The organism is Collinsella aerofaciens (assembly GCF_015554145.1).
Classification (GTDB): Bacteria; Actinomycetota; Coriobacteriia; order Coriobacteriales; family Coriobacteriaceae; genus Collinsella; species Collinsella aerofaciens_AA.
The window spans coordinates 1-48305 of the sequence record NZ_JADNHZ010000024.1 but is presented as its reverse complement, the minus strand read 5'-3'; the positions used below and the strand labels follow the sequence as shown (position 1 = coordinate 48305).

The window sequence follows — 48305 nt, the reverse complement described above, 5'->3', positions numbered from 1 at the left end:
GAATCCGGCGCATCCGCGTTGGCGCGATTGGCGAAAATACGTTGGTGAAAATGGTGAAAAATATATTGACGCTAACATCGTCCTGGGCGGGAATGCCCTGCTCGACGCGGCCGAGGCACCCGCGGCTGCGCGCAGGGCACTGGACCGCTGAATGCGGCGCTAGTACAATTCCGACGAGAGTTTCAGGAGGTCGAACATGGCGAGGATACTGGCAGTGGATGATGAACGGGCTATCCTCGACGCGCTCGCGCGCGTCCTCGGCCGCGACGGCCATGAGGTCGTCAGGGCGACGGACCCGACGGCGGTCCCGGGGATGGACCTCTCGCGCTTCGACCTCGTGCTCTGCGACGTCATGATGCCGGGGCTCGACGGCTTCGAGCTCGTGCGGCAGATCCGCCCGGACTTCGACGGGCCCATCGTCTTCCTGACCGCGAGCGTGGCCGAGGAGGATGCCGTGGCCGCCTACGGCCTGGGCGCCGACGACTACGTCCGCAAGCCCTTTGGGGCCGCGGAACTGCGCGCAAAGGTCGCGGCCCATCTACGCCGTGAGCGCCGGCCGCGCTCGCACGCTCTCTCCTTCGGGGAGGTGCGGATCGACCTCGGGGCGCGCGACCTCGCCGTGGGCGACAAGGCCGTGCCGCTCACGCCCACCGAGTACGCCATCTGCGAGTACCTCGCGCGCCACCCCGGGCAGGTCATGAGCCGCGCGCAGATACGCGAGGCGGTGCTCGGCTGGGAGAGCGACGCCGACGACGCGGCCATATCCATGCAGGTCAGCCGCGCCCGGAGGAAACTCTCCGAGGCCGGCGCCGATCCGATCGCGACCGTCTGGGGGATGGGGTACAAGTGGCAGCTCTGAAGATCGGAGCGCGAGGTCGCGGGGGCATGCCACTCTCCTTCGTCATCGCGCGCTACTTCGCCTACGCGTTCGCGGCGGTCGCCACGGCGTGGCTCGCCTCGTTCATGGTGCTCTCCGTGGCGATCAACGCGGGCATCGTCTACGAGGCAAGCTGGGGGCCGGCCAATGTTCGCGAGGTCGCGGAGGGCCTGGGACGCGACGGCGTCTGCGGGCAGCAGGACGTGCCGACGGCGTACCGCTACCTCATCCTGAACAAGGACGGATACGTGCTGATGACAGACCTCGAGGGCACGCGGCTCGAGGACGCGAAGGAAATGGCCCGTACGGCACTCGCCGCGGAACCGGGCACAGTGAAGATCGAGGGCGGGGGTTCGGGCCTCACCTACGCCGCGTTCCCGCTCAAGGGCGGCGGGGCCTGCGCACTCATCAGCGAGTACCTGCCGCAGTGGGTCTCGCGCGACCTCGCCGGCCTGCTTCCTAACCCGCAGAACCTCATGCTCGTCGGCGCTGCGGCGGGAAGCGCGCTCGCGCTCGCGCTCGTGGCGCGCCGCGCGAGCCGCGTGATCTCGCGCAAGATGGCGCCGCTCGCGGAGGCGGCGAGTCGCGTCGGCGCGGGGGAGCTCGACTTCGCGGTCGGCAGCACCAACGTGCGCGAGGTGAACGACGTCCTCGCCGCGATGGACGCCATGCGGGCCTCCCTCGCCGAGTCGCTCGAGGCCCGCTGGGCCGCGGAGCGGGGGCAGCGCGAGAAGATGGCGTCACTCGCCCACGACCTCAAGACGCCGCTCACCGTGCTGCGCGCCAACGCCGACTTCGTGGCGGAGGAGCTGGAAGACGAGAAAGACGCCGACCTCGCGGCCGCCGCGCGCGACATAGCCGGCAGTGTCGAAAGGCTCGACGGCTACGTGCGCCTGCTCATCGAGGCCTCGCGCGGGTCCAGCGGGGCGGAGAGGGCCCCCATGCGGCCGGCCGAGTTCTGCGATCAGGTTCTCGCCGAGGCCGCCCAGATCGCCCGGGTGCGAGGCGTGACGCTCGACGCGGCCACGGGCCCCGCTGTCGCGGGCGCGCCCGAGGCCACGCTCGACCGAACCAGCCTGGCGCGAGCCGCCGCGAACCTCGTGGCCAACGCCGCCGAGCACGCACGCTCGCGCGTGGCGGTCTCCTGCGACGTCGCGGGCGGGCGCCTCGTCATCGAGGTTGCCGACGACGGACCGGGCTTTTCTCCCGCCGCCCTCGAACGCGGCTGCGAGCGCCTCTTCACAGACGACTCCTCCCGCTCCTCGCGCGACGGAGGCCGCCACTACGGGCTCGGCCTCCATGCCGCCTCCGAGGCCGCGAGCGCCCACGGGGGCTCCGTCTCGCTCGCCAACAGCCCCTCGGGCGGCGCGGTGGCCACCATCGCGGTCCCCCTGTGCGGGATCTGACGACTTCCTCGATGTCTACCTCGACTGCGATATGTCGCTCGCCGAGGCCGCGACGAGATGGTGTTGCGTCTGCCCCGTTTGGTGCTTCTAGCTCAAATGTGATCTGATGTAAGGCCCGTGCAATTCTGCATGGGCCTTTCTTTTGGTAATTGCTCGACCGATTCGTGGCTTGAAACACAAATTATCGAGTTAAGGAGAAACGGGGTCATACAGCGGCTCTCAGAGCGTCTGCCACACTCCCCCGCCATTACCTCTGCGGGGTCCTCGTGTAGAGCTCATCCTGCTTGGCATTTCGCTGCAACAGCCCACTTGTCCACCGATCAAGTGAACTACTGGAATAAATACAGCGACACGCTTGTTCGTTACAGTCGCTATATCTGTGTAAATCGCCGCGATAAATACAGCCTGTACTCGGCTGTATACCAGCTACGCGTATGTAGATTCATATCGCGTTAATAAATCGGCTCAAGCGCGTGCAAAACGCGCAAGTAACCGCAAAAAGCGATTATCGCGTAGGTAGATTATTGGCACCCTGTTGCTTAATCAAAATTAAGCAATTGCTTAAAACAAAAAAGGTCAGACACTAGGTGCCTGACCTGCAAACTTCTGGTCGGGACGACTGGATTCGAACCAGCGACCCCTTGACCCCCAGACCCCTATTTTTGGCTCTACCTGTGTCTTTTTTATTATAACACGCGCAAATAGCGCATGTAAGCAGTTTACGCATATGTAAATTGACGCAGGTAAACGCAGGTTTCTACATCTCGTTATAATTCGATTTACGAACCCATGGTGCAGCTGTTGATTCTCTGGTGACTCCGGAGCGCCCAGAATCGACAGCACTCAGGTTTTTGCTGGCAGAAATGCCCGTTTGGAATCAAAAAGTGTTTTGGGGAGAATCATGGAAAACGAAAAAGACGACAATAAGAGCTTGCGCATATGTGGAAACGGCTCCGTCAGGAAGAACAAGGGGAAGTGGCAGGCCATCGTCACCCTCGTCGACAAGGAGTCGGGTGAGCGCACGCAGAGGACGAGGAACACGGGCATCGCGTGCTTTGCCGAGGGCACCCGCGGCAAGAAGGCCGCCCTCGACGCGCTCGCGGATTTCAGGCGCGAAATCGAGACGGAACTCGCCGAGGCCGAAGAGTTGAGGGCGGCGGTCGAGGAACGGCGGGCGAAACTCGAGGCGGACGATTACGCGCTTCTCCGTCTGGGGGACGCGCTCGAGAAGTTCATCGACTTCTGCATGCAGATGAACCGGATAACCCCGACCACGCGCGACGACTACCATTTCAGCGCCCTGCATATCGAGCGCGACGAGCTGGGGGCGATTCCCGTGAACGAGGTGACGACCGACGACATCAACGCATGGTCTGCGCGGAGAATCGCGCTCGGATGCGCCCCCGATACGCTCAACAAGGCGTTCAAGCTCGGCAAGCGCCTCTATACGGTGCTTATAAAGAGAAGCAACGACACCATCGGGAAGAACCCGTTCGACGGAGCCCTAGCGCCCCGCATTCTCGGCAAGCCGCGCAACGCGCTCAGGTCCGACCTCGTGCCGAAACTCAATTCGATTTGCTCCATGATGCCCGATTCGCGGTTCAAGAGGGCGGTCGTGCTCGCCCTGCACACGGGGATGCGCATCGGCGAGGTCTGCGCCCTGCGCTGGTGCGATGTGGACTTCGATGCAGGGGCGATCTCGGTCAGGCACTCGGTGGCATACGCAAAGGGAATGGGCTCCTTCATCAAGGATACCAAGACCCATGACTTGAGGTCGATCCCCATCGACCCGGTGGGCCTTCTCCCCTTCCTGAAGGAGATCCACAGCATAGACCTCGGCAAGCTGCGCTCGCGCGGGCTTACCGGCTCGGTCGAGATCGGGGACTGCTACATCCTCTCCGAGCCGGGCGCGACCTTCGCGACAACCAGCTATGTACGCCGTGCGTTCAAGACGTTCTCCGAGACCAATGCGCTCATGGGCACGAACGACGAGCTGATTACCTTCCACGGCCTGCGCCACACCTTCGCGACGCAGTGGATCCGCCAAGGCGGAGACATCAAGGCGCTCCAATCAATCCTCGGGCACAAGGACGCCATGGTGACGCTCAACGTCTACGCCGACATCGAGCCGATTTCCAAGATCCACAATATGTTGCGCGTCTCGCCGTGCCTGTGGCGCGGGTATCTCGGCCTGCGGGTCGATCCGGGCCCCATGTTCCAGCAGCGTATCCAAGAGGCCGTCGAGACGCTTCAGGCGTTCGGCTACGGCATCACCGAGCCGGATGACCGCAACATCGTCATCCGCGACGTGAAGACGATCAGCCGGCTCTACCCCACCGAGTACGCGGCGGTGCTGGGCGCAATCCCGGCCGAGGCGACAGTACTTCAATAGGGCCGCTGCCTTTGGAGCGGGACATTATCTTGCGATGGGCATCCCCTATTTATTGGAGGGGGCGCCCATCGTCTTGACTTGAAATCAATAATTGCTGCCGGGAGTCGAGATCGCGTCATCATCCGGATAGCGGAACTCGACTTGGATGCCCATGCGCTCCAGCTCGTTTGCGATGGCGCGGGAGGTCGCATTTGCCTGACCGTAGGGGCCTGCGTCCCGCCCGCACTCGTCATAGGCGGCTTGGTCCCTGAAGTAGGTTATCGGCACGACTATCGGGCTTTCGGCAAATACCTCGGCGTGCTTCTCGATTACGGAGCGGGCGTATGCAACCTGCTGAGCCTGCACGTCGGCGGCGCGGTCGAGGTATTCCCATGCGGCATCGGAGATGCGGTATCTCGTCTGACGAGGGTTCTCCCAGTTCTTGATTGTTTTCACGTTGGCGTTGAGGGCATCCGCCACGTCCTGCTGAGTGAGTCCCAGCATTTCGCGGCGGGCCCTGAAATCGGCTTTTCCCCTCGCCATCCTATTCGCCTGCCTCGGTCGAGTTCAGATGGACGGTCTCGGTAACCTCCCCCGCGCCCTGGTTGACGGGAATGGGTGGGATCCACTTGACCACCAGCTCGTCTCCGAACTTACCGTCCTCGCGGCCCTTGCGCTTTCCGGTCCAGAAGCTCTGCCAATGGGCTCGGCGAACGTGAGGTGCCACGGTGCGCTCTCCTGTCCCCTGGTGCGGAGCGTATCTGACTCGGCGTGCCGCGCCGATGGCGCTGCCAATCTTGGCTCCGAGCATACGGACAGTCTCGGTGTTCGTGCGCTTGCCGACTTTCTGCCCCCTTGTGGTTTTCGGCGGCGTGTAGACAATCTCTGCGCCGTTCTCGGCAGAAAGTACGAAAAGTAGAAGGTTGAGCGATGCTGTGGCGCAATAGCGCAGGCATGCCAGCTCCTCGGGGTCGGTAATCTTGTTATTTACCATCGCACCGCCCGTCAGCTCATCGAGTACCTCGTCGACGTCGGCGATGTGCGCGAGGCAGGTCTCGAGCGTAGCACCGTCCTCGATTACCAGAGACATACGCGAGCGCGTGCCGTCGTCCATGAGGTAGACGAACGTCATGTCGAGTTCGCCCATGAGGTCACGGTCCAAGTAGGCGAAAAAGCCATCAGCCCAGCGCTTGGTGGTCTGGCAACTCACCGGCACGGGCGAATCGATGTAGATAATCGGGTATGGCATGCGGTGAAGCAGCTCCACCGGCAAATCTCCGTCCAGTTCCTGCTCGACCAGCGCCTCGGACACCGTACGGTCAATCCTGTAGACCTGCCTGCATGCGTGCCACCTCGCAATCCAAGGGAGGTCATCGGACATGACCCAGCGGCCGTCCACGGTCGATGCCGTGTCGGTCAGGTCAATCGGCATCCCTGTCTTCGCCGTGCATGCGTCGAGCATATCGAGTGCCATCTCGAGGCAATTCCTGTCGCCTGAGTTCATCTGAGGATACGGGGAGACGAGCTTGGGCAGCTGCGGGTAGAGGTCGACCAGGCGGCCGTATTCCTTCGATGCACGGGAAAGCGGGTAGCGCTTTGCCATGGTTAAGTCCTTTCTCAATGTCGGGCGCGATCCGTTTTTCGCGGTCGCGCCCGTTGCAAAATGTCCTAGCTGAGCGTTAGCACTCGGCCGCGAAGAGCTTGTAGATAATCTGGTCGAACTCGTCAGAAGTCTGCCAGTCCTGCCACCACTCGCCGCACACATCTTCAAGCACTTCCTTGAGCTGCTCGGCGGTCTTGAGGTCGAAATCATAGAAAGCGGCGGGAAGCCAGATACTGCCGCCGTTGTCGGTGTACGCGCTGAAATCGCCCCAGGCGGAATCCTCGAAGCGGTAGAGCCCGTAGCACTTACCATCGAATTCGACATCATCGATCCATTTGCATTCGCCGGTGATGTAGCTCGGGAGCTGGCAATTGCAATGGTCGGCCTTGTTGGCGAGCTCGCGTAGCTCGGGCATGCGGTCGAGCGGGTCCACAATCTCGATGGTGTCCTCGCCGATAACATCCCCGTCCTCATCAAGCAAGGTCTCACAGACCCCAAAGACATTGCGAGCGATGCCCTGCTTGCAGACCTCGACCTTGCCCGTATCGCGCGGGTCTGCGGCGTACTCGCGGGCAATACGCAGAGCCTCGCCCCTGTCGACACCCTCGTACCACAAAACGGCATCGCCGCAGGGATTGAGATCAACGTTATCGCAAGCGCCCTTGTAGATAAGCTCGCGGCTGCTGACGGTATAGGTCTTCCCGCTGACAGTGGGTTCAAGTTCGGTCATGGTGTTCTCCCTAATCGGTTTGCGGGTTAGACCCGCGCTGTGTTGTTGGTTATAAGTATACCCCCAAAGGGGGTGTAGTGCAACAGGAAGATTGAGTTTGGTGCAGTTTATTTTTCTGTAATTGACAGGTTGACCTATGGTTTCCGTGGCGATCTATCAAAGAGAAAAAGGACAAGAAGAATAATAAGAAAAAAAGAATGAGATACAGGTAAACCTAAAGGCTCTCGATGTCAAAAGGATAATAACAACTAGCTATCCTGCGGGGTGCCATTAAGGGCACCCCTTTTGTTTGGCTAGATGCCTGCTAGATGCTTTGCGTGTAGCTCTGTAGGGGTGTAGGCGTGTAGGGATGTGGCTCGGTATGGTTGACGAGTGGGTTAGGTCGAAAAGCCGTTAATATTTGCCACCTAGGCACGACTGAAGCGGTCGAAATTGCCAGCATTATCCTCAAGCCGTATCTACAAACCCTGAGCGAAGGGAGCCGCATATGCATGCAGCGGCAATTTCGCCTCGGGGGGGGGGTCGCTCGTAGAGCGGCTAGTCTCCGAGGCCAAGGAATCATCGAGTACGTCCTGCTTATCGCCGTGATTAGTCTTACGGTGGCGTTCGCCGGACCTCCGGTCGCAGGCGCCATCGGTAACCAGTTCACAGCGATTGCCGGCGCGGTCGGCGGCAGCATCACGGGCGGAGCCATCGGCGGCATCGGCGGCGGAACGTCCGGAGGCACCCATACGGGCGGCACGGGCAGCGGAAACCATGGCACTTCCGGCGGAACGTCCAGCGGCGGGACCACCATGAAGCCCGGCTCCGGTTCGACCGGCAGCAACACAGGCACGGCCGGCGGCGGCAGCTCTTCTGGCACCGTCAACCCCGGTTCGGGTTCGTCCGGTTCGCAGACGACTAAGCCCGGCCAGTCCGGCACGAATCCAGGTGGCGGCAACACGGGATCGACAGGCAATACCGGTTCGACTGGAAGCGGTACGGGCTCGACTACGGCCAAGCCCGGCTCCGGCTCCACAGGCAACACCGGCACGGCCGGCAGCGGCAGCTCCTCCGGTACAACCAAACCCGGCTCCGGCTCCACGGGCAACACCGGCTCGGCCGGCGGCAATACCGGTTCGACGGGAAACGGCAACACCTCGACTAGACCCAGCCAGCCCGGCACAAACCCCGCCGAGGGCCTTGAGAACAAGGACCCGAAGGATTGGACGCTCATTGACCAGAAAGTGGTAGCCGAGGACATTTCCAAGAACGGCACGGGCAGCAAGTTTTACCCGGCCGCCAAGAAGGCGATGGACGCGGGAACTAAATGGAAGACCGCTCTCTTAAACGGCCAGACGCTGGAATACCGCATCATCGGCATCAGCCACGACAACCTCGCGAACGGTTCGGGCAAGGCGGGGCTGACGTTCATGACGACTTCGACAGGCATCAAGTCGCGCATGAACGCCACGAACACGAACTCCACTGGATGGAAGAACTCCGAGCTCCGCACGAAGATGAATTTCGGCGAGATCTGGAACCTGCTGCCTGCGGATCTGCAAAAAACAATCAAGCCGGTAACCAAACTTACCATCGACGAGCACGGCACCACCTCTACGACCCCCACTTCGACAACCGACAAGCTGTTCCTTCTATCTATCGTAGAAATCGCCCCCAGCGCCCCCAGCAATTGGCATGATGGCGATTGGGATAAACCTAGCTGTCTATGGCAAGAGGGCACTCAATATGAAGCATTCCAAGGCAAAGTGCTGAATAGCGCGAAAGGAAATGACGCCCTCGACGGTAATGCCTACTGGTGGGAACGTACGAACCGTTCTTACGATGAGTCCAGTTTCCTCTATGTTTCCGACACCGGCGACCCTTCGGATCACACTATTGCTTCGAATATCTGCACCGTTTTTCCCATTTTCTGCTTCTAGAACTAACAACCGATGCACACTAAAGGGGTCCCCGCTTATCGCGAGGACCCCTTTCTTTCTGACAGATGAGATTATGGTTGAATCAGGAGAATAGAAAGTCTCGCCGTAAGGAGAACGGCGAGACTCACCGAGCGGCAGCCCCAAAACAAAGCGGACCGCGGAGGGACCCGCTTCATCGAAAGTTATTTAGAACGGGATTTCCTCTTCATGCTCGCCCTCAAGGCCATTCTCCTTTTTTTCTTCGAGCGCCGACTCAGCCGCCCGCGCCATATCGTCCAAAGATTCCTCCGGCTCGGGCAAGCGGGAGAAATCGATATCGAACCCGACTTGCTCACAAGACTCGATGATGTACTCTTTGGAATACCTCGCAGTATCGATCTCGCCCTCGTAGGGGTCCATGTAGCCGTGGAGCCAGACAACCAGATCACGGTTCTCGGCTTCACTCTCGCCGAAATCGATGAGTTCATCAACGGACATGTCGGCACGGTCGCGCGAATCATCCTTTCCCGCAAGTTCCCAGCCGAGCTGCAGGGCGCACTTCTCGTGCAGGCTGAGGTCGTCCATCCCAATCTCCTTGAGATCAAGCGGGTTCGACCACTTGCGATACGGTAGGGCATCGTACTGGAGGGCAACGTTGATGTATCCGAGCGGCTCGAAGATCTCGCGGAGGTCGCAGTACTGGAAGAGAACATCGCAATCGATGTCGGGGTCGCGCGTGATCGCCGCCGCGAGCAGGTTCGCGTCCTCGGCGGTACCGATTTCATTGAGTGGGAGCCACTCGAAAGGCATGAAGCGACCGAGGTATTTCCATCCGCAGAGGCACAGGGATTTCGGTTCGACCCCTTCGCGTTCCGCCTCGCGTGCGAGTTCGTCAGCGAGCTGTGCGGGTGCCAGCGGAAGGCGGATTTCGGCGCCTGCACTCGGGTCGGTACGGTAGGTCTCGAAGGACGCGCCCTGGCGGGCGGTCACCCAGATGACAATTGCGGACTGGCCGGTCTTCTCGTTCAGCTTCATTTGGCTTAACCTCTTCCTTGGAAGTTCCGTTCGGTAAAAGTCTATCGCTGTCGCATCTGGTCGTCTAGATCTCGGGGAGGGAAAGATGGGAAAAATTAGCCAAGGTGAGTTCCTCGGGCGGCTGCGGGAGCATAACTCGCACTACGCCGACGGCGAGTTCGAGGTACTCGGCGAATACGCCGGCATCAGCACACCGCTCAGATGCCGCTGCTTGGTTTGCGGCAACGTCTGGAATGGCAACCCCGACTCGATGCTGCGTCGGAACGCGCGATGTCCCAAATGCGGTCGAGCGGCCGCAGGCAAGTCATCGGGGAAATCGAGGACGTTGACGCATGAGGCGTTTGTCGAGCGGGCGACTGGTTGCTGTCCCGATATCGAAATCGTAGATAGGTACGCAGGTGCTAACACGAGGCTGGCCGTCCGCTGCCGCACCTGCGGCTACTCATGGGAGGCGTTCCCCGCCACGATCCTGCGCTCCTGCTCGTGCCCGTGCTGTACGAACAGGGTTGCTGTGGAGGGGGTCAACGACCTCGCGACCACGCACCCCGATATCGCGGCTGAGTGGGACTATGACAGGAACGGCAAACTGAAACCAGCCGATGTCGTGGCCGGTTCCTCCAAAAGGGTCTGGTGGAAATGTCGGCATGGCCATGAGTGGCAGGCCGTCATATACAGGAGGAAGGCGGGCGGCGGCAGCTGTCCTGTCTGCGGAAAGTAAAGGAGAGGGTCCAAGCCCTCCCCTATCTTTGGCTATAGGCCGTAGACCTCGACCATCGCCTCGCCGATGCGGTGCGGGACGCCCGTGACGAGGGCGTTGCCCATGCAGAAAGCACGGTGGCCATCGGTCATGCCCGTGTCGGTCCAGCCCTTGGGGAATTCCTGTAGCTGGTCGAGCTCATCGGGCACTAGGCGTCGGAAGCGGCCGTCGGGGCACTCTATGACGTGCTTGAAGCGGCTCGCGCCGGTGCCGCCCTCGCCGGTGAGGATCGTGCGGCTCGGCTTCTCGATGGAGTCGGGGAAGCTCATGGCTCCCTCGGAGTAGGTGTAGGTGAAGCCCGTCTTCTTGTTGGTGCGCTCCTCGCGCTTGGCACCCTTGAGGTATCGCCAGTCGGGCAGCTTTTCCTCGGCGATGTAGAACTGCTCGGGGACGTCCGACTCGTCGACCAGCACGTCGCCCAGCACGCGGCGCTCGCCGCGGTAGTCCTCGGCGAAGTCGCAGGTGAGCACGTGGCAACCCTGCATCACGCCGGCGGCCTTGAACTGCGAGACCTTCTGGCCGCCGCCGAAGCGGGTCGAGTTCTCGTAGGGGTCGGGCAGGACATCGAGCTCGGCCATCTCGTCAGGATATATGGCGGGGAACGCCTTGGCCATGACGCCATGGCGCATGCGCTCGGTCAGGTCGGTATCAGCGGCATCCTTCTCGCAGAAGATGTAGACGCGCTTGCGGCGCTGCGGGAAGCCGTACTCGGCGGAGTTGACCACGCGCCACTCGACCGTGTAGCCGAGGTCGGCGAGGCAGCTCAGGATGATGGCGAAGTCGCGCCCGCGCTGGGACGCGGGGGACTTGAGCAGGCGGTCAACGTTCTCGAACAGGCCTAAGCGGGGCTCCTTCATCTCGAGGAAGTGGTAGATGTCCCACCACAGGACGCCCTTCTTGCCCTCGATGCCGTGGGCCTGGTTGAGGGGGCGCGCGACGGAGTAGTCCTGGCACGGGAAGCCGCCGACGACCATGTCGACGTCGGGGATCTGGTTCTCCCCCGCCTCGGCCTTCTCCAAAACCATGTTGATGTCCTCGTTCACCACGGATCCCGCTCCGAAACGCTCGGCGTAGCATCGGGCGGCGAACTGGCGGGACTCGGTTCCGGGCGGCTCCCACTGGTTCGCCCAGACAGTGGTGAAGGGACCTGCCGGCTTCATGTAGAACTCGGGATGCTTGGGGTCCGCGAAGCCCTCTAGGCCCAAGCGGAACCCGCCGACGCCCGCGAAGAGCTCGGCAATCTTGATCTCAGACACGTTTCTCCAATCGCTGCTGTGTCCGTTCTTGCGTGATCGATGATAACCGATCTTGCGGACAACATCAAGGGATGGATTTTGCCGCTGCGGCAAGACTGTCAAGTGCGCCCTGCGTTCGATAGATTGAATGAGCTGGTAAACAAATCCGAAAGGAATGTTCTAATGTCAAAGGTATGCACTGTCGCTCGGGCGCTCGGAATCACTGGGTTGCTTGCGGTTGCCCTAACCGGCACTTCAGGATGCATCCGCCTGGGAAACGACCTGGCAATTGGAACTGACAGCTCCCAAACAGCCAAGAACGATACGAATTTTGCGCTCGCCGATGTTGAAGTTACAGGCGTTGAAGTGCACGATTCCGCCCATGGCAATGGAGAAAAGACCGTCGCGATTAGATGGCATGCCGTGAACAACGGCTCCGTGGACACCTTTGCTGATGGCTATTACTTCAAGGTGTATCAAAACAAACAAGTCATGAGCGTTGGATATGCCGCCGATATAGACGGACGGTCAGACGAGGTTCAGGAACTCGCCCCCGGCGGTGAATATGACGGGACGTCAGTCTATTACATTAACGACCTGTCTCCCATTGAGGTTAAGTACATCGATCCGACAGATCAATCCGTAAAGCTAGACCAGACTTTCAATCTGGAGTAATAGGGTCTAAAGAAAGCGTGCCACACTGAGTCGTTCTACCAACTCCTTGCCCTTGACCCATACGTTCTGACGGTACATCCTCACGCCGTTGACTTCCACAGGCTTGTCGTTCGCATCGGTGCCCGTTCCGCGGACGAACAGGACGCCGTCACGGCTCTTCGGCCAGTTTGGCGCCGTCATGGGTATCCCCGTCTTAGGCGTCACGCGCGGCGTACCGTCCCTTTTCAGGACGGGCGCATCTGCTAGACCATCGCTGAATATGAGGCCGCGCATGCCATCCCAGAGCACCCTAGCGGCATCGAGATAGGTCCCGAGCCAAAGGGTCTTGAATCCCATGAAGAGGCACTGGCGCAGCGGGCAGTCGCGGTATCGCTCCTCGAGCACGGCGACGACCATGGTGGAGTCGATGAAAGGGGCCGCGAATGCGGAGTCCTCGAACTCCACCGAGGGGTCGCACAGCTCATCGAAGTCGATCGAGGGGTTCAGCTTCATATCCTCGGTCCTGCCGCCCGCGGGCGTCAATGTCATCGTCTTGAAGACGATACCAGCCTTGGCGAAGAGCGGGACCTGCGAGATTTTGCCGGCGTGACCTGTGAAGAGCCTGACTACTACCTGCTCGGCGAGGGACTTGTTCTCACGTCCGGATTTCGCCTTGAGCGGCAGGCCGAACGGCATGGCTAGGTCCTCGAGTGTCTGGCCCGCATAGGTGTTTGAGATGCCGTGAAGATATGCCTTGAGCGCCCCCATCGAGGACAGACCGCCCTGGTCGGGAATCATGCGCATGCCGTCATCTAGGCGCTCACGTGCCATCTGGGTGACAAGGGATGCCTTCAGGCGGAATCGCGGCCTATTCGGCCACTTCGGCGAGGTGTCGAGGTAGAGCAGCTGGGGATTGATGAGCGTGGATAGGTTCGGCATCTCGGTATCGACATCGCCTGCGAGGGCGGTGCGGACGAACTCGCGCACGGTTGTCCAGTCCGCCTCTAGGCGGCATCGGTCTACTTCGTGCCACGTGTGGAGGTCGTAACCCTTGAACTCGAAGCCGGCGTACTCGACCGTCACTCCCCTGCCGGGACGGACATAGAGGTAGTAGACGACGAGCAGCCGGGCGGCCTTGTGCCAGAAGGCGGAGGTTGAGAAGCTCTCCGTTACGATGCCTTCAGGAGCCACGGCGGTAATGGACATGGGTTCCTTCGCACGCCAGCCGCCACGGGCGCTTTCTTTTAGACCCGTGGCCTTGACCTCCCAGGGTTGCCCGTCGATGACGATATCGGGACGGCGGTCGGAGTCTGCAGGATAGCCAAGCACCGACTGCTCGATGACTGCACCGATGCGTCCCTTGTTGCGGGATGCCGCCGACGCGGTGAGAACGCCGGCGGCATCGACCTCGGCCACGGTATGGCCGACGATGGCGCCGAAGCGCTTACGGATATCCTGTTCAGTGAAGCTGTGGTTTCCCTTGGCCATGCTCTCCCCTTCTGTCTCCCCTACGACCAAGGATAGCGATCATTCTGGTTTATGGGAGGTATTGCGGGGCGCGGTCCGCTCGGCGGTACGGGCGGGGGCGATATTATGGGATGGCTGAAGCTATTTCCCGCTGCCGAAAAGCAATCTTGAATAATAACAAGGCGCTTGGCTCGGCAGGGAGCCTTTGCGTGGCTCACCTGCCGTTTTGCTGGGTGTGTAGGCTAGAAGATCGGTAGGTTTGTAGTTAGGTAGCTATGTAGACGTGTAGCTGTGTAGTTCGGTAGCCGTGAGAACGGGTAGTGCAGTAGCGGGCTACTTGCACGGTCCCTGCGGGGCGCTGGCTGCGGGGGTGTCGTTGTCGGGGTCGTGAACGACATACCAGCTATCTTTGTAATGGCAGATGTCTCGGCAGGTGCCGTCCCCCATCACCACGCGCCAAGACTCGGACTGATGTTTCGGACCGAGTGCCCATGAGCGGGAGCTGTAGGATTCAATGCGGTTAAATGGGTAAATCTTGCCGTCATACCATTTAATCCCCCAAGGAGCATATTCGCCGTCTGGGCGGCACTCGACCAAGGCGGTGACCAAGCGGATGGTTTTCTCGCTCTCCCCCACGATGATACTCCCTTCAAATGGCTAGCGAACGCATGTTCTATTGTAGCGCAGGGAAAGCAACCGGACCACCGTAGATGAATTGCCGCTGCGGTTCCCTTACACTCGACTGCTCGAATTGAAATATCCCTTCCAGCGCATCACGCGATTATTTCAATTCAGATGCACCGGGTGTTATCACTCCGAGTGCATGGACAACAAAGTGAGGTGCATAAGTTCACACGTAATCAAATAGCTATGTAGCCGTGTAGGCGCGTAGCCGTGTAGGTAGGTAGCTATGCAGTTGGATGACTATGTAGCTCGGTGGGTTTATGACGATATAGGCCCATATCTTGGTAGTTCTCAAATGCGTCAAGGTATTTCGGATTTGTGGATGCTATAATATTCTCGCTCTCGTAAGAGGGTTCAGCCCCGGCTGGTAAACCTGACGTTCGATACGGTGTGCGTGACGTATCTAGCGGGCATGGCCGCGATAGAATTTCCCATGAATAGGGGCACGACCCCAAGCGCTCCGATATCTTCGGAGAGAGTGAACTGGCAGGCAGGGAACCGGGATACAGGCTGTCCAGAAGGAGGGGCTTCGCGCCCCTCCTTCTTTTTTGCCGTTTCGGTCTAAATCCAGAAAAAACTGCACGAATATTGCCAATGTGGATCACGGGCGATTCTGCATAGGTGACGGATGCCGCAGCGGCATGAAAGATGGGGTTCCAATTCACCGGGCCATCCTTGTCGAAAATACAAGGAGGCCACCATGAAAGCGAACAAGAGGGATGTCCGGCGGGTTATCAATCTCGCACGGGGATATGACCGCAACCTGTGCGGCAGGGACTTCCTTATCTGCTACGGCTCGGGAGACGATGCCCGTATGCTCGAGGTGTCGTTTTCCAAGAAGCGCTTTAACCACCTCGTCGGGATCGATATCAACCGATGTAATGTCAAGCCGTGGGTGCTCTATAAGAAGGCTCTCGCGGGTACGTTGACGCCCCACGATCTGGGAAGCTCGCTTTCGCAATACTTTCCGTCCAAAATCACGGCCGCTCGCATGATGAACGCGTTTATCAGCACGGCCACCCACGTCAGCGAGGTCAATCCCCTATCGACAAAAGTCAATGCGGATATATGGGTATCGGGCGATACGGCGCAGTTTGCCATAGGCTGTCTGAAGGTAGATGCCCAATACCACAGTTCGTCCTGCTTTGTGCCGAGCAGTTTGCAGCTCCTGAAGCCCGCCGAGGTTGACAAGAAGTCATGCGGTCAAAGGTTGCCGATTACGGCCATGCTCAGCAAGGAGGCTCAGCTAAAAGCTACGATACCACCCTATATGTTGACAGGGATTTGCTTGAACAGAGTCAGGCGAACCTCGGCTTCATTATCCGCAGCTTCGGAAATACGGACGAACTGAAGAAGGCACACCCGTCCATCATGGACGAGGTCTTGGGGTCGAGTCCGAATGAGAGCATGAGCATCGATAAGCTTGCTGAAGACAAGACCGCGATTGCCAAGGAACTCAATAAGCTCAATCGGCAGCGCGAACAGTTCAAGGTTGCGCCGCGCTCCCCGGGTGCTGAGAAGATCAAGTAGCCATGCGTGTAGCCTTGTAGCTCGGCAGATGTGTAGCTATGTAGCCGCGTAACGGTGTATGCCTGCATGTCGCTACCTTTGTCCTACTGTTTCGTTCTGCCAAATCGGTTGCTAACCTTTGAATAAGGTCAGTATTCATTGGAGGTCGATATGGGTTTTCCTGCCACTGAAAGTTCCGTCAGTCAGATTATCGAGAAACTCGATTCATTACCAATCAGCGCCCGTGATGCAGCCTTAAACAGCAGCATTGTTCTACTCGATAACCTCGGCGGTTTCGGAGAGAGCGTCCTCAAGCTCTACAACGAGTCAAGCCCGTCCGCTCGCGAAGCTATCGCAGAGATGTTCGAACTGGTCTGCAACGAATCGTTCGACAATTGGATGGACAGGGTCGAACGCAGTTGCGATGGGTTTTTCAAGCAAAAAGAGGTCGTACGGGAATTCGATACGCTTCCCGAAGCGATTGCCGATGCCCTCGATTCGGAAGGATGGGCCGTCTCCGACGATGACGTACGCAATCTCGGATATCTGGAAATCGAGCGGGAAACAGACCTTACCGGTTACGATCTCATACTCACCATCGACCTGCGCGGCAAGGATATGGACTCCACCAGCGATTGGATGACTGCAGCCCGCGAACTCGTCTACAGCTGGGATCCGGTCGAGGAGGCGCTTATCGCCGCGGGATGCCCGGACGCTCCATCGGTCGACCGAATCATCGAAGACTTCAAATCTACCTATGAGAGTTCAATTTGCGGTATCGAAGCTGTCTGTCAAATCGTCACCAGCGCATGGGATGAGAAAACCGCGACGGACGACATCCACTCAGAATCGCTCGACCAAATTTGCGAGCATGCCAGCGATGCTATCGATGAATCTGCATCCATTTGTGTTGACATGCAACTCGATAGCGGCGTAGTTCGGTAGGCTTGTGGCTATGTAGCTGTGTAGCTGTGTAGCTGTGTAGGCGGGCAACTCGGTAGTCGTGTAGTGAGGTAGTCCATAATTCGATAGGCGTACGGCTCAGGGAGAACCGCGGCCTAAGCGGATTTGCAATAGCAATAGGCGTCGAGGGATGGCATGAGAAAGGGCCGAGCTTGCAGCCCGGCCCTTAAGACGTTATTGCGGCTATCCTAGCGTATCTCGCCTTCTCACCTCGCGCCACTCACCAACCAGTACGCTAGGAGAATGCAAGATGCTTTCCCTGTTCGCGGCACTCGGTGAGAAACATGTTGATAATGACCTGGTACGGCACGCCCGTACGGGCGGCTTCCGCCTTGAAGTAGTCGATGTTCTCGCCGTCGATGTTCATGGTAACGCGACGGCGCACCTTCCCGATGTAGGGGTTTGGAATGCTGTCGGAGAAATCGACCTCGGCGGGCATCTCCATAATCTCGTCCTTGCTATTCATTTCGATACCTCCAATACTGCCGTTCCTCTGTCCTCGTCGATTTTCTCGCCGAGATTATCCTGATGGTCGAGCCGCCATGTCTCTCGCAGTGGCAGACCGTCAGCACCCGCGATTCCAAGTCCATCCCAATCAGGAAGAATCTCTCTTCGTAGTCTGAATGCCTGGCATCTGGCAAGACGCGGGCATATGGATCCGAGAACGCATCGGCTGCAGACTCGAAGCTCACTCCGTGCTTCTTTACGTTGACAGCAGCCTTACGCTCGTCCCATTCGAATTCTATGTAATCGTTCTTAATCATACTGACATGATACATATTCGGTACATATAAGTCAAGATCTACTTTATCGGACAAAGTAGATATCGAGCTGCGGGCTTTCTATTTATTTGTGTAGCTCGGTAGGTATGTAGTTGTGTAGCTCGGTAGAAACGTAGCCGCATAGGGCGAAAACCTCACTTTGATATAGGTCGGTAGACAGCGATTTAGCTGGGGAATTGCCGCAGCGGCAAGACTCCGTCGGGTTTTTCGGGGTGCCGGAGACTGGGAACCGTTGTAGGTTTGCGGTCAGGAGGACCCCTTGGGCTTTCGCTATGTAAGCATCTTTTCCGGCGTCGAGGCGGCGACGCTCGCCTGGGAGCCGCTCGGCTGGGAGCCGGTGGCATTCTCGGAAATCGAACCGTTCCCGTGCGCCGTGCTGGCCGAGAGATGGCCAGACGTCCCCAACCTTGGAGACATCACCAAAATCGACTGGAAGGAAGAAATCGATGGAGCTATCGACCTTGTTGTTGGCGGATCCCCGTGTCAATCGTTCTCGGTGGCGGGTAAGCGCGAAGGCCTCAAAGGCGCATCCGGCCTTATGTTCGAGTACATTCGATGCGTACAGGAACTTCGTCCTCGCTGGTTTCTATGGGAAAACGTCCCAGGAGCGCTCACGAGCGAAGATGGGGGGGCTTTCGGACAGCTGCTCAGGGAAATGGATGAACTCGGGTATAGTCTCGCATGGCGAGTTCTGGACGCGCAATTCTTCGGAGTGGCCCAGCGACGCCGCCGTCTGTTTCTTGTCGGACATCTTGGAGCCGAATCCCCCGCAGAGGTTCTCTTTGAGCCCGACTGCCTGTCAGGGTATCCTCAATCGAGCCGTGAAAAGAGGAAGGAGCTTGCCCGCCGAGCTGGACGCAGCGCTGCGTGCGCAGGCTTCAAGTACTCCGCTGCGCCCCGAGCAAACACGATAGGCTATGCGGAGGAACAGGCGAACACGCTCACGGCTGACTGGCACGCTCCGGCAGTCTTGCCTCTGAGTGGCACCGACCAACAGGTCATGGCGATGTCCCAGTACGGTACGGAGATCGCGGGGTGCCTCACGGCCCGAGGAGATTCGTCCCCGTGCGCGGATAGGGGCCAAAACATCGTCTGCATGACGGGCACGCAGGCGCACTGCCATATCAGCGATGAAATCGCGGGATGCCTTACCGCACATATGGGCAAGGACGACGCCCCCGTTGTGGTGGACGGCACGAATATTCAGACATATGTCTGCGAGCTCGCCCACTCGAGCAGCAACGGCTTGGGGGTCGGCGAGTCCGATGTCTTCCCGACCCTCGATACCTCATCCGGTCCCGCCGTCTGGGCTCGCGAGAATGGCATCCTGCCGCCCTTCGGATTCGCGCAGAACGTGCACAACGAGGTGCGCATCGTCGGCGATGGGACCCTCAGCGGGGCGCTTGCCGCCAGACCCGGCATGAAGCAGGCCACTTTCGCATGCACGGGCGGCACCTATCCCATCAATGAGCAAATCGCAACCCGTGACAAGAAGCTGGGTCGCGGGACGGGCCTTGGGGTCGGTGCGGACGGCGACCCGGCCTTCACGCTGCTCGCGAACCACCCGCATATGGTTGCCTCTGAAATCGCGGACAAGCCCGCGGAGGTTAACCCTATGCTCGTCCGCAGGCTCACCCCGCTCGAGTGCGAACGCCTGCAGGGTTTCCCCGATGGGCATACGCTGATCGCTTGGAAGGGCAAGCCCGCCGAGGAATGTCCCGATGGGCCGCGCTACAAGGCCATCGGCAATTCCATGGCGGTTCCCGTCATGAGATGGATTGGCAGGCGTATCGCGGCGGTCGATGAGCATTAGGCATCTCAACGGAACTCAAGCTGAATTCAAAGAGCGCCTTCCGGGGCGCTCTTTTCTTGCCAACAGTCTGCGTGTGAACACGCAGTTCAGTAGGCGTGTAGTTATGTAGCTCGGTAGCTCTGTAGACGCATAGACGCATAGACGCATAGACGCATAGACGCATAGACGCATAGACGAGCTTGCCAAACGATTGTCCAGATGAATGAGGAAAAGAATAAGAAGAATAAGAAAAGTAATCATCTGATATGAGGGAGTCTCTTCGAATGTGATCATTTGGCAGCGGTGTAGCCGAATAGTTCTGTAGTTCCGTAGTCGTGTAACAAGATAGCTCGGTAGACGTGCAGCTACGCAGTGAAGCAAAAAAGAGGAGCCACCATTTCGGCGGCTCCTCCTCTCGAGGGGAAAGGGCTTGGGGTCTAGACCGCTAGGATCTAGTGTGCAGCATGGAGACCACGGCGGCGTGCGATGCCCGCTGCGGCAATCGCGGCTGCGCCCATGCCGGAGATGACGCTCACCTCGAGCGCGGTGGAGTCGCCCGTCTGGGGCAGGGCCTTCTGGTCGGAAGCGGCAGCGGCCTGAGCCTGCTCACCCTGGGCCTGTTTGCCGTTCGCACCCGCAGCCTGGTCGGTTCCGGCTCCACCGGCACCGTTGGCGTTACCGTCCTCGGTGCCGGTCTCGGTGTTACCGCCGGCGATGGTGCCGTTGCCATTCTCGGTCTTGGAAGCCTCGTAGGCATCAGAGAGGTTCTTGTAGTCCTGGGCGGCTGCGGTGTAGTAGGCCTGAGCCTCATCCACGGCGGCGGAAGCGGTGTCGACATCGCCCTGAGCGAGCTTGACGGCGGCGGTTGCCTCGATCAACGTGCCATTGGCCTTGTCGGCAGCGGCCTTGAGCTCGGCGAGCTTCTGCTCCGCCTCGTCCTTGCCTGCGGCAGCGGTAGCGGCAGCCACGGCGGCCTTCTGGTAGGCAGTCTCAGCCTCGTCATATGCGAGCTGGGCCGCAGCCAGGTCGGCATCGGCGGCCTCCTTGGCATCCAGCGCCTTCTGCTCGGCGGTGACCGCATCCTCGTAGTCACCCAAGGCCTTTTCGTAGGCGGCCTTCGCGGCGGCACGCTCGCCCTTCTTCACGTCAATCACGGCTACGGCATCCTCGAGGGACTTCTGAGCCTCGACCAAGGCGGTCTGGGCATCGGAAAGCTGGCCTTGGAGCTGAGCGGTCTTGTCATGCGCGGCATCGAATTCATCCGCGCCCTGGTCGTAGGCGGCCTGCTTCTCGTCTGCGGTAGCCTTCGCCTGGTCGCGGACGCCGGCGGCATCCTCAACGCCAGGCTTCAAGCCCTGATACTTGGAGGAAGCATCGGCAAAGACCTTGTTCGCCTCGAGCTGAGCCTGATTCAGCTGCTCGAGATCGCCGGCATGGTTCAGGGCATCATCCAGCGCATCGGACGCATCCTTGGCGGCCTTGTCGGCTGCGGCCTTGGCGTCGGTCGCGGCCGCGACGGCCTGCTGTGCGGCCGCCTGATCATCCTTGGCGGTCTTGAGCTGTGCCTCGCAGGTCGGGATGTAGTTGTTCACGATGTCATCGTAGGAGGCCTGCGCGGCATCGACTGCCTTTTGGGCAACATCGACCGCGGCCTGCTTATCACCGAGCGTGGCGGCTTGGGCCTCACGCTCGTCAACAGCGACCTTGATGTCGTTGTAGATGTCCTGTGCCTGCTGGAAGGTGTCACGGGCGGCGTTGACCGCATCCATGAGGGAGGTCAGCTCTTCCTCGGTCGCGGTGCCTGCGACCTGAGCCTGGTAGTAGGCATTTGCGGCTGCGGTATAGGCGGTCTGCTCCTGCTCGAGCTTCTGCTGAGCATTATCGAGGTTCAGGCGATACTGGGGCAGGGAGTCCGCGATGGACTTGATGAGGTCGTACTCGTCCTGGGCTGCAGCGAGAGCGGCCTTCGCGTCTTGGATGTTCTGCTCTGCCTGGGGAACGGTGGCATTTGCGGCATCGAGACGGGTCTGCTCGTTGGCGACGGCCTGCTTGGCCGCCTCGAGCTTGACGTTCGCTTGGTCGAGGGCGGTTTGGGCATCTGCCGCCTTGGACTGGGCGGTATCCTTAGCCTGGGTCAGCTTCTGGATAGCGGCATCGCCCCACTTGCCGAAGGCATCGAGATAGGCGTGGACCTTGCCGTACCAATCGGCCTTCTTGGCCTCCATGTCGGCCTGCGCCGCATCCAACTCGGCCTGCTTCTCATCGAGCGTCTTCTGGGCGTCTGCAAGCTCGGCGTTTGCCTGGTCGAGTTCGGACTGGAGGGCATCGAGCTGACTGCGGGCGGCATCCTCGGCCGCCTGGGCATCGGATACCTGCTGCTCGAGGTCGGCAACCTTAGCCTCGGCCTCGTCGACGCCCTGCTGGGCCTTCTCGACGGCCTTCTTCGCGGTATGGACCGCTGCCTTGGCGTCGGTCCATACCTGCTTGGTGGTCTCGATCTTCTCGAACGCGCCTGCGCGTCCCGCCTTTGCGGCCTCGTAGGCTGCAGCAGCCTGCTCGGCAGCCTTTGCAGCGTCGGCTCGCTTTGCGGCGGCGACATCATATGCGGCCTTGGCCTCGGTCAGCTTCTGGTCGGCTGCAGCCTTGGCATCGGACGCGGCCTGTACATCGGCCTCACCTGCCTCAGCGTCGGCGGTTGCCTGATCGTATGCGGTCTGGGCGTCGGCTTGTGCCGACTGTGCGGCATTCATGGCGGCCTTCGCGGTATCGAGCTGCTCGTTTGCCTCGTCCAGCTTGCCCTTGGCGAGATCCATGGTCGCCTTGGCATCCTTTACGGCTTGCTCGGTGACCTTCTGGATGTCGGTCTGGGTGGTTAGCTGATCGCCGTCTGCGGATGCCGTCTGGGCAAATGCCATGGGCTGCATGACCGGGGACAGCATGAGGCCTGCAGTCACGGCCATGGTCACCGCCGGCTTCAAAATCGTCTTCTTGTTCTTTGCCTCGCGTTTGCGCATATCGAGGTCTCCTTCCATTCGGAGGTTTTGCTAGCCCCGTGAAAATACGCCAATCCATGCATTGCCATTCACCTGTTGCCGCAGCGGCAGCAGGTGGCGGTCAAGGTTGCGTGGGATTGCCTCGTAAAGCGCCGTCTAGCAGCGGAATCGGCTTGGCTGTAGCCGTGTAGCTCGGTAGTCGGCTACGTGACATGCACGGTAGCCGTGTAGCTGTGTAGCCGGCTTTGATGCATAGCGATGGAAGGAAAAGGCCGAGCGAGCGCCATCGCCGTGGCTTGACATGAGCATGGAGCATGCCGCTGCGGCAAGCGCCCCATGTGGACGGTAGCCGCGTGGGACGCTTAATCAATAAAGCCCGCGGCTTCGCGGGCGTATGGCGATGTCTGTCTTGTGGAGGGCGAATGGTTGGAGATCAGTTGAATCTCGTGGAGGTGTCGGTTGAGAAGGATGCGGGCGGCAACCCGACATGCATCATCTGGCCCGATGGGCGAAGGTTTGCCATCTCGAGTAGCGGTGCGCCGCTCATGTGCCCGTCCCGTACCGCGGGCAGGTTCGCGTATGTCCGCGATGTCTATGTCATCGGTCGCGGGAACAGGACGCACCGCAGGTCGATTATCGCCGACGGCGGCAAGTGGTATGTCGTCTGCCTGAAGTAGCACGGGTATTCAGGCAGCTAGGTAGGCGTGTAGCTCTGTAGCCGTGTAGTTGAGTATCGAGCTACACGGCTACCTGTAAAATCGGTCAGTCGCGTTCGCTCGGCCAGACCATCAGGCGGTTCGGGTCTTTCGCAAGGCTCCTCATTATGCCAATCAGCTCGCCGCGGGTCTCGGTATTGAGGCGATTGAACAGCGTGACCAACTCAAGCCTCTGCCCGACAGGGGCATCGGTGTCGTCGGCTACCGGCATCTCGGTGTCGAAGAGCTGCTCTATGGTTATGTTCAAGACCCGGCAAAGGGCGAGCAAGTTAGAGACGCGGACCGTTCCCAAGTCGGTTTCAGGGCGGATAATCGTCGTCAACGTGCTCACCGGAATGCCGGCAAGGTTTGCCGCCTGGCTGTTTGAGTATCCGGATCCCTTGATGAGCGACTCCAGTTTAGAGTAGGGGCGGTCCTTGCCCGCTACCTGCTTTTTCGGAGCCGCGGTGGGCTTTTTCCCAGCCATGGTATCGAACTCCTATCTTTCTCGATATGTCTGTATAGCGTCATGTAGGCGGCTATGCAGCTACATGGCTACATATGTAGCTCGGTAGCTGTAGCTTGAAAAGCGCCGGTGCCGCCTGGCGAGCTAATCGGCTTCCCCTGCGCCATCCGGATTTGTTTCCACGTCATCAGGCTCTATCTTCTCGACCTGCACCTCGTGATTTCTCTGCATGTTGGTGGGATCCAATTTCATGGCGCTCGATACGCGCATGAGGCAGGATTTCGCCTGCGCGTTGAAGCCCCTGAAATCGCTCACGAGGGATTCCTCGTCGCCCGAGAGAAGCGCCTTCTTTCCTGGGTTCTCCTCCTCACCATCGAACAGGTCTTCCACAAATGTCTCAAACGGAATGTCCAAGCCCTTGCATATCCTCAGAAACGTGGAGATCTGCATGTTCTGGCATTTCGACCTGCCGTTCACGAAGGTGCTCAAGGTTGAAGTCGAAACCCCGCACCTGCGGCTGAGTTCCGATGCCGTGATACCGTACTTCTCAAGAATCTCCTTGAAGGTCATGGTCTCCCCTATCTGTAGATCAGGTTACTACCCGGCTACAGAATACATGATTTGGAAGTCATTTTCGCGTATGTAGATATAAATCGCGCAAATAGGTAATTTCCACGTATGTAAATTACGATTCCAAATTATATTGCCCAGAATAGGAAAAAGGGTTAATATCTCGCTCGTAGCTACGAATGAGGAACACCATTCCACATTCATCAACTATGCCCCAAGTAGTTCGTTAGTTACGGAGACATGATGACCGCAAACCCTGTACTGGAGTCCGCATCCAAAATCCTCTTGGATTACGTCGAGGACACGAAATTGTTCGCCACGGCTATCAATGAATCGGTCGGCGGGGCCGAGCTTCTCGACTGTCAGTGCAACTTCCTTCGCGAGCCGACCGCTAGTGAATTCGTGTTTGTGAGGGCGATGCTGCCCGCGGAAGGCGCCGCCCGTCTTTTGGACGCGTTCGACTCTGCCGTCGAGGAGCAGATGCAGCGCATGGCAAATCCATCCTTCGCGTCTGTCGCGGAGGAGATGTAGCGTGATGAATACCGCAGTCAAAAAGAGCGCCAAGTCCGCATCCTTCAGCGATGAGGAGCTCTTGCAGCTCCCGCTCGTTCTCAACTCCGACCAGGCCGCCAAAGTCCTCGGTTGCAGCCGCTCGAAGCTCCAATCAATGTGTCGCGCCGATACCGTCGAGTACCAACGCCTCCAAAACCGCTTCACCTTCAACCGCGATTATATCTTCAAGCTCGCGGGGATCAGCTACGAGGCTCTCTACAAGAGCGTGAGCGAGCGCTGCCTTGCGAGGGAGAAAATCAAAGAGCAGTACGCCCCGCTCTTCAAAAAATACGGCGTGGATATCTTCGGAGGCGAGACCCTTCTGGGCGCAGGTGCGCCCGATAGTGCGGCTCTTATGAAAAACGACGAAGTTGAGGTGGACGAAGCACTGATCGACCAGACCGGAGAAGCCCAGCTCGGCAAGCTGCTACTCAAGACCCTTCTCAAAAATGCCTAGTTGACAAGCTCGGCATAGCGCCACAAAATCAAAGCATACCGGTTCCCCAAGCCGGACGATAGGAGATGAACTGCATGACCCGCCCTGCTGGGCGTGCAGCTGTGAACGCTGCCGCCTATCTGTGCAATCTGTTAGCTATCGACCCCGAGGGTATCAAGCCCTTCGGGGTCTTTTCGCCATGCACGTGCACTTTGGCAGGTGATCTCAAATGAGTTTCACCATCGACCCGTGGATGATGCGCGATCTCGATTTATCGGGAAACGAGCTCATCATCTTCGCCCTGGTCTGCGAAGCGGGCGAAAAGGGCCTCAGCGTCTCAAAACCTAAGCTCGCGTTCCTCAGCAACACATCGGTCACGACCGTCAGGCGTGTTCTGAGCGATCTGTCCGAACGCGGCTACATCGAGCGCACCCATGTCGGCGAGAACGAGCCGAGCACTTGGGTCGCATGTGTCGGCGAGCAGTCACCCAGCTCTCCCTCTCCTATCGAAACGCCTTCCGGCCGAAACAGCCGGAGCAGAGTCATGTCGATAGCAAAATAGGAGAACTATCATGGATTTCGCGTACAACAATCGTAGCAACAACCGTCTGGAGCAAGAGACCTACTGGAAGCAGTACGGCTGGATGAGCCGTCTCGGCCTCAACAACGCCAAGGCAATCGTCTTCGCGCTCATCTTCGAGCGCGACTGCACCGACGACCCCGCCCGTGAGCGCATCACCTCGAAATATATCGCGCAGGCCCTCGATGAGGGTTGCCCTGCCCCAGCCCGCGGTCGCAGGGCGGCCGAGCACGGCATCGCGCGAGTCTTCAAGACGCTCAACGAGCTTGCTGCCAAGGGACTCGTCTGCGCCGTCTTGGACGAGGACGGCCTGTCGATGAGCTTCAAGTGCGATTACGATGCCGTGGAATCGGTTCTCGCCGATGCCGACAGCGGCACCGAGGATGCAAAGCTGGCTGACGGGTCAAGCGAAAGCGAGGTCGACGACGGTGCCTACGACAAGATGTCCTGATAACGCGCTCGACCGCAACTTCTATACCGTATTCGACTGGATGGTGGACCCGGCCGGGCTGGGTCTCAAGGCATCCAGCGCCGAGCTGTCGGTCTACGCCAAGATCTACTCGATGAGCCATCATTCGGCATACGGCTACTACGTCACGCAGAACCAGCTCGCCCTCGATCTGTATATCTCGCGCCGCTCCGTCCAGCGTGCGCTCGACAGCCTCTGCAAGGCGGGCCTCATCGGCTACACCGAGCTGTACCGTACCGGCAGGGAGGCGAACGGCATGAAATCGCCGCGCTCCTACTTCGCCGTCCAGGAGAAAATCAATGCCGCGATTGAGGCGACGATACCCGTTTCCGCCTCGCGGTGCGGGCAAATCCTCGATTTCGACTTTCAACAAAGCACAGGTCAGGCTGATGCGCCAACTTGTCACATCTCGGCTGTTGAAAACTCGAGCTTTCAACAATCCGCAGGTCAGGCTGATGCGCCATTTTGTCACAACGATGCGCCAAGTTGTCACATCGATGCGTCAACTTGGCGCAACGATGCGTCATTTTGTCACAACGATGCGCCAAGTTATCGTATCGGCGCGACCTGCGCAAACGTCGAATCTGATGAAGATACCGCAGCGTCATCTAGCTGCGGAGATGCAGCAAAACCGCAGGATAGCGACCTGTCTTCTTCTGAACGCGACGTATATATAAATAATAATAAGAATAATAATGATAATTATTTTTCTTATTCTTCTGATAATCCCAACGAGGGAGATAGACATTGCGAAGGGAGTGGAAACGGCGAGCCGGGCGGTGAAGGCGGCTGGAGCGCCGAGGTCCGCTATGCGGCCCGCTTCATCGCCGACTCGTCTCCCAAGCATTGCGACGGCATCTTCCTCGAGAGGACCATGGACGCGATCCGCGATGCCATGAACGCGGGTGCCGATGCCGATGAGATATGCGACGCGTGGGACCTCTATCTCGATGAGCTCATGACGCAGAATTCCGAAGGCGGCTCGGCCGCCTTCAAGCGCTACGCGATGTTCCCGCTCAACTGGCTTCGCCGCGCGGACGGGTTTAGGTTCTATCTGAAGAAGGTCCGAGCGGCCAGCGGAAAATCTGCGGGAACCAGCCACGAGGATGCGCCCGAAAACGATTCGGAATGCGCGAATGAAGCCGAGGCGCTTGCGAGGAAGTACTGCCTCACCGCCAACAAGACGACCTCGGGCATCATCTGGACGTTCATGGGCGATTACCACTCGGCGATGATCGCCCCCCGCGCGAAGAACCGACGCGAGGCCCTTCGCTACATGTGCTCGGTCAAGGGCATCGAGGTGCCGAAGGATATCGACGAGTTGACGGAAAACTAAGATCCGATTGGAGAAGCAATGGGACAATTGCCTGCAGACGCCCCCTGCAAGGCGGCTCACAGCTCACGTAACCGCGCACGGCGCATGAAGGCCGCTCGCGCCGAGGCCAGACGGCTCGTTGACGAGGCTCGTGATAAGCGCGATTCGGCCTTGGCCGAACTTTCGTCCGTAAAGGCCGAGCTCGCGAAAACCAAGCAAGAGCATGAGCGCAAATGCGAGGAGTTCAAGCACAAGTGTGCCGAGATGGCTGCGGCGGTGGAGGCTGCGGCAGATAACGCCGCAGCCGCAGATGAGATTGAGAACCTCAAGCGCATCAATGCGGAGACGCTCGAATCCCTTGATAGCGAGCGGAGCAAGACGCAGGGCCTCTTGGAGCGTCTCGGTGAGGCCAATGACCAAATCGAGAGCGAACGCAGCGAGAAGGAGGAGTTCCGTCAGGAAGTTCTCGGCCTGCGCTCCCGTTTAGAGAACACGAGCGGGATGTCGATAGATGAGGTCAACGGCCTTGTCGCTCGGGCACAGGAGGCCGAGAATCGCGCTAGCGAGCTGGCCTTCGACATGTCCACCCTCCAAAACCAGGCAGAGGACCGCGAGAGGCAGCTCGAGGAAGCTCGGGAGAGCTGCTGGCAGCTCAAGGCCGCTGCGGATGAGCAGATGAAGAGGCTCGAGAACCACAACGCCGCCTTGCACGATTCCGTCGCCCAGACCAAAGCCGAGCTCGAGACGGTTTCGGCCGAGCGGGACGAACTGCTGGGTAAGCTCGGCGATTCATCGAGCCGGATCGAGGAGCTGGAGTCTTCGCTCGAGGTCGAGCGGCAAGGCGCCAGCCACCTGCGCGACAGCGAACAGTCGAGCGCCGACAAGATCGGCGACCTCGCGCGGGAAAACGAGGCCCTCGGTAGAAGCCTCGCCCAGACCCAGAAGGCACGAGCCGATGCGGCCGCAGCCCTTGAGGCCGTGCAGGCGAACAGCGAGTCGATCAAGGCGGACCTTCAGGCGGCACGGGAGGAGAACCACCGCCAGCGCCATGACTACGATCAGAAAATCGGAGAGCTGGTGCGCGGTCAGGAGCGGCTACGCGAGCAGGTGCAGGCGGCACAGGGCAAGCTCGAAGAGGACGCGGCGGAATACGAAAAGCGTATCGCGGAGCTTCAGGAGGCGCTCGATTCCAAGCAGGAAGAGGTCAACCGTGCCGTCAGCGATTCGCACAAGGATGAGTTGGAGCGTCTCCAGAAGGAGGTCGAGTCCGAGCGCGAACGAGCCGACCGAGCCGAGGGCAAGGCGCGAGCCGTAGAGCTTCTGCGGGAAGACCTGGAAAGCTACAAGGGCAAGGTCGGCGCCTTGCGGCAGCAGCTTTCGGTATGCTCGAACTTGAAGGACGACCTCGAGGATGCGGAGTCCAAGCTGATGGAAGCCACCGCACGCGCGACTGATGCCGAGGGCCGCGCACGTGCGGCCGAGCGGGATTCAAGCAGACTCGCCAAGGAACTCGAGCGCGTCAACATGAAGCTCGCCGATGAGTCATCGCGTGCGGACGGGGCCTCGGCGGCTTTGCAGGAAGCCGACGGCGTCAAAAGCCTCGCCCTACCCCATGGGCTTCTCCCCGGGGAGGTGACCACCGTCGCGTTTGGGTCGGGATTCCAGAAGTTCCTCGTCAAGAAGCTCATCTACAAGTCCGACGGCAGCATCCTCGCCGAAAACGAGCACGGCCAGTCCGTATCGATGGGCGTTTGGCGCTAGATGGCACCTTCACTCCCGTTGAGTCGATGCGAAACGGTTGAATCTAACCGCTGCGGCACGACCCGAAGGGGGTTTCTCTCTCCGATGTAGCCTGCGCTGTGGCTGAGCATTGGGCTTGGCCACAGCGACCTTCGGAGGTAGAGGATATGCCATCAATTTCAGATGAGGCCGGAATCAAGCTGCTCAACATACTCGAGATGTTCGGCAGGGAGATGCTCAGGAACAAAATCAATGAGTCGAACCGCTTGCGAGCAGAAGCCCGAGACGCCAAGTCGGCGGCCAAGGGCCTATCGAACAACGGCAAGGGGATGAAAAAACAAGACTATACGACGACTTGGTTCGATTCTCCCGCTGAAGCGCAGGCGACCCTTCGCGAGTTGAAGCAGATCTCCCCGAAACTATTTGCCAACTCCACCGTCGTCGGCCACTTCCTCGTCCATCCGAAAGACGGAAAGGACAGTCACGGGAAGCGCACCCACACCATTCAAGATGCCATCTACGACATCAGCCGAGACCATCGATATGCCGCCCGCATCATCAATCTCGACAAACTCGATAAGGGCAAAGCGGACAAGGGCTATATCAAAAGCCTGCCCGATGGGGACTGCACCCGTTTCACGTTCGGAGAGTTCGAGAACGAGGCATCCTCGTTCAACGCCGCCTACTATTGCTCCATCTTGCAGGATTACGACATCAACGCCCGCCATATCGGCAACCAAGTCATCGTCAACAAAGGCGATGCAGATCACGCCTTGGAAGCCCTCGATATCGAGGGAAAGAAGATCCAAGCCATGGGACCCGAGCGCGGCGAGCTGTTCATGCGCCAGCGCTACAAGGACCGCATCGGCGTGGAATTCGAACCTCCGCTCATCGAAGATGGGACTGATGGATATGACGAGGCAGGCGGCGATATGGGTGTCGATATGCCGACGTCCGAGGTCGAGCCCGAGCATGGAGACGATAATCGTGCAGATGCCGATGAGCGTGCAGATGAGGGTGTAGACCCAGATCATGATGTGCGCGACCCGGACGATGGCGGGGTCTTCGCCCCGAGTCTCGATGACGTCGATGAGACACGCGGTGAGGAGAGTCCCGCCGGCAACGCCGCAGACGGCAAGACCGGACCTGAATCCACGGAGGCTATCGCCGAGGAGGAACTGGCCGAGAAGACGGTGGAGTCCGCGCCGGCAGTCCGAGCCGATGGCGATTTGAGCGCCGCCGATGCGGACGAGGCGCTGTCGCGCGAGACCCGCAAGGCCGAGCTACACGAGGATATCTCCAACAGCAAGACCACGGCGGACTGCGTCCAGGCTCGCCCCGATGCCCATAACGGTGACCTCTCCACGCCCTATGCCGATGGGCAGGATGCCCCCGGCACCGGGGACTCCGACGGAGACGGCATTCGCGATGCCGCCGAGGACCGCGATGGGGACGGGATGCCCGACAAGCTCGATTCGGATGCCGAATGTATCGATGACGACCCCGATTACGAGCCCGTCAGCATGAAGGAACGCAACATCGACGAGCTGATGAGTGACAAGGGCGAAGAGGCCGCATATGTCGCATCCCGCTCCGCTGCCCAAGCCGAGAAGGACGTCTCGCTCGAGACGGTGAACCGCTAATGAAGGTCACGAAAGAGGTGGCGCCGCTTTTGGGCGCGGCGGCTGCCACCCTCCCCTTCGCCTACCTCGGCAACAGGTTCGTCGACTGCGCCTGCTCCTATTCGGATATGCTCGAGGGCCTCACGGCCGCCCCTGCGGAGATGTGGGGCTTCATCGCCGCCCATCCGTTCCGTCTGTTGACGAACGACGCCGGCATGCTCGGCATGCTCCTCGGAATCTGCATCCCTTGGGCAATTGCCATGGTGTGCCTGGTCTATGGGCAGAAGAACACCCGAGTCGGCGAGGAGCACGGTTCGGCGCGGTGGGCCACCACCGAGGAACTCGCGCCTTTCATCGAGGATAAAAATCCGCAAGGATCTGCGAACGCGCTGCTTCTCTCGAAGAGCACCGGTCGCGCTTGGAGCCGCGAGGGCTTCTCGATGAACTACGACGGCAACATGAACGTGCTGGTCATCGGCGGCTCGGGCGCAGGCAAGACGCGCTACTATGTGAAGCCCAACGTGTGCCAGATGAATTCCGACCTGTTCATCACCGACCCCAAGGGCGACCTCCTGCTCGATGTCGGCAACATGCTCACGAACAACGGCTATGAGATCCGCTCGTTCAACACGTTCTTCCCCGACCGCTCCCTGATCTACAACCCGCTCCACTACGTCAGGACCGACCTCGAAATCCAGTCGTTCGCGGGACTTCTCATCTCCATGACGACGCCTCCCAAGTCCAGCTCGGGAGACCCGTTTTGGGAGAAGTCCGAGAAGATGCTCTACATGGCGCTCATCGCGTTCATGCGCGACTACTGCCCCGCCCAGGACTACAACATCGGCGGCCTTCTCAAGCTGCTGTCGATGGCCAAGGCATCCGAGTCCAACGAGAACTACAAGAGCCCGCTGGACCTCATCTTCGACGAAATCGAGACCGGTATGCGACGGGTCAAGCGCAACCCGAAGAATCCCGAGGTCAAGGAGCGTGCAGCTCAGAACCCGACCCCCTCGGACGCACCGGAGGAGATCTCGGTCTACACCGGCGCGGACGGCGAGCGCTTCGACCTCGTCCCGTCGGCCTTCCGCCGTCATTCGGACAACAAGCGACCGTATGACAACGTCCACAAGAACGGAAAGCGCGGGTTCGACCCCACCGAGGACTACGCCTTGGAGAACTACCGCAAGTTCCAGTCCGCAGCCGGCAAGACGCTCAAGTCGATTCTGATCACCTGCAACGCACGCCTGGCGCCGTTCACCGCCGCCGAAGTGAAGCAGCTTGTCGTCGGCGAGGATCAGATGCACCTCGAGCGCTTCGGAGACCCCGACTCGAAGAACGCGATCTTCGCCATCTTCGACGACACGGACCAGAGGACGCTGGGCTTTCTGCACGGAATGATGGTCTACCAGACGGTGCGAGTCCTGTGCCACAAGGCCTTGGAGAAATACAACGGCAAGCTGCCGCGCCCGGTCAACTTCATCCTCGACGAGTACCGCTCCCTGTCGCTTCCCGCCGACATCTCGGGCTTCATCTCCGTCCTGCGCTCGCGAAACATCGCGATGTCGGTCATCTTGCAGGCCAAGTCCCAGCTCGCCGAGCTCTACGACGAGGCGACCGCCGACTCCATCGTGGGCTGCTGCGATACCGTCCTTTATCTCGGCGGCGGCAAGGCCAACAAGGGCACGACCTCGACCTGCGAGTTCATCTCCGATTCTTGCGGCCAGCAGACCGTCTTCCAGGAGAACTACTCTCAGAGCCACGGAGGACAGGGCAGCTGGTCGAAGAGCGGCCAGACCGTCGGCCGCGCCCTCATCGATCCCGCCGAGGTGGCAAAGCTCCCCAAGACGGAATGCGTCGTGCTCATCAACGGCGCCAACCCCATCGTCGATGAGAAGTACCCGCTCACGGAGCATCCGAACTACAGGATGATGGCCGATACGCCCGGATTCGATATCAAGAAGTACATGGCGGAGAAGCGCCGCCGCGAGGAACGCGAGTACTCCGCACGCCTCGCGAGTCAATCCAAGTCGATGCCGCGGCGGATGCCTTTGCGTGGTCGATCGGATGCCGAGGTCGGCAAGCACTACAAGTCCCGCGATACGGATTCAACCGGCAAGGCGGAATAGAGGGCAGCGGCTCTATTGATTCTGTGCAAGGGGTTCACGGGAGCGTCCGGCGAGCCCTTTTTTGCATCTGCCCGAGGTCGTTAACTGCGCGAATGCCTCGATGTTGCCGCTGCGGCAAGACGTGGGTGCCTTTCGGCCGCGCCGTGTATCTTCGTGGCGTCCATTGGGTCGGCACGCCGCCGCCCTGTACCCGGTACGGAGGATCGCATGTCTACCGAAGCACCTGAAAAAGAAAAGCGCCGGACCCGTGACGGCCCGACGCCTTGACATGCGGTGCGCACCCCGGCCGCGAACGACCTACCTGCATTCCCTTGCGGGCCCCAAACAGTTCATGGGTGCGCTAGACAGGAGATGACAGCGGTTCTCACGAACCTCTTCACCCTGGCGCCTTATCGGCGCATACGCATAGTAACACATTCGGCGCATTTGGACCAATAAGGCATTTTCAAGCTACTTGGTCGATTTAGCACATCTGCACCGATACACCTGAAAGGAATACACATGAACCCGATTTACCACGCCCTTGCCGTAGCCACCGTCCAGCTCGGCCAGCTCGATTCCGCCGGCGGCATCCTCGGCAACATCACCTCCCTGCTCAAGGGCGGTATTCAGATGCTGGGCGCCATCATGGTCGTCTGGGGCGGCGTCACCATCGGCATCAACGTCCACAACGGCGCCTCGGGCAACGGCGCTGCTATCGCCGCTGGCGTCGGCACGCTGATCGGCGGCGTCATCGTGTCTGCCGCAGCCCTGTACTTCGGTACGCTCGACACCAGCTGGGTGCGAGGCTAAGCGGGTGCTGTCGGTACCGGTCCACAAGGATGTAACCGAGTATCAGCCCAAGGTCATCGGCGGCCTCACCGCACGCACGATCATCTGTATCGGAGCGGCGGTGGGCTGCGCCTTGGCTTTCGGCTTGCTCTGCACGTTCGTGTTCCACGTGGACATCAACGACGTCATCTACCTCGTATGGCTCGCCGCGGCTCCCGCCGCCCTCATCGGCTTCTATACGCCCCACGGCATGAACTTCGAGAAGTTCGCGCCGCTGTGGCTCGCGCACAACTTCAACGAGCAGTGCCTGGTCTACGTCAGCGCCAGCAACCGCGGAGAATTCAAGGCCGAGGCGGACTCCCTCAAGAAGGCGTATGCGGACGAGCGCAAGAAAGCCAGCAGCAAGGTGCTGACGAAACTCTACAAGACCAACGGCCTGGAGATGTGGGAACCGGGCGGGCCGCTTGAGCCGATGAACACCACAGCCCCCAACAAGAGACAGATCGAAGAATTTTGGAGCGACTAATGGCAAACAAGGACGAGAGCTTCAAGAACATGGAGACGCTCGCCGAGGGTCTCCGCCGCCCGGGTGAGGTCGGTTTCGAACTCGACCCCGAGTTTGCGAAGATGAGCAAGCGGGAGCGCAAGCGCTACGTCAAGAAGGTGCATAAGGAGCTCGACCGCGAGCTTGCCGGCAAGCGCCATGAGATTCGCGATGCCCGCGCCGCGGCGAAGGAGGCGGAGCGCACGCAGGCGAAAAGCGCCGCAGAGGTGACCAAGAAGCTCAAGGAGCGCAGCTCCAAGAGCGACAAGCTCACCGCCGAGCAGCGACGTCGCCGAGACAACGCCAAGAACGTGGTCGATGCCATCGGCTACAACCGAATGTTCGAGAACGGCATCTGCGAGGTCGAGGAGGGCTACTACTCCGAGACCCTTTCCTTCGACGACATCACCTACCAGAACGCCCGCGACGACGACCAGAAGACCATCCTCGCGGCGATGTGCGATATCTACAACTATTTCCCCGCCGACACCACGGTGCAGTTCTCCGTCGTCAACACGCCGCTGCGCCATGACCAGATCCGCGACCGCCAGTTCTACGACCCGTCGCGCCAGGCGAACGACGTCCTCAAGGAGGACGCCGAGACGATGAACGAGGTGCTTTCCGATAAGCTCGCCGAGGGCGTCTCGAACATCAAGCGATCCCGCTACATGACCATCGGCATCCATGCGAACAACCCCATCGAGGCACGAACCCGCTTCTCGCGCATCAACACCGACCTGACGGGCAATTTCGAGCAGATTCGCTGCGATGTCACGCCGATGACGGGTCTCGAGCGCCTGTCCGTCCTCGAGTCCCTGCTGCGCCCCGACCGCAAGTTCACGTTCGACTACGAGCGCGACCTGTCGATCTACAGTCCCGACAGCTCGAAGGACTTCATTGCGCCGATGAGCATCAACTTCAAGCCCGACGGCTCGAACATGTACTTCAAGGTCGACGACAAGTACTGCCAGGTGCTGGTCATGCGCAAGTACGACTCCCCCCTCGAGGACACGGTCGTCGCGAACCTCGTGAACATGTCGATGCCCATCGAGGTGACTTGGTATCTTCAGCCCATGGAGAAGTCCAAGGCGATCAACTTCGTCAAGACCCGCCGCGCATGGATCGATGCCGAGACCATCGAGGAGCAGAAGAAGGCCGTCCAGCAGGGCTACGACTACTCGATCCTACCCTCGGAGCTGCGATACTCCCGCGAGGAGACCGAGGATCTGCTGACGCAGCTCCAAGGCCAGCAGCAGCACCTCTTCATGTTCTCCGGCCTTATCTACACGTGGGCGGAGTCCCCCGAGAAGCTGACCGAGCAGGTACTCCAGATCCTCGACGTCGCGTCTTCTGCGGGCGTGCAGGTGGAGACCCTCGAGTACCGCCAGCGCCAAGGTCTGAACTCGATTCTGCCCCTCGGCCTCAACCACATCGAGATTTCCCGCCCGTTCACCACGTCGGAGGCGTGCATCTTCGTCCCTTTCGCCACCCAGGAGCTCGAGCAGGAGGGCGGTAGCTGGTACTACCAGAACAAGCTGTCGAACAACCTCGTGTTCGGCAACCGAGCCAACCTGGCAAGTCCCGTCGGCTTCATCTCCGGCAAGACGGGATCGGGCAAGGGATTCTTCGCCAAGAACGAGATTGAGGGCACGCTGCTCTCGAAGCCTGACGACCAGGTTATCATCTTCGACCGTGCCGGCGAGTACAAGCTGCTCGTCGAGCATGCGGGGGGCACCTATGCCTCGTTCGGTGTCGGCCTCGACGCGCACCTGAACCCGCTCGGCATGGACAAGCGCCGCGAATCCGAGGATTTCGGCACGCAGGTTGCTTTCAAGGCCGATGCCATGATCGCGCAGGCGGCGGCCGCGGCCAACGAGACCATGACCGTATTCTCCGAGGAGGAGCGCTCCATCATCCAGCGCTGCGTCGAGAACATCTTCCGCCGCTACAACATGGAGGGGGGCCGCGAGCCGATCCTCGAGGACTTCTACGAGGAGCTGAAGCGCCAGCCCGAGCCGATGGCGCAGAATATCGCCCTGCGCTATGAGCGCTTCGTCAGCGGCTACTCGAACTTCTTCAACCACGAGACCGACATCGACCTCACGGCCCGCACCGTCGGATTGAACTTCAAGGACGTGCCCGACTCCATGCTCGTCTTCGCGCTGATCTCGTTCTGCGAGACGGTGCGAAACATCATGTACAGCAACTTCGACCAGGGACGCAGGACATGGCTGTATATCGAGGAAATGGAGTCGCTGTTCAAGTACCCCTCGGTACTCAACTATTTCCGCCGATTCGCCAACGAGTGCCGTAAGTTCGGCATGTACCTGACGGGCATCACGCAGTCGACCGAATCCATGATCCGCAACCAGGATGCCAACGCAATCGTCAAGAACTCCGATTTCATCATGCTGCTCAAGCAGTCCAAGGAGGATCGCGACTACTGGGCGGACGCCTTGGGACTGTCGCCGCTCGAGGTCGCCTGCATCGACGAGGGCGCCCCCCGCGGTTGGGGCCTTCTCGTATTCGGGTCGGCCCGCGTGCCGATCAAGGGCGAGTTCCCGACTGATAACCACCTCTATGAGCTGTTCTCCACGGACCCGAACGAGTGGGCCGAGAAGAAGGCGCGAGAGGCACTCGATGCGGCAAAGCACGGCGGTACGGCCGAGAATGTCGCCCCGCAGGACGAGTTCCGCCGCCGCAAGCGCGTGCGCGGCCGCAAGAAGAAGCGCAACGAGCCGAAGCAGGGTTCTGAGAGTTCTGAGAGCGGCTCGGACGTGTAGCCAAATGTGAAGACGGGCAGTTGCCGCTGCGGCAACTGCCCGTCTATTACCGAGTGCCGGGTCGATACTTCGAGGCCGTAACCCAAATGATTTTGGAAGGAGGACATCTTGCCAGACGATTCCAAATATGGAAACGCAAGTTCCTCGTCTAACCTGAAAGATGGCAGCACGGCGAGCATGTCCTCTGCAGCAGAGCGCCAGCGGCAGGCTGCGGCGGTATATGACGATGCCTTGCAACGCACAGCCGGGGCTGGCGCAGATTTCTACCGCCATGTCGATGTGGCCAGTTCTGGATATTCCGCTAGCGCCGATGCGGCAAGCACGCCCAGCGCGGTATCGACTGTTATCCGCGATGCTGTTCCTAGTGCCTATAGCGCCGGCGTGATGGGGACTAACCATCAAACAGGCGGCGTGGAACAGGGTTTCGTTGCTGCGGCATCTCAGGGTCCTGCCGCCCCGATTGCCGCGCAGCCAATCCAACAGATCCCCAGCGCCTTTACCTCCCGCATGGAGCAGCAAGGTACTGCCACCCAGTTTGCGGGCGGTGCCGACCGTGCCGCCGCCGCGCAGCGAAACATGATGACCTCTTTCGACGGCATCGATGCGGCCGGTATCGCCGGCTCCCGAGATTTCATCGAGGGCGCTGCCGTGTCCGTGCAGGCCGATTCACGCGATGCCTTCTCCGGCGCGTATGATGCGGGCGTGGCGGGATTTTCCAAGTCCGTGAGCGGTGCGGGGCAGAGTTCGGCACCTATGCAGGGAGGTCAGCAACCTTTTGGCGGCGGCTCCCCTATGGCTGCCAACACGGGCGGCGCGGAGGAAAAAACCGAAGCCGTATCGGAGGCAATCGGTTTTGGATCGCACCAGGGTTCATCCGCATCGTGGGCATCTGCCGATATGTTCACCGGCGGCAAAGCGAGCGACGTACACCTCAGCAAGAAGATTCAGGAAAACCTGGATAACTCGAGGGCCGCCTATTTGCAGGCTAAGCAGGACTTCGCTGCTGCCGAGAAGGACGCCTTGGAGACGCTCGACGCCTCGGGATGGAACTCGGGCGTCCAGGCATCCGCATTTTCCGATTCCGCATCGAGAGCCGAGGGCTTCAAGGACGGACTCGGAACGAGCGCCAACGGCATCGAGCGAGCCGGGGTATCTGATTCCCGTGACTTCGGATTCATGACCCAGGCGGAGCGCGATGGCGCGGGTGGAACCGCCGCGCGTATCGGTAAGCCCCGCGGCGGGGACAACCATGGCAATGTGACGGGTACCGTATCCAATGTCGCCGATGCCCCCGATAGCGTCCGCGCTGCCGCGCAAAAGGTGGTCGCCGAGAAGGAGCACGTCCGGGCGGCCTCCGATGATATGGTCGCGGCCCACAGGGAAGCTTCGGCATTTATCACCAAAGCCGAGCAACGCGCCAAGACCGCCGCGAAATTCAAATCCGCTGCGGCAAACGCCTTGGTGAATTCAGCCGTCGCATCCATCGGGGACGATTCCGTGTCCGGCACGGCCATCCGCTCTACTGCCCGCGCCGCAGTCTCCGCCGGCCGCTCTATCAGGGCCAGCAGGGCCGCCGGAAAGCAAGCCGGGGCGCGGGGCTTCTTCTCCTCGTCCGCCGAGGCCGCCAAGTCGGCGGTTTTCGCGTTCGATGAGGAGGGCAGTCTCGACGGGGTCGAGAAGGCGGACGAGGCGGTACGCGCCGGACGCTATGTGCGCGGCAAGGCTCAGGACTTCAAGGCAGCCCGAGCCAAAGCCAAGGGCGGCAGCAAGTCGCAGCTCATGTCGCAGGCCGAGAAGAAGGCTGCGCGGGTGGCGGAGGACGGGCAGCGTGCCGCCTTCTCTAAATCGATGCAGCGCCGCTCCATGTCGATCGACAGGGCGAAGGCTGCGGCGGGCGAGGCCGTCGAGGCCGAGCAGAAGGCCGCGCTCATCGGCAAGCTCACCGCCGGCCTCAAGGCGGCAGCGCAGCATGCCGTCGCGGCACTCCAAGCCCTCCTGAAGTCACTTGCCGCCGCTGTCGCCGGAGCAGTCGGCTCCCTTGCGACCGCTATCGGCGGCTCGACTTTCGGGATGCTCATCCTCGCCGCCGTTCCCGTACTAATCCTTTTGCTGGCTCTATCCGGCGGCAGCGCCGATCAGGAGGTTCAGGGAATGAACGAAGTGGAATCGCAGGTCGCATCGTTCTTCAGGGAGAAGGGGCTCGATGACCTGCAAATCGCCGCCATCATGGGAAACATGTACGCCGAGAGCGGCATGAATCCGGGATCGGAGGAAGGCGGCGGCACGAACGCCAACGGCATCGGACTTTGCCAATGGACGAATGGTCGCCACACGAATCTCGTGAACTATGCAAAGTCCGTCGGCAAGTCCTGGATGGAGGTTCAAGTCCAGCTCGATTTCTTCTGGGACCACGACAGCTGGGGATATTGGAGCCGCGCCTATACCATCAGGTCCGAGCACGGCCCCGATGGCTCGGAAAACCGTTCGCTCGATCCCGTCGGGGGAACCTTGGTCTCGGGAAGCAAACGGGCCTTCTTGGCATCCACCGACCTGAAGGATGCCGTCAGGCAATTCTGTTACGGCTGGGAAGGGGCGGGAATCCCGCGCCTGAAGGTGCGCTATGAAGCCGCCGACAGGTATTACGAGCTGCTTACGAACCCGTCGGACGGCGATGGAGACCATGGCAACGGGACGGGCGCCCCGCAGATTGCGGGTGCATCGGCCCGCCAGCAGACCGTCGTCAACATGGCTTATGCCACCCCGTCTCCCGGACAGGGCTGGTGTGCCGCCTGGGTCACCAATGTCTTCCGCGCGGCGGGAGTGGGCTATTTCGGCGGCAACGCCTGCGATATGTGCCGGTCCTGGTGCCATAGCTCCAATAGGTCGGAGCTCAAGGTGGGCATGATTATCGCCGATGTCTCCCACCCGGGTACCGGTGCTCCCGGACTCACGTACGGACACGTCGGCATCTACATCGGCAACAACAGGGTCATGAGCAACGAGGGCCCCATCACGGTCAAATCGCTCGATACCTTCATCAGATTCTACGGCGCCGGTACCGGCTGCAAGTGGGGCTGGATCGGCGGAATCGACCTTTCGAAATAAACCTCAGACTGGAAAGGAGACAGGATGGATAAATTCATGGAGTTCCTCAAGAACAACACGGCGGTCGTCGCGGTCGCAGCGGGCATCGTGTTGTTCATCGCAATGAACGGTATCACGTCTTGCGTCGCGAAGGGCGGCGGGAACGACGCCCCAGCCGATGCGCAGGAGCAGCTGGAGCAGAAAAGCGAGCAGCCATCTCATAAGGGGGATGCCGCCGATTCCAAAACCGAGCTGACCGAACGACAGCGCTCCGCCATCAGAGACTACGATCAGGCCACCACGCAAATCGTCGAGCAGATCGAGAATTCGAAATGGGCGGCAAATGACGGCAGCGGTTCGATGACGATCAAGGACGGCATCATCACCGAGTCTTACGGAGAGTCCAAGGACTCGGTCAAGAAGACCAAAAAGCAAGTCCAGACCTTTGCAATCACTGCGGTGGATACCATCGCCGGCGACCAGACGGGAGCTTTAAGCTGGGAGGTCTTCTCCGTAATCGACGCGTCCGGCAACGACCACATCATGACCCTCAGCAGGGTCGATCCCGCCGCGCTCACCGGCGAGGGCAACGACACCTATTTCGAGCTCAAGTGCGATATGTTCCACAATGAGAACGGCTATTCGAACAACCGCTCCGCCGAGAGCGCCAAATTCAACGGCATCGAGGGCGATAACTTCAAAAAGGCCATCGATGGCCGCACCAAGGAGTTCAAGCGCTCCGTTATCGAATACCTGCTCGCAAACCATTCCACCACGACCGAGCTGACGTGGGACGGCACGGTCATCGAGAACTTCAACGAGTCCACCCGCACCCTGACGTTTGGCATCAAGAACGCCACGAACGCAGCTGAGGATTCCCTGCCGAGCATTCTCGTCATCTACCACACCGACACCCATGAGTTCGAGGAGGTCGATGTCCAATGATGGACGTAGCCGCCATCAGGGTCGAAGCCCTCGATTACGCCCGCAATGAAGGCGTCCTCAACAAGGCGAAGCATCATCTCGTCGCGGTCGCAAAGTCTGTTGAGTGCAAGCTCGATGGCATCAAGTCCCCATCGGCCAGACGTGCGGGCGCGTCTTTCGCGCTGGCGCTCGGAATCATGCTGCTGTTCATGCTGCTGACCCCGCATTGCGCCGCGGCTTTCGGCTTGGATGACTTGGTCAACAAGGTCGGGGAAATGATCGGCTCTTGGACCGAGGCCATCGGTCAGGGCATCATGAAGTTCCTCAACGGAACCTTAGTCCAACCTATTGCCAACCTCATGCTCAAATGCACGCTGGGCGATATAAAGAATTGCGTCTCGGCGTCGGACCTGCTCTGCGACTTCGACCATCTCTTGGGAAATACGAGTGGAAAAATTAACCTCGCCGCCCTGGTCACCAACGTGTCCGACAGTGCCATCAAACCAGTCGCCGCCACCCTTCTCGCCATGGGCATGCTGCTCCAGCTCCTCAAGATTGCCAAGAAGATGGACCAAGGCGGCGGCATGATGCCCTCGGTCCGCGAGGTCGTCGCACTGTTCGTCTGGTGCGCCGTCATGATGTACATGGTCCGCAACGGCGTCGGAATCGTCAAAGACCTGTACTCCATCGTCTTGGAAATCATCAAGACCGCCAGCACGTCCGCCAGCTCGCTTGGAGCCAATGTCGGCACCGACTGGTGGAGCAAGGACAACCTTATCGTCTTCCCCGAAGACGGCAATATCATCGAAAGCCTGGTCATCCTGCTCGAAGTTGCCATTGCCTATATAGTCGCACAGTTCACCCTGGTCATCTCGTACGCCATGATGATCGGTCGCGCCATCGAGATCTACCTCACCGCCATGTTCGCACCCATCCCGTTCGCCCTCATGGGCTTCGATGAGACCCGCAGCTGGGGATGGGGATACCTCCGACAGTTCCTCTCGCTTTGTCTCGCCGGCGTCGTAATGGTCGTGGTCCTCTACATGTTCCCCTATCTGGTCGTGTCTGTCGTCGGCGATATCGGAACCGGCCTGAGCGGCATCGGGAATGTCGCCCATACGCTCGTCAAAATCATCGCTTGCTGTGGCGTAGTTGCCATGACCCTAGCTAAATCGACGCAGCTCGCCCGCGCAGCCCTCGGCGGCTGATAGCCATGGTCGCGGTCGATCCCGATACCGACCGCACGGTCGCCCTGCGCAAAGCCCGTTTCAAGGTGCGTCTGCGCAGGGCCGCCGAGGCGTGCGGTTACGAAAACCTGTACCAGCTCGGTCGCGTCTGCGGCATCAGCAAGGACTCCTTCAAGAAGTACCTGTCGGGGACACGCTTGCCGAACTATGAATGCATCCTGCGCCTGTCGCTGGCACTGGGGGTACCCTGCGACTGGCTCATGGGAAGCGATGAGGGGCCGATGCTCCGGGCCGTGCTGAAAGCGCGAGATATCGATTGCGCCTGTAAAAAGAAGAATCCAGTTACTACCCTCCCCTCCCGTGAAAGGAGCCGCAATGATTCTCATACTCGCAGAGAAGCCGAGTGCTAAGCGCAACTTCGCAAAGGCGCTCAGCGGGACCTCCGGCTCCTATGCCGGCGTGCAGTATAAAATCTGCGCCCTTCGAGGTCATGTCATGGGCCTGCTCCCGCCCGACAAGCAGGTGCCTGCCGGGCAGTCCGAAGCCATGCAGAAATGGTCGCTGGAAGGGCTGCCCTGGGACCTCGGACAATTCGCTTGGAAGAAGGGCGTGCTCAAGGGCTGCTCCGATGTCATCTCGGAGCTGAAGCGGGAGCTTGCCGGGGTGGACGAGGTCTGCATCGCGACCGATGTGGACCCTTCCGGCGAGGGTGAGCTTTTGGCATGGGAGGCGCTCGAGAAGTGCGGTTGGCACGGCAAGACGAGCCGCATGTACTTCACCGACGAGGCTCCCGCGAGCGTCCAGAAGGCCTTCAAGGGCCGTAAGATGCTCGGGGCCATGGAGGAGGACGGAGACTTCGTCAAGGCCCACGTGCGTGAGCGGTGGGACCTCGCATCTATGCAGTTCGTGCGTGCCGCGACCTGCATCGCCCGCAACCATGGGTTTCGCACGGTCGTGCGCGAGGGGCGCCTGAAATCCGTCATGGTGAAGCTCACGGGCGACCAGCTCGAGGCGTACAACGGCTATGTCAAGAAGCCGTTCTTCGAGGCGCGTTTCCGCGACGAGAACGGCAACGTCTTCGCTCGTACCTATGAGGACGGGGATGAGTGGCGTTTCGATAGCGCCGAGAAGGTCGACTTAGGCGCGTTCCATGTGTCGGATGTGGTCGAGGACTCGAGGACGAAAAAACATACCGCGCCCGGCAAGCTGCTCGACCTTGCGGGGTTATCGGGCATCCTCGCCCGCCGCGGGCACAAGCCCGCCGATGTCTTGGCCTGCTACCAGAAAATGTATGAGGACCAGGTGGTCAGCTATCCGCGTACCGAGGACAAGCAGATCACACCCGAGCAGTTCAATGAGCTGCTGCCCCTCGTGGACAAGATCTGCGCGGTCGTCGGGGTCGATCCCGCTATCTGCTCCCACAGGACCGCCCGCAAGACGCACGTCAAGGAGGGCGGTGCGCACGGCGCTAACCGTCCCGGTCCGAACGTTCCCGCATGCCTTGGGTCGCTCGATGCATATGGCAAATGCGCCCGCGATATCTACGTCGTGCTCGCCAAGAACTACCTGTCGATGCTCGCGGAGGACTATGAGTATGAACTCGTAAAGGCGCACGTGGAGGATTTTCCCGAGTTCACGGGGTCGACGCAGATACCGCTGTCGCGGGGATTCAAGGCGATTTTCGATTCCGATGCCTCGCAGGAGGAAGCCCAGGAGGGCGCCGAGAAGGAGAACACGGCCGAATTCGGTAAGACTGCGTCACCGTTCTGCTTTGAAGGTGCCAACAAGCGCCCGCAGAAGCCGACCATGAAGTGGCTCACCAAGCGACTCGAGAAATACAACGTCGGCACTGGCGCCACGCGCACCAGCACGCTCGCCGAGATCACCAAGGACGAGGACCGCGCCCTCATGAGGGAGAGGAAGGGAACGCTGTCCCTCACCGATTGCGGCGCAGTGTCTTACAAATTGCTCGGAGGGTGTCAGATAGCGTCGCCTGAAGCCACCGAGAGGCTCTTCAACCAGATGGAGGCTGTCGGCAGGTTCGAGCTCGATGCCGACGATGTGGTGAACTCCGTCACCGATATGGTTGTCCACGATATCGAGGTCATGGAGAAAAACGGCGAGAAGCTCGGCAGCTTGGGACCCGTTGGGTCCAAGGTCATCGGGAAATGCCCGCGATGCGGTGCAGATGTCATCGACCGCGGCTCCAAGGCCAAGACGTGCAGCTGCTCATCCAACAAGGGGAAGCGCGACGCAGATGGGAAATGGGTCCAAACCGAAGGGTGCGGATTCGAGATCTGGAAGAGCGTGGCGGGAAAGAAGCTGACGGCGGCTCAGTTGGGCAAGCTTCTCGAGGGCGGTACGACCGGGAAGATCTCGGGGTTCAAGTCGAAAACCGGTAAGGAATTCAGTGCGAAGCTCAAGCTGGCTGCAGATAAGTCGGGCAAGGTCGAGTTCGTGTTCGATGAGAAGGGGAAACGGAAATGAACGGTGAATTAGGGTGCCGCGACACGAGGGGTGCAATGGGTAGAGCGAATGAGGTCACGGTAATCGTGCTCAGGAAGCCCGATTGCGGCAGACATGTGGATAACGGCGAGGCGTTTCGGCTCGTCCGCCCCCTGTTCGAGACGAACGGGCTTGATGTCGGCGACTTCGCCAATTTGGCGAACGGGTTTCTGTTCTCCATTCGCCCTCGCACCGAATCATGGAACGGCACGGAGCGCGATGCCATCATGGCGGGACTCTCATGCCTGGGGTCTCTGGGGTTCTCCGGCTATATCGCGCAGAAAGTCCTCGAGGACGAGGTGCCAATCGATGCCTGCGCGGTCGCCCTCGGGGTCGTCGCACTTGTCGCGGGTACGGCAGTCGTGGCGGGCGGCATCCTTGCCGGCATGAAGGGCATCCGCGCCATCGGCAGGCATCTGTTTGCAAGGAGGCTCGCGTGAACCAAGTCGAAGCCGAGTCCGAGGGTAACGGTATCCCTCTGCGCTTTGCCTTCATCGCGCCCGCGCTGTTCGATGTCTCGCTTCTCGGCGCGGGGCTGATGACCCTTTCGGCGGGTCTGCCCGAGGATATCGCGCATGCCGTTTCATCGCTGGTCGCACTTGCGGCCATGGCATGGCTGTACCGGTCTTTCGGACTTGGATTCAACCGTCTCGGGGTCGTTGCCGTGCTTTCCGCTGTCAGTGCCGGGGTCTTGCTGCAAGCCGTCTCAATCGGCACTATCGCGATAGTCTCTAAAATCGATACTGCGGCGACGGTCGCCATCACACTCCCCTATCTGCTACGGCTTTGCGTTATCGATCCGGTTGCGGAGGAGCTGTGCTTTCGCGGCGTCTCGCTGGCGGCATTGGAGCGGTGCGGCTTGCCGTTCTGGGTTGCGAACCTCATCCAAGCCGTGCTGTTCGCCTGCTTCCATTTCAATGTCGTGCAGTCGGCATATGCCCTTGTCTGCGCCTTGGTCTTGGGCGGTCTCAGTCAGCGCGACGGGATCAGCTCGAGCATCATCGCGCATTGTGTCTGCAACCTGACGGGTCTGGTTCTCGGCTTGGTTCTCACCTACTTCGCCTAGCGATAGATCTTGTGGGCATTTCCGACGGCGAGCCGATAATCTTTCTGCAATTTATCGCCGTGCTATCATTATGTCATAGGCCGTACCCCAAGCGGCTTTCGAGATAGACAGGATGAAGACATGAAGCGAATTATCGTTTCCGCAATGACGGCTGTCGCCGTTTTCGGTTTTGGTGCGGGTCTCGCTGGCTGCGGAGCAAGCATACAGAGCGGTCAATCAAACACCATTCAATCTGCGAGTGCGGAACTGGGCGATTCCTCGGTGAATATCAGCGTTGTCGGATATCGCCTGGGACGCGGGTCTTGGGAGGTCAATTCCTCAACGGAGACGGGAACCTCGTCCGGTTCTCTCGGAGCGCAGAAGGTACTCGTCTGCGACCTGCTGCTGACGAACAATTCAGACACCAAGATGATCATCTCGCCAATCGATATGCTGTCTGCGTCGCAAAATGGAGATACCCTGCAATTCGGGGCTTTGTACGATGATGAGGGCAACTATCGGAACCCCGAGTCGGTCGAGGTCGAACCGGGGCAGACTGCGTGCGGGATTGCCATCTGGAATATCGACGACCTGCAGGCACCCGTGAAAATCAAATTCAAGTGCGGCGGCGCGGTACTGCTGACGATCATGCCACGCAAGCTCACAGAGGGCGAGTAGGCAGTTGGGTGCCTTGGCGGTGTGGGGCTACTTCTGTCCCGTTGCTGCGCCAGTGGACGGCAAACATCGAGTATGGAAGCGGTAAACCGCTTTGAAAGGACCTGCTATGAGTCAGATTGAGAACAAGATGGACGATTTCATGCCCTTCGGGGGTGAGATTCGAAGCAAATATCCGGAGGACGATGAGACAGTTCAGCATGCCATCATCGATGCATGCTTCGCTGCATTGGATGACATTATGTTTCCCATGGACGATCGGGGAAAGCGACCTTCGGAGTGCCAGGTGTTTTTCGCCGTGCAGCGCATGTACGGTGCCGAGGGGGAACGGGATTATTTCCTTCTCAGCGATGCCGATACAATCCCCGATGAGCACCCCTTTACACGCGATGGTGCAGACTGGGGTGAGTGCGGCGGAGCCCTTGCGTGTAAGGTCCTCAGCGAACCGCCGACCCTTCTGACGTTCCATGAACTTGTTCCCGCCGGTGTCGATACGCTCCGCGATGAGGACGGCTACCTCTTCGATGTGCCCAGCGAGGCGGTTGAGAAGGTTTTCGGCGATGAGACACTCACCATGCCTTCGATGCTCACGCTTCTGGAGGTTGAGTTGAAGGTCGATGATGCCCTTGCCGAGCTCGAGGCGCAGCCCGAGGCCACTGAGTCGCTCGATGAGCTTGTTAGTGCGAAGACCGAAGAAGCTTCGCTTGATGCCGAAGAGGATCTTGGGGAGCGTGGGGACGCAAACCGTTGACGGTTCGGCTTGGTGTGTAGCTCGGTAGGCGCATAAGGCGCTACCGAGCTACACGGATAAGAAGAATAAGAAGAAGAAAAATAAAAAGAAGGATAAGAACGAGGAAAAGCAGGGGGATATGCGGATGAGGAAGGGTTCGTAGCACATACGGCTATAAATCTAGTTCGCATATGTAGAAGTCGTTTACGCAATCACGAGAGCTACTTGTGTCCCGTTGGGATTTCCAGCTTGTGCCGAGCGCGATGATTCGAGTGTGACCACCCTGACTGTCTGGAGGAACTATGAACCGCATCGGTTTGAAAGACTACCTGCTCAACGAGGCAAGCGATAGCGATTTGCTGGACTGCGCGAAAGCGTATGATACCGCAAACCAGTACGGCCATTTCGATACGTATGATTCCGTGGAGGAAGCCGCTAAGCTCTGCGGCTGGGACGTGGAGACCGCTCTCAGCGAGAGCCGCCACGTTGAGTCGGATGCCGACTGCTACCGCTTCAACGGATATGGGCACCTCGAGGCCGTCAGCAACGAGAGCCTGCTCGAAGATGCCCGCGACAACATCGACGATATCATCGATTGGCTCGAGGGTGCCAGCCGATATGACCTTGAGGGTGTCAGCTCCGATGTCGAGCCTTGATTCTCATCTTCATTGCAACAGGCTCAGGACTCAGCGCAACGCGTTGCGCTGAGTCCTGAGGCGCGAATCCG

44 protein-coding genes are annotated in these 48305 nt (G+C 59.9%); 32 read left to right on the top strand and 12 right to left on the bottom strand.

Translation table 11 applies throughout. The annotated features are described in order from the left end of the window. The first annotated feature begins 196 nt into the window (after positions 1 to 196). The 3 genes from I2E13_RS09370 to I2E13_RS09360 all read left to right on the top strand — a co-directional run bounded on the left by I2E13_RS09370 (position 197) and on the right by I2E13_RS09360 (position 4675). Positions 197 to 859: a response regulator transcription factor gene (locus I2E13_RS09370; RefSeq protein ID WP_195404926.1), complete on the top strand. Its 663-nt coding sequence runs from the start codon at positions 197 to 199 to the stop codon at positions 857 to 859. Further along, complete coding sequence (locus I2E13_RS09365; RefSeq protein WP_195404925.1) at positions 847 to 2283, top strand: sensor histidine kinase; 1437 nt, start codon at positions 847 to 849, stop codon at positions 2281 to 2283. Before I2E13_RS09370 ends, I2E13_RS09365 begins: the two co-directional genes overlap by 13 nt. A 901-nt stretch (positions 2284 to 3184) precedes the next feature. Continuing rightward, positions 3185 to 4675, top strand: coding sequence for a tyrosine-type recombinase/integrase (locus tag I2E13_RS09360; protein WP_195404924.1), 1491 nt, complete (start codon positions 3185 to 3187; stop codon positions 4673 to 4675). An 84-nt stretch (positions 4676 to 4759) separates the two neighbouring features. Here the strand turns inward: I2E13_RS09360 and I2E13_RS09355 are convergent, their stop codons facing one another. The 3 genes from I2E13_RS09355 to I2E13_RS09345 all read right to left on the bottom strand — a co-directional run bounded on the left by I2E13_RS09355 (position 4760) and on the right by I2E13_RS09345 (position 6987). Beyond that, positions 4760 to 5197 carry a helix-turn-helix domain-containing protein gene (locus I2E13_RS09355; RefSeq protein WP_195404923.1) on the bottom strand — a complete coding sequence of 146 codons (438 nt, stop codon included), beginning with the start codon at positions 5195 to 5197 and terminating at the stop codon, positions 4760 to 4762. Position 5198: 1 nt separating this feature from the next. Next, on the bottom strand, positions 5199 to 6257 hold the full coding sequence (locus I2E13_RS09350) for a hypothetical protein (protein ID WP_195404922.1): 1059 nt from the start codon (positions 6255 to 6257) through the stop codon (positions 5199 to 5201). 76 nt (positions 6258 to 6333) lie between these two features. Further along, on the bottom strand, positions 6334 to 6987 hold the full coding sequence (locus I2E13_RS09345) for a hypothetical protein (protein ID WP_195404921.1): 654 nt from the start codon (positions 6985 to 6987) through the stop codon (positions 6334 to 6336). 584 nt (positions 6988 to 7571) lie between these two features. On the opposite strand from I2E13_RS09345, the gene I2E13_RS11235 reads away from it, so the two are divergent. Beyond that, positions 7572 to 8909 (top strand): DUF6273 domain-containing protein, encoded by a 1338-nt coding sequence (locus tag I2E13_RS11235; protein ID WP_195404920.1) that lies wholly within the window; start codon positions 7572 to 7574, stop codon positions 8907 to 8909. A 186-nt stretch (positions 8910 to 9095) separates the two neighbouring features. Here I2E13_RS11235 and I2E13_RS09335 read toward each other — a convergent pair whose 3' ends face one another. Continuing rightward, positions 9096 to 9923, bottom strand: a complete 828-nt coding sequence (locus I2E13_RS09335) for a hypothetical protein (protein WP_195404919.1) — start codon at positions 9921 to 9923, stop codon at positions 9096 to 9098. Between the two features lie 85 nt (positions 9924 to 10008). Here I2E13_RS09335 and I2E13_RS09330 point away from each other — a divergent pair, with 85 nt between their 5' ends. Continuing rightward, the gene (locus tag I2E13_RS09330) at positions 10009 to 10641 is read left to right on the top strand and encodes a zinc-ribbon domain-containing protein (protein WP_195404918.1); all 633 of its coding nucleotides are present in this window, start codon (positions 10009 to 10011) and stop codon (positions 10639 to 10641) included. A 32-nt stretch (positions 10642 to 10673) separates the two neighbouring features. Here the strand turns inward: I2E13_RS09330 and dcm are convergent, their stop codons facing one another. Further along, positions 10674 to 11936, bottom strand: a complete 1263-nt coding sequence (gene dcm / locus I2E13_RS09325; protein WP_195404917.1) for a DNA (cytosine-5-)-methyltransferase — start codon at positions 11934 to 11936, stop codon at positions 10674 to 10676. Between the two features lie 162 nt (positions 11937 to 12098). Here dcm and I2E13_RS09320 point away from each other — a divergent pair, with 162 nt between their 5' ends. Continuing rightward, complete coding sequence (locus I2E13_RS09320) at positions 12099 to 12590, top strand: DUF5067 domain-containing protein (protein WP_195404916.1); 492 nt, start codon at positions 12099 to 12101, stop codon at positions 12588 to 12590. A gap of 6 nt (positions 12591 to 12596) precedes the next feature. Here the strand turns inward: I2E13_RS09320 and I2E13_RS09315 are convergent, their stop codons facing one another. Next, complete coding sequence (locus tag I2E13_RS09315) at positions 12597 to 14057, bottom strand: MutH/Sau3AI family endonuclease (RefSeq protein WP_195404915.1); 1461 nt, start codon at positions 14055 to 14057, stop codon at positions 12597 to 12599. Between the two features lie 312 nt (positions 14058 to 14369). Next, positions 14370 to 14672 (bottom strand): hypothetical protein, encoded by a 303-nt coding sequence (locus I2E13_RS09310; protein WP_118345257.1) that lies wholly within the window; start codon positions 14670 to 14672, stop codon positions 14370 to 14372. A gap of 748 nt (positions 14673 to 15420) precedes the next feature. Between I2E13_RS09310 and I2E13_RS09305 the strand changes: the two genes are divergently transcribed. From I2E13_RS09305 to I2E13_RS09300, 3 genes are all read left to right on the top strand, one after another. Next, on the top strand, positions 15421 to 16071 hold the full coding sequence (locus I2E13_RS09305; RefSeq protein WP_195404914.1) for a PBECR4 domain-containing protein: 651 nt from the start codon (positions 15421 to 15423) through the stop codon (positions 16069 to 16071). Positions 16072 to 16091: 20 nt separating this feature from the next. Next, entirely contained in the window at positions 16092 to 16250 is a 159-nt protein-coding gene (locus I2E13_RS11000; protein ID WP_229057918.1) for a hypothetical protein, read from the top strand. Positions 16251 to 16400: 150 nt separating this feature from the next. Further along, positions 16401 to 17174: a hypothetical protein gene (locus tag I2E13_RS09300; RefSeq protein WP_195404913.1), complete on the top strand. Its 774-nt coding sequence runs from the start codon at positions 16401 to 16403 to the stop codon at positions 17172 to 17174. A 253-nt stretch (positions 17175 to 17427) separates the two neighbouring features. Here I2E13_RS09300 and I2E13_RS09295 read toward each other — a convergent pair whose 3' ends face one another. Together I2E13_RS09295 and I2E13_RS09290 are read right to left on the bottom strand one after the other, a co-directional pair. Then, positions 17428 to 17658, bottom strand: a complete 231-nt coding sequence (locus tag I2E13_RS09295; RefSeq protein ID WP_229057917.1) for a BrnA antitoxin family protein — start codon at positions 17656 to 17658, stop codon at positions 17428 to 17430. Continuing rightward, positions 17651 to 17956 carry a BrnT family toxin gene (locus I2E13_RS09290; protein ID WP_195404912.1) on the bottom strand — a complete coding sequence of 102 codons (306 nt, stop codon included), beginning with the start codon at positions 17954 to 17956 and terminating at the stop codon, positions 17651 to 17653. The genes I2E13_RS09295 and I2E13_RS09290 overlap by 8 nt, the downstream gene beginning before the upstream one ends. Positions 17957 to 18233: 277 nt before the next feature. Between I2E13_RS09290 and I2E13_RS09285 the strand changes: the two genes are divergently transcribed. After that, on the top strand, positions 18234 to 19787 hold the full coding sequence (locus I2E13_RS09285) for a DNA (cytosine-5-)-methyltransferase (RefSeq protein WP_195404911.1): 1554 nt from the start codon (positions 18234 to 18236) through the stop codon (positions 19785 to 19787). Between the two features lie 431 nt (positions 19788 to 20218). Here the strand turns inward: I2E13_RS09285 and I2E13_RS09280 are convergent, their stop codons facing one another. Then, on the bottom strand, positions 20219 to 22780 hold the full coding sequence (locus I2E13_RS09280) for a coiled-coil domain-containing protein (protein ID WP_195404910.1): 2562 nt from the start codon (positions 22778 to 22780) through the stop codon (positions 20219 to 20221). A gap of 401 nt (positions 22781 to 23181) precedes the next feature. On the opposite strand from I2E13_RS09280, the gene I2E13_RS09275 reads away from it, so the two are divergent. Next, positions 23182 to 23436, top strand: a complete 255-nt coding sequence (locus I2E13_RS09275; RefSeq protein WP_117843365.1) for a hypothetical protein — start codon at positions 23182 to 23184, stop codon at positions 23434 to 23436. Positions 23437 to 23521: 85 nt separating this feature from the next. Here the strand turns inward: I2E13_RS09275 and I2E13_RS09270 are convergent, their stop codons facing one another. Both I2E13_RS09270 and I2E13_RS09265 read right to left on the bottom strand, forming a co-directional pair. Then, on the bottom strand, positions 23522 to 23941 hold the full coding sequence (locus tag I2E13_RS09270) for a helix-turn-helix domain-containing protein (RefSeq protein ID WP_117758873.1): 420 nt from the start codon (positions 23939 to 23941) through the stop codon (positions 23522 to 23524). A 123-nt stretch (positions 23942 to 24064) separates the two neighbouring features. Beyond that, the gene (locus I2E13_RS09265; RefSeq protein WP_117758872.1) at positions 24065 to 24490 is read right to left on the bottom strand and encodes a helix-turn-helix domain-containing protein; all 426 of its coding nucleotides are present in this window, start codon (positions 24488 to 24490) and stop codon (positions 24065 to 24067) included. 243 nt (positions 24491 to 24733) lie between these two features. Here I2E13_RS09265 and I2E13_RS09260 point away from each other — a divergent pair, with 243 nt between their 5' ends. The 21 genes from I2E13_RS09260 to I2E13_RS09160 all read left to right on the top strand — a co-directional run bounded on the left by I2E13_RS09260 (position 24734) and on the right by I2E13_RS09160 (position 48234). Beyond that, positions 24734 to 25021, top strand: coding sequence for a hypothetical protein (locus I2E13_RS09260; protein ID WP_117758871.1), 288 nt, complete (start codon positions 24734 to 24736; stop codon positions 25019 to 25021). 1 nt (position 25022) lies between these two features. Next, positions 25023 to 25499 (top strand): MerR family transcriptional regulator, encoded by a 477-nt coding sequence (locus tag I2E13_RS09255; protein ID WP_195404909.1) that lies wholly within the window; start codon positions 25023 to 25025, stop codon positions 25497 to 25499. 208 nt (positions 25500 to 25707) lie between these two features. After that, positions 25708 to 26040 (top strand): MarR family winged helix-turn-helix transcriptional regulator, encoded by a 333-nt coding sequence (locus tag I2E13_RS09250; RefSeq protein ID WP_117758869.1) that lies wholly within the window; start codon positions 25708 to 25710, stop codon positions 26038 to 26040. A 10-nt stretch (positions 26041 to 26050) separates the two neighbouring features. Then, entirely contained in the window at positions 26051 to 26509 is a 459-nt protein-coding gene (locus I2E13_RS09245) for a hypothetical protein (RefSeq protein WP_195404908.1), read from the top strand. Then, positions 26487 to 27863, top strand: coding sequence for a helix-turn-helix domain-containing protein (locus tag I2E13_RS09240; RefSeq protein WP_229057916.1), 1377 nt, complete (start codon positions 26487 to 26489; stop codon positions 27861 to 27863). The genes I2E13_RS09245 and I2E13_RS09240 overlap by 23 nt, the downstream gene beginning before the upstream one ends. Before the next feature lie 18 nt (positions 27864 to 27881). Further along, positions 27882 to 29603 (top strand): coiled-coil domain-containing protein, encoded by a 1722-nt coding sequence (locus I2E13_RS09235; RefSeq protein ID WP_195404906.1) that lies wholly within the window; start codon positions 27882 to 27884, stop codon positions 29601 to 29603. A gap of 146 nt (positions 29604 to 29749) precedes the next feature. Next, entirely contained in the window at positions 29750 to 31225 is a 1476-nt protein-coding gene (locus I2E13_RS09230) for a hypothetical protein (RefSeq protein WP_195404905.1), read from the top strand. Beyond that, the gene (locus I2E13_RS09225) at positions 31225 to 33330 is read left to right on the top strand and encodes a type IV secretory system conjugative DNA transfer family protein (RefSeq protein ID WP_117848546.1); all 2106 of its coding nucleotides are present in this window, start codon (positions 31225 to 31227) and stop codon (positions 33328 to 33330) included. Before I2E13_RS09230 ends, I2E13_RS09225 begins: the two co-directional genes overlap by 1 nt. 501 nt (positions 33331 to 33831) lie before the next feature. Further along, positions 33832 to 34122, top strand: coding sequence for a hypothetical protein (locus I2E13_RS09220; RefSeq protein ID WP_117758863.1), 291 nt, complete (start codon positions 33832 to 33834; stop codon positions 34120 to 34122). 4 nt (positions 34123 to 34126) lie between these two features. Beyond that, entirely contained in the window at positions 34127 to 34627 is a 501-nt protein-coding gene (locus tag I2E13_RS09215; RefSeq protein WP_158557016.1) for a PrgI family protein, read from the top strand. Next, positions 34627 to 37428, top strand: coding sequence for a VirB4-like conjugal transfer ATPase, CD1110 family (locus tag I2E13_RS09210; protein ID WP_195404904.1), 2802 nt, complete (start codon positions 34627 to 34629; stop codon positions 37426 to 37428). Before I2E13_RS09215 ends, I2E13_RS09210 begins: the two co-directional genes overlap by 1 nt. A 411-nt stretch (positions 37429 to 37839) precedes the next feature. Next, entirely contained in the window at positions 37840 to 40533 is a 2694-nt protein-coding gene (locus I2E13_RS11230; protein WP_324249387.1) for a phage tail tip lysozyme, read from the top strand. Positions 40534 to 40557: 24 nt separating this feature from the next. Continuing rightward, a complete protein-coding gene (locus tag I2E13_RS09200) occupies positions 40558 to 41457 on the top strand; it encodes a hypothetical protein (RefSeq protein ID WP_195404902.1) in 900 nt (299 codons plus the stop codon). Next, entirely contained in the window at positions 41454 to 42644 is a 1191-nt protein-coding gene (locus I2E13_RS09195) for a type IV secretion system protein (RefSeq protein WP_195404901.1), read from the top strand. The genes I2E13_RS09200 and I2E13_RS09195 overlap by 4 nt, the downstream gene beginning before the upstream one ends. A gap of 5 nt (positions 42645 to 42649) precedes the next feature. Beyond that, entirely contained in the window at positions 42650 to 43033 is a 384-nt protein-coding gene (locus I2E13_RS09190) for a helix-turn-helix domain-containing protein (protein WP_195404900.1), read from the top strand. After that, positions 42999 to 45110, top strand: coding sequence for a DNA topoisomerase (locus tag I2E13_RS09185; protein ID WP_195404899.1), 2112 nt, complete (start codon positions 42999 to 43001; stop codon positions 45108 to 45110). Before I2E13_RS09190 ends, I2E13_RS09185 begins: the two co-directional genes overlap by 35 nt. Before the next feature lie 35 nt (positions 45111 to 45145). Further along, positions 45146 to 45568 (top strand): hypothetical protein, encoded by a 423-nt coding sequence (locus tag I2E13_RS09180; RefSeq protein ID WP_158557014.1) that lies wholly within the window; start codon positions 45146 to 45148, stop codon positions 45566 to 45568. Next, on the top strand, positions 45565 to 46194 hold the full coding sequence (locus I2E13_RS09175; protein ID WP_195404898.1) for a CPBP family intramembrane glutamic endopeptidase: 630 nt from the start codon (positions 45565 to 45567) through the stop codon (positions 46192 to 46194). The genes I2E13_RS09180 and I2E13_RS09175 overlap by 4 nt, the downstream gene beginning before the upstream one ends. Positions 46195 to 46314: 120 nt before the next feature. Beyond that, positions 46315 to 46851: a DUF5067 domain-containing protein gene (locus I2E13_RS09170; RefSeq protein WP_195404897.1), complete on the top strand. Its 537-nt coding sequence runs from the start codon at positions 46315 to 46317 to the stop codon at positions 46849 to 46851. Between the two features lie 106 nt (positions 46852 to 46957). Further along, on the top strand, positions 46958 to 47599 hold the full coding sequence (locus tag I2E13_RS09165; RefSeq protein WP_195404896.1) for a hypothetical protein: 642 nt from the start codon (positions 46958 to 46960) through the stop codon (positions 47597 to 47599). Positions 47600 to 47880: 281 nt separating this feature from the next. After that, positions 47881 to 48234 carry a hypothetical protein gene (locus I2E13_RS09160; RefSeq protein ID WP_195404895.1) on the top strand — a complete coding sequence of 118 codons (354 nt, stop codon included), beginning with the start codon at positions 47881 to 47883 and terminating at the stop codon, positions 48232 to 48234. Positions 48235 to 48305: the final 71 nt, after the last annotated feature.

What these genes read in the sequence shown, in the direction of transcription:
- I2E13_RS09370 (WP_195404926.1), top strand. Translation starts at nt 197, where the DNA reads ATGGCGAGGATACTGGCAGTGGATGATGAACGGGCTATCCTCGACGCG.
- I2E13_RS09360 (WP_195404924.1), top strand. Translation starts at nt 3,185, where the DNA reads ATGGAAAACGAAAAAGACGACAATAAGAGCTTGCGCATATGTGGAAAC.
- I2E13_RS09355 (WP_195404923.1), bottom strand. Translation starts at nt 5,197, where the DNA reads ATGGCGAGGGGAAAAGCCGATTTCAGGGCCCGCCGCGAAATGCTGGGA.
- I2E13_RS09350 (WP_195404922.1), bottom strand. Translation starts at nt 6,257, where the DNA reads ATGGCAAAGCGCTACCCGCTTTCCCGTGCATCGAAGGAATACGGCCGC.
- I2E13_RS09345 (WP_195404921.1), bottom strand. Translation starts at nt 6,987, where the DNA reads ATGACCGAACTTGAACCCACTGTCAGCGGGAAGACCTATACCGTCAGC.
- I2E13_RS09335 (WP_195404919.1), bottom strand. Translation starts at nt 9,923, where the DNA reads ATGAAGCTGAACGAGAAGACCGGCCAGTCCGCAATTGTCATCTGGGTG.
- I2E13_RS09330 (WP_195404918.1), top strand. Translation starts at nt 10,009, where the DNA reads ATGGGAAAAATTAGCCAAGGTGAGTTCCTCGGGCGGCTGCGGGAGCAT.
- I2E13_RS09320 (WP_195404916.1), top strand. Translation starts at nt 12,099, where the DNA reads ATGTCAAAGGTATGCACTGTCGCTCGGGCGCTCGGAATCACTGGGTTG.
- I2E13_RS09315 (WP_195404915.1), bottom strand. Translation starts at nt 14,057, where the DNA reads ATGGCCAAGGGAAACCACAGCTTCACTGAACAGGATATCCGTAAGCGC.
- I2E13_RS09305 (WP_195404914.1), top strand. Translation starts at nt 15,421, where the DNA reads ATGAAAGCGAACAAGAGGGATGTCCGGCGGGTTATCAATCTCGCACGG.
- I2E13_RS11000 (WP_229057918.1), top strand. Translation starts at nt 16,092, where the DNA reads ATGGACGAGGTCTTGGGGTCGAGTCCGAATGAGAGCATGAGCATCGAT.
- I2E13_RS09300 (WP_195404913.1), top strand. Translation starts at nt 16,401, where the DNA reads ATGGGTTTTCCTGCCACTGAAAGTTCCGTCAGTCAGATTATCGAGAAA.
- I2E13_RS09295 (WP_229057917.1), bottom strand. Translation starts at nt 17,658, where the DNA reads ATGAATAGCAAGGACGAGATTATGGAGATGCCCGCCGAGGTCGATTTC.
- I2E13_RS09290 (WP_195404912.1), bottom strand. Translation starts at nt 17,956, where the DNA reads ATGATTAAGAACGATTACATAGAATTCGAATGGGACGAGCGTAAGGCT.
- I2E13_RS09280 (WP_195404910.1), bottom strand. Translation starts at nt 22,780, where the DNA reads ATGCGCAAACGCGAGGCAAAGAACAAGAAGACGATTTTGAAGCCGGCG.
- I2E13_RS09275 (WP_117843365.1), top strand. Translation starts at nt 23,182, where the DNA reads ATGGTTGGAGATCAGTTGAATCTCGTGGAGGTGTCGGTTGAGAAGGAT.
- I2E13_RS09270 (WP_117758873.1), bottom strand. Translation starts at nt 23,941, where the DNA reads ATGGCTGGGAAAAAGCCCACCGCGGCTCCGAAAAAGCAGGTAGCGGGC.
- I2E13_RS09265 (WP_117758872.1), bottom strand. Translation starts at nt 24,490, where the DNA reads ATGACCTTCAAGGAGATTCTTGAGAAGTACGGTATCACGGCATCGGAA.
- I2E13_RS09260 (WP_117758871.1), top strand. Translation starts at nt 24,734, where the DNA reads ATGACCGCAAACCCTGTACTGGAGTCCGCATCCAAAATCCTCTTGGAT.
- I2E13_RS09250 (WP_117758869.1), top strand. Translation starts at nt 25,708, where the DNA reads ATGAGTTTCACCATCGACCCGTGGATGATGCGCGATCTCGATTTATCG.
- I2E13_RS09245 (WP_195404908.1), top strand. Translation starts at nt 26,051, where the DNA reads ATGGATTTCGCGTACAACAATCGTAGCAACAACCGTCTGGAGCAAGAG.
- I2E13_RS09235 (WP_195404906.1), top strand. Translation starts at nt 27,882, where the DNA reads ATGGGACAATTGCCTGCAGACGCCCCCTGCAAGGCGGCTCACAGCTCA.
- I2E13_RS09230 (WP_195404905.1), top strand. Translation starts at nt 29,750, where the DNA reads ATGCCATCAATTTCAGATGAGGCCGGAATCAAGCTGCTCAACATACTC.
- I2E13_RS09225 (WP_117848546.1), top strand. Translation starts at nt 31,225, where the DNA reads ATGAAGGTCACGAAAGAGGTGGCGCCGCTTTTGGGCGCGGCGGCTGCC.
- I2E13_RS09220 (WP_117758863.1), top strand. Translation starts at nt 33,832, where the DNA reads ATGAACCCGATTTACCACGCCCTTGCCGTAGCCACCGTCCAGCTCGGC.
- I2E13_RS09210 (WP_195404904.1), top strand. Translation starts at nt 34,627, where the DNA reads ATGGCAAACAAGGACGAGAGCTTCAAGAACATGGAGACGCTCGCCGAG.
- I2E13_RS09200 (WP_195404902.1), top strand. Translation starts at nt 40,558, where the DNA reads ATGGATAAATTCATGGAGTTCCTCAAGAACAACACGGCGGTCGTCGCG.
- I2E13_RS09195 (WP_195404901.1), top strand. Translation starts at nt 41,454, where the DNA reads ATGATGGACGTAGCCGCCATCAGGGTCGAAGCCCTCGATTACGCCCGC.
- I2E13_RS09190 (WP_195404900.1), top strand. Translation starts at nt 42,650, where the DNA reads ATGGTCGCGGTCGATCCCGATACCGACCGCACGGTCGCCCTGCGCAAA.
- I2E13_RS09185 (WP_195404899.1), top strand. Translation starts at nt 42,999, where the DNA reads ATGATTCTCATACTCGCAGAGAAGCCGAGTGCTAAGCGCAACTTCGCA.
- I2E13_RS09180 (WP_158557014.1), top strand. Translation starts at nt 45,146, where the DNA reads ATGGGTAGAGCGAATGAGGTCACGGTAATCGTGCTCAGGAAGCCCGAT.
- I2E13_RS09170 (WP_195404897.1), top strand. Translation starts at nt 46,315, where the DNA reads ATGAAGCGAATTATCGTTTCCGCAATGACGGCTGTCGCCGTTTTCGGT.
- I2E13_RS09165 (WP_195404896.1), top strand. Translation starts at nt 46,958, where the DNA reads ATGAGTCAGATTGAGAACAAGATGGACGATTTCATGCCCTTCGGGGGT.
- I2E13_RS09160 (WP_195404895.1), top strand. Translation starts at nt 47,881, where the DNA reads ATGAACCGCATCGGTTTGAAAGACTACCTGCTCAACGAGGCAAGCGAT.